This is a genomic window from Sulfitobacter noctilucae, from assembly GCF_000622365.1.
Lineage (GTDB): Bacteria > Pseudomonadota > Alphaproteobacteria > Rhodobacterales > Rhodobacteraceae > Sulfitobacter > Sulfitobacter noctilucae.
Window position 1 is genome coordinate 970249 of the sequence record NZ_JASC01000014.1, and the last position, 57671, is coordinate 1027919.

The 57671-nt window shown below is 58.9% G+C and carries 50 protein-coding genes and 1 pseudogene (2 of these 51 only partly in view); 28 read left to right on the forward strand and 23 right to left on the reverse strand.

Annotated features, from left to right (window positions below; all coding sequences use genetic code 11):
- The 3 genes and pseudogenes from Z945_RS0114850 to ispF form a co-directional block, all read right to left on the reverse strand.
- Positions 1-207: the beginning of a CinA family protein gene (locus Z945_RS0114850; protein ID WP_025052890.1), read on the reverse strand. Its footprint begins 270 nt before the window's first position; 207 of the gene's 477 nt are visible here — the first part of the coding sequence; the start codon lies at positions 205-207; its stop codon lies off the left edge, out of view.
- Positions 208-699 carry a phosphatidylglycerophosphatase A family protein gene (locus Z945_RS0114855; protein WP_025052891.1) on the reverse strand — a complete coding sequence of 164 codons (492 nt, stop codon included), beginning with the start codon at positions 697-699 and terminating at the stop codon, positions 208-210.
- Positions 696-1175 (reverse strand): annotated as a pseudogene (gene ispF, locus Z945_RS0114860) (2-C-methyl-D-erythritol 2,4-cyclodiphosphate synthase); the annotation flags it as partial. The pseudogene ispF and the gene Z945_RS0114855, both read right to left, overlap by 4 nt.
- A 253-nt stretch (positions 1176-1428) precedes the next feature.
- Here ispF and dusB point away from each other — a divergent pair.
- From dusB to ntrX, 5 genes are all read left to right on the forward strand, one after another.
- Positions 1429-2364: a tRNA dihydrouridine synthase DusB gene (gene dusB / locus Z945_RS0114865; RefSeq protein ID WP_052862723.1), complete on the forward strand. Its 936-nt coding sequence runs from the start codon at positions 1429-1431 to the stop codon at positions 2362-2364.
- Positions 2361-3446 carry a two-component system sensor histidine kinase NtrB gene (locus Z945_RS0114870; RefSeq protein ID WP_025052894.1) on the forward strand — a complete coding sequence of 362 codons (1086 nt, stop codon included), beginning with the start codon at positions 2361-2363 and terminating at the stop codon, positions 3444-3446. The genes dusB and Z945_RS0114870 overlap by 4 nt, the downstream gene beginning before the upstream one ends.
- A gap of 3 nt (positions 3447-3449) precedes the next feature.
- Positions 3450-4823, forward strand: coding sequence for a sigma-54-dependent Fis family transcriptional regulator (locus Z945_RS0114875; protein WP_025052895.1), 1374 nt, complete (start codon positions 3450-3452; stop codon positions 4821-4823).
- 112 nt (positions 4824-4935) lie between these two features.
- Positions 4936-7230: a sensor histidine kinase NtrY-like gene (locus Z945_RS0114880; protein WP_025052896.1), complete on the forward strand. Its 2295-nt coding sequence runs from the start codon at positions 4936-4938 to the stop codon at positions 7228-7230.
- Positions 7223-8638, forward strand: a complete 1416-nt coding sequence (gene ntrX / locus Z945_RS0114885; RefSeq protein ID WP_025052897.1) for a nitrogen assimilation response regulator NtrX — start codon at positions 7223-7225, stop codon at positions 8636-8638. Before Z945_RS0114880 ends, ntrX begins: the two co-directional genes overlap by 8 nt.
- Positions 8639-8734: 96 nt before the next feature.
- Here ntrX and Z945_RS0114890 read toward each other — a convergent pair whose 3' ends face one another.
- Positions 8735-9199, reverse strand: a complete 465-nt coding sequence (locus Z945_RS0114890; RefSeq protein ID WP_025052898.1) for a hypothetical protein — start codon at positions 9197-9199, stop codon at positions 8735-8737.
- 141 nt (positions 9200-9340) lie between these two features.
- Here Z945_RS0114890 and trkA point away from each other — a divergent pair, with 141 nt between their 5' ends.
- The 5 genes from trkA to Z945_RS0114915 all read left to right on the forward strand — a co-directional run bounded on the left by trkA (position 9341) and on the right by Z945_RS0114915 (position 14491).
- A complete protein-coding gene (trkA, locus tag Z945_RS0114895; RefSeq protein WP_025052899.1) occupies positions 9341-10717 on the forward strand; it encodes a Trk system potassium transporter TrkA in 1377 nt (458 codons plus the stop codon).
- 47 nt (positions 10718-10764) lie between these two features.
- Entirely contained in the window at positions 10765-12285 is a 1521-nt protein-coding gene (locus Z945_RS0114900) for a TrkH family potassium uptake protein (protein ID WP_037971358.1), read from the forward strand.
- Positions 12286-12464: 179 nt separating this feature from the next.
- Entirely contained in the window at positions 12465-12704 is a 240-nt protein-coding gene (hfq, locus tag Z945_RS0114905) for an RNA chaperone Hfq (protein WP_007119530.1), read from the forward strand.
- A complete protein-coding gene (gene hflX, locus Z945_RS0114910; RefSeq protein ID WP_025052901.1) occupies positions 12701-13999 on the forward strand; it encodes a GTPase HflX in 1299 nt (432 codons plus the stop codon). The genes hfq and hflX overlap by 4 nt, the downstream gene beginning before the upstream one ends.
- A 90-nt stretch (positions 14000-14089) precedes the next feature.
- Positions 14090-14491: a DUF2177 family protein gene (locus Z945_RS0114915; RefSeq protein WP_025052902.1), complete on the forward strand. Its 402-nt coding sequence runs from the start codon at positions 14090-14092 to the stop codon at positions 14489-14491.
- A 45-nt stretch (positions 14492-14536) separates the two neighbouring features.
- Here the strand turns inward: Z945_RS0114915 and Z945_RS0114920 are convergent, their stop codons facing one another.
- The 3 genes from Z945_RS0114920 to Z945_RS0114930 all read right to left on the reverse strand — a co-directional run bounded on the left by Z945_RS0114920 (position 14537) and on the right by Z945_RS0114930 (position 18400).
- Entirely contained in the window at positions 14537-15097 is a 561-nt protein-coding gene (locus Z945_RS0114920; RefSeq protein ID WP_025052903.1) for a pseudouridine synthase, read from the reverse strand.
- Entirely contained in the window at positions 15094-17562 is a 2469-nt protein-coding gene (locus Z945_RS0114925; RefSeq protein ID WP_025052904.1) for a penicillin acylase family protein, read from the reverse strand. The genes Z945_RS0114920 and Z945_RS0114925 overlap by 4 nt, the downstream gene beginning before the upstream one ends.
- Positions 17563-17833: 271 nt before the next feature.
- Positions 17834-18400: a lipid-binding SYLF domain-containing protein gene (locus Z945_RS0114930; protein WP_025052905.1), complete on the reverse strand. Its 567-nt coding sequence runs from the start codon at positions 18398-18400 to the stop codon at positions 17834-17836.
- Positions 18401-18581: 181 nt separating this feature from the next.
- Here Z945_RS0114930 and Z945_RS0114940 point away from each other — a divergent pair, with 181 nt between their 5' ends.
- The gene (locus tag Z945_RS0114940; protein WP_025052906.1) at positions 18582-18875 is read left to right on the forward strand and encodes a hypothetical protein; all 294 of its coding nucleotides are present in this window, start codon (positions 18582-18584) and stop codon (positions 18873-18875) included.
- Positions 18876-18902: 27 nt separating this feature from the next.
- Positions 18903-20606: a methyl-accepting chemotaxis protein gene (locus Z945_RS0114945; protein ID WP_025052907.1), complete on the forward strand. Its 1704-nt coding sequence runs from the start codon at positions 18903-18905 to the stop codon at positions 20604-20606.
- Between the two features lie 8 nt (positions 20607-20614).
- On the opposite strand, the gene hemB is transcribed toward Z945_RS0114945, so the two are convergent.
- The gene (gene hemB / locus Z945_RS0114950; protein ID WP_025052908.1) at positions 20615-21613 is read right to left on the reverse strand and encodes a porphobilinogen synthase; all 999 of its coding nucleotides are present in this window, start codon (positions 21611-21613) and stop codon (positions 20615-20617) included.
- A 119-nt stretch (positions 21614-21732) separates the two neighbouring features.
- Between hemB and Z945_RS0114955 the strand changes: the two genes are divergently transcribed.
- Positions 21733-22260: a hypothetical protein gene (locus tag Z945_RS0114955; protein WP_025052909.1), complete on the forward strand. Its 528-nt coding sequence runs from the start codon at positions 21733-21735 to the stop codon at positions 22258-22260.
- Positions 22261-22291: 31 nt separating this feature from the next.
- Positions 22292-25759: a transcription-repair coupling factor gene (gene mfd, locus Z945_RS0114960; RefSeq protein WP_025052910.1), complete on the forward strand. Its 3468-nt coding sequence runs from the start codon at positions 22292-22294 to the stop codon at positions 25757-25759.
- Between the two features lie 6 nt (positions 25760-25765).
- Here the strand turns inward: mfd and Z945_RS0114965 are convergent, their stop codons facing one another.
- From Z945_RS0114965 to Z945_RS0114980, 4 genes are all read right to left on the reverse strand, one after another.
- On the reverse strand, positions 25766-26998 hold the full coding sequence (locus tag Z945_RS0114965; protein WP_025052911.1) for a multidrug effflux MFS transporter: 1233 nt from the start codon (positions 26996-26998) through the stop codon (positions 25766-25768).
- A gap of 99 nt (positions 26999-27097) precedes the next feature.
- On the reverse strand, positions 27098-27523 hold the full coding sequence (locus Z945_RS19760) for a nucleotidyl transferase family protein (RefSeq protein WP_052862670.1): 426 nt from the start codon (positions 27521-27523) through the stop codon (positions 27098-27100).
- A gap of 314 nt (positions 27524-27837) precedes the next feature.
- Positions 27838-28479, reverse strand: coding sequence for a DsbA family oxidoreductase (locus Z945_RS0114975; RefSeq protein WP_025052913.1), 642 nt, complete (start codon positions 28477-28479; stop codon positions 27838-27840).
- Complete coding sequence (locus Z945_RS0114980) at positions 28476-29966, reverse strand: class I adenylate-forming enzyme family protein (protein ID WP_025052914.1); 1491 nt, start codon at positions 29964-29966, stop codon at positions 28476-28478. Before Z945_RS0114980 ends, Z945_RS0114975 begins: the two co-directional genes overlap by 4 nt.
- Before the next feature lie 65 nt (positions 29967-30031).
- Here Z945_RS0114980 and Z945_RS0114985 point away from each other — a divergent pair, with 65 nt between their 5' ends.
- Complete coding sequence (locus Z945_RS0114985; RefSeq protein WP_025052915.1) at positions 30032-30655, forward strand: helix-turn-helix domain-containing protein; 624 nt, start codon at positions 30032-30034, stop codon at positions 30653-30655.
- 54 nt (positions 30656-30709) lie between these two features.
- Here Z945_RS0114985 and Z945_RS0114990 read toward each other — a convergent pair whose 3' ends face one another.
- Positions 30710-32527, reverse strand: coding sequence for an extracellular solute-binding protein (locus Z945_RS0114990; protein WP_025052916.1), 1818 nt, complete (start codon positions 32525-32527; stop codon positions 30710-30712).
- A gap of 153 nt (positions 32528-32680) precedes the next feature.
- On the reverse strand, positions 32681-32830 hold the full coding sequence (locus Z945_RS20635; RefSeq protein ID WP_161634099.1) for a hypothetical protein: 150 nt from the start codon (positions 32828-32830) through the stop codon (positions 32681-32683).
- A gap of 12 nt (positions 32831-32842) precedes the next feature.
- On the opposite strand from Z945_RS20635, the gene Z945_RS0115000 reads away from it, so the two are divergent.
- Positions 32843-33616 (forward strand): 3-hydroxybutyrate dehydrogenase, encoded by a 774-nt coding sequence (locus Z945_RS0115000; RefSeq protein WP_193789380.1) that lies wholly within the window; start codon positions 32843-32845, stop codon positions 33614-33616.
- Between the two features lies 1 nt (position 33617).
- Positions 33618-34649 carry a patatin-like phospholipase family protein gene (locus Z945_RS0115005; RefSeq protein WP_025052918.1) on the forward strand — a complete coding sequence of 344 codons (1032 nt, stop codon included), beginning with the start codon at positions 33618-33620 and terminating at the stop codon, positions 34647-34649.
- Between the two features lie 11 nt (positions 34650-34660).
- Here Z945_RS0115005 and Z945_RS0115010 read toward each other — a convergent pair whose 3' ends face one another.
- The 4 genes from Z945_RS0115010 to Z945_RS0115025 all read right to left on the reverse strand — a co-directional run bounded on the left by Z945_RS0115010 (position 34661) and on the right by Z945_RS0115025 (position 38226).
- On the reverse strand, positions 34661-35440 hold the full coding sequence (locus tag Z945_RS0115010) for a DUF502 domain-containing protein (protein ID WP_025052919.1): 780 nt from the start codon (positions 35438-35440) through the stop codon (positions 34661-34663).
- 108 nt (positions 35441-35548) lie between these two features.
- Positions 35549-36466, reverse strand: a complete 918-nt coding sequence (locus tag Z945_RS0115015; protein WP_025052920.1) for a pseudouridine-5'-phosphate glycosidase — start codon at positions 36464-36466, stop codon at positions 35549-35551.
- A complete protein-coding gene (locus tag Z945_RS0115020; RefSeq protein ID WP_025052921.1) occupies positions 36463-37347 on the reverse strand; it encodes a PfkB family carbohydrate kinase in 885 nt (294 codons plus the stop codon). Before Z945_RS0115020 ends, Z945_RS0115015 begins: the two co-directional genes overlap by 4 nt.
- Before the next feature lie 66 nt (positions 37348-37413).
- Positions 37414-38226: a DUF4198 domain-containing protein gene (locus Z945_RS0115025; RefSeq protein WP_025052922.1), complete on the reverse strand. Its 813-nt coding sequence runs from the start codon at positions 38224-38226 to the stop codon at positions 37414-37416.
- Here Z945_RS0115025 and Z945_RS0115030 point away from each other — a divergent pair.
- Positions 38225-39415 carry a HupE/UreJ family protein gene (locus tag Z945_RS0115030; RefSeq protein ID WP_025052923.1) on the forward strand — a complete coding sequence of 397 codons (1191 nt, stop codon included), beginning with the start codon at positions 38225-38227 and terminating at the stop codon, positions 39413-39415. The genes Z945_RS0115025 and Z945_RS0115030 overlap by 2 nt on opposite strands.
- 13 nt (positions 39416-39428) lie before the next feature.
- On the opposite strand, the gene Z945_RS0115035 is transcribed toward Z945_RS0115030, so the two are convergent.
- Entirely contained in the window at positions 39429-40049 is a 621-nt protein-coding gene (locus tag Z945_RS0115035) for a thiamine phosphate synthase (protein WP_025052924.1), read from the reverse strand.
- A gap of 136 nt (positions 40050-40185) precedes the next feature.
- Between Z945_RS0115035 and Z945_RS0115040 the strand changes: the two genes are divergently transcribed.
- The 3 genes from Z945_RS0115040 to Z945_RS0115050 all read left to right on the forward strand — a co-directional run bounded on the left by Z945_RS0115040 (position 40186) and on the right by Z945_RS0115050 (position 43702).
- Positions 40186-40938: an RNA methyltransferase gene (locus tag Z945_RS0115040; RefSeq protein WP_025052925.1), complete on the forward strand. Its 753-nt coding sequence runs from the start codon at positions 40186-40188 to the stop codon at positions 40936-40938.
- 138 nt (positions 40939-41076) lie between these two features.
- Positions 41077-42225, forward strand: coding sequence for a heme A synthase (ctaA, locus tag Z945_RS0115045; protein WP_025052926.1), 1149 nt, complete (start codon positions 41077-41079; stop codon positions 42223-42225).
- 1 nt (position 42226) lies between these two features.
- Positions 42227-43702, forward strand: coding sequence for a carboxypeptidase M32 (locus tag Z945_RS0115050; RefSeq protein ID WP_025052927.1), 1476 nt, complete (start codon positions 42227-42229; stop codon positions 43700-43702).
- A gap of 1046 nt (positions 43703-44748) precedes the next feature.
- Here the strand turns inward: Z945_RS0115050 and gyrA are convergent.
- Entirely contained in the window at positions 44749-47499 is a 2751-nt protein-coding gene (gene gyrA / locus Z945_RS0115055) for a DNA gyrase subunit A (RefSeq protein WP_025052928.1), read from the reverse strand.
- A 188-nt stretch (positions 47500-47687) separates the two neighbouring features.
- Here gyrA and Z945_RS0115060 point away from each other — a divergent pair, with 188 nt between their 5' ends.
- Together Z945_RS0115060 and Z945_RS0115065 are read left to right on the forward strand one after the other, a co-directional pair.
- Complete coding sequence (locus Z945_RS0115060) at positions 47688-47957, forward strand: usg protein (protein ID WP_025052929.1); 270 nt, start codon at positions 47688-47690, stop codon at positions 47955-47957.
- Positions 47958-48040: 83 nt separating this feature from the next.
- Positions 48041-49105, forward strand: coding sequence for a DUF2855 family protein (locus tag Z945_RS0115065; protein ID WP_025052930.1), 1065 nt, complete (start codon positions 48041-48043; stop codon positions 49103-49105).
- Positions 49106-49121: 16 nt separating this feature from the next.
- Here Z945_RS0115065 and Z945_RS0115070 read toward each other — a convergent pair whose 3' ends face one another.
- Positions 49122-50072 (reverse strand): radical SAM protein, encoded by a 951-nt coding sequence (locus tag Z945_RS0115070; RefSeq protein WP_025052931.1) that lies wholly within the window; start codon positions 50070-50072, stop codon positions 49122-49124.
- 229 nt (positions 50073-50301) lie between these two features.
- On the opposite strand from Z945_RS0115070, the gene zwf reads away from it, so the two are divergent.
- Genes zwf through pgi form a run of 3 tightly spaced genes read left to right on the forward strand, consistent with a single transcriptional unit; the run spans position 50302 to position 54025 of the window.
- Positions 50302-51768: a glucose-6-phosphate dehydrogenase gene (zwf, locus tag Z945_RS0115075; RefSeq protein WP_025052932.1), complete on the forward strand. Its 1467-nt coding sequence runs from the start codon at positions 50302-50304 to the stop codon at positions 51766-51768.
- A complete protein-coding gene (gene pgl / locus Z945_RS0115080; protein ID WP_025052933.1) occupies positions 51765-52436 on the forward strand; it encodes a 6-phosphogluconolactonase in 672 nt (223 codons plus the stop codon). The genes zwf and pgl overlap by 4 nt, the downstream gene beginning before the upstream one ends.
- Entirely contained in the window at positions 52433-54025 is a 1593-nt protein-coding gene (pgi, locus tag Z945_RS0115085; protein WP_152541134.1) for a glucose-6-phosphate isomerase, read from the forward strand. Before pgl ends, pgi begins: the two co-directional genes overlap by 4 nt.
- 3 nt (positions 54026-54028) lie before the next feature.
- On the opposite strand, the gene Z945_RS0115090 is transcribed toward pgi, so the two are convergent.
- Positions 54029-54475 (reverse strand): GNAT family N-acetyltransferase, encoded by a 447-nt coding sequence (locus tag Z945_RS0115090; protein WP_025052935.1) that lies wholly within the window; start codon positions 54473-54475, stop codon positions 54029-54031.
- A 4-nt stretch (positions 54476-54479) separates the two neighbouring features.
- Positions 54480-54962, reverse strand: a complete 483-nt coding sequence (locus Z945_RS0115095; RefSeq protein WP_025052936.1) for an acyl-CoA thioesterase — start codon at positions 54960-54962, stop codon at positions 54480-54482.
- A 120-nt stretch (positions 54963-55082) separates the two neighbouring features.
- Between Z945_RS0115095 and Z945_RS0115100 the strand changes: the two genes are divergently transcribed.
- Together Z945_RS0115100 and Z945_RS0115105 are read left to right on the forward strand one after the other, a co-directional pair.
- A complete protein-coding gene (locus tag Z945_RS0115100; RefSeq protein WP_025052937.1) occupies positions 55083-56702 on the forward strand; it encodes a long-chain-fatty-acid--CoA ligase in 1620 nt (539 codons plus the stop codon).
- Between the two features lie 82 nt (positions 56703-56784).
- Positions 56785-57671 carry the 5' portion of a DMT family transporter gene (locus Z945_RS0115105; RefSeq protein WP_025052938.1) on the forward strand. Its footprint extends 19 nt past the window's final position, so 887 of the gene's 906 nt are visible here — the first part of the coding sequence; the start codon lies at positions 56785-56787; its stop codon lies beyond the right edge, outside the window.

Sequence of the window (57671 nt, forward strand, 5' to 3'; positions counted from 1 at the left end):
AACCGCATCAAGCGTGGCCTGCGCTACGCCCAGCAGGTCGACCTTGGCGCTATTGGTATAGGTGACAAACCCCCGCTCCATCATGGCGGACGATCCCGGCAGATCGGTCAGCGCTGCAGCGACCATCCCACCAGTGCAGCTTTCGGCGCAAGCGATCATCACATTCTTCTGGACCGCCAGCTCTAGGATTTGCGCCGCGAGGCTCATTTACAAGACCCCGTGGTAAAGCGCGGCCAGTGCCAGAACACCAAGTGCCGCAAGAACGCCTGCGATGACATCATCCAACATCACTCCCAAGGGGGTGTCCATACGGTCGGCCCAGCCGACGGGCCCCAGTTTGGTGATGTCAAACAACCGAAAGAGCGCGAAAGCCGCGATCCAGCCGGGCCACATCGCGAGGATCGAAATCTCCATCGACCAGGCTGCGTAGCTAAGAGGCAAGATCGCAATCCACTGGCCGATCAACTCGTCGACCACGATCTCGGATGGATCATGATTGTCCTGATCCTGTGTCATCGTGGCCGTGGCCCACCAGCCTTTGAAGAAACCCACAACGATGGCAAGCACCAGCAAGGGGAAGCCACCAATCACATGCAAAGCCCAGGCCCAAGGCAGCGCGACCAGCGAGCCCCACGTACCCGGCGCTGGGCGGATATAACCGACGCCCAGAACCGTACCGATCACAGATGCCAGTTTCATAATTTCACCAATGTTGTTGTTGCAAGGCAGGCAATGCCTTCGCCGCGGCCCGTAAATCCAAGCCGCTCAGAGGTCGTTGCCTTGACCGAGACACGGTCCACGTCCAGCCCCATAATCTCGCTCATCCGCGCCCGCATCGCCTGTGCATGGGGGCCGACCTTGGGAAACTCGCAAATCAGCGTGCAATCAACATGGGTGATAGTGAACCCCGTCTTGTCGGCCAGAGCCACCGCATGCCGAAGGAAAATATCACTCGCGGCACCTTTCCACTGCGGATCAGAGGGCGGGAAATGCTGGCCGATGTCACCCTGTACCAGAGCACCGTAAATTGCATCTGTCACCGTGTGCATGCCCACATCAGCATCCGAGTGGCCCACCAGCCCATGCGAATGCGGCACCCGCACACCGCAGAGCACGACATGATCACCGGGGCCGAAGGCATGCACGTCAAAGCCGTTGCCGGTTCGAATATCCATTGCATCCCGCTCCCATTGATGTGACGGCCGGCCGTCTATGGCATCTATCTAGGGGCAGACAGGGGCGCATGCAATCGCAAGGCCGAAGCGCTCATTTTTTGGGCAGATGCGCGGATGTCCACCTGAATTATGCTGCTGAAATATTGTACTATAACCAACATTTCACTACACCGCTGTTAACTGCACAAGGATTAGGCGTTTGACTGCGCTCGCATTACCTCTTGATTTGACACCGCCTGTTTTGCTGGCACCGATGGCTGGAATCACCGATTTGCCCACCCGCAGCCTGGTGGCAAGCTTTGGCGCGGGTCTGGTGGTATCGGAAATGGTCGCCAGCCACGAGTTATTGACGCGCCGCCCCGGTACCCGCGAAAAAGCGGAGCTGGGTCTGGGCGTGGAGGGCACATCCGTACAAATCGCTGGCCGTGAGGCCGCCCCGATGGCAGAGGCGGCCCGCATCATCGCCGCACAGGGCGCGCGGATCATCGACATCAACATGGGCTGTCCTGCCAAGAAGGTCACGCAGGGGCTGTCCGGCTCTGCCCTCATGCGGACCCCCGATCATGCGTTGCGCCTGATTGAAGCGGTGGTGGGCGCGGTTGACGTGCCAGTGACGTTGAAAACCCGGCTGGGCTGGAACGACGATCTGCTGAACGCACCCGATATCGCTCGCCGCGCCGAAGCCGCTGGGGTGCAAATGATCACCATTCACGGTCGTACAAGGTGCCAGTTCTACAAAGGCTCCGCAGACTGGCGGGCGATCGCACAGGTCAAGGAAAGCGTCAGCATTCCCGTCATCGCGAACGGGGATATCACCTCGGCTGACGACGCTCGTACTGCGTTGGCCCAATCCGGTGCGGATGGCGTGATGATCGGACGCGGCGCACAAGGGCGGCCTTGGCTTCTGGCACAGGTCGCGCATGAGATATACGGCACGCCAGCGCCCGAAGTGCCCCAAAGGGCTACCTTTGCCGATATGGTTCTGTCCCATTATGAGGCGATGCAGGAATTCTACGGCCTGCCGCTTGGTCCGCGTGTCGCCCGCAAACATCTGGGTTGGTACATGGATACTTGCGGCACACCGCCTGATTTGCGCCGCGCTGTGCTGACGGCCGCAACGCCGCGCGATACCCGTCGCTTGATCGCGCAGGCGATGTATTATGAACCGGACGCGCAGGTGGCCGCATGAAAACCGATACACGCATCTGGGCCTCCTTGCCGATCCCCACGCTGATGATCGACGCAGAAGACAAGATCGCCGACATCAATCCCGCCGCAGAAGGTTTTTTCAACGCCTCTGCCAAATCCGTCACCGGCGTTCCGGTCTGGGACATGGTGGCAGTCGACTTCCCGATCGAGGATTCCTTTGCCCGCGCCCGCGCACAGGAAACAGCGCTTTTTGTAAATGATGTGGATGTGGGCAGCGGTCACCGTGCGCCGCAAAAATCCGCGCTTGAGATCGCACCCCTGCAAGGCATTCCGGGCTATATGATCATGATGATCTCTGCCCGCGAATTGACCGGACGCATGACGCAGAACCACTCGGTTAAATCAGCTGCCAAATCTGCCATCGGCATGGCCGAAATGCTGGCGCATGAGATCAAGAACCCGCTGGCAGGGATCACCGGAGCTGCACAACTTTTATCGATGAACCTTGATGCAGATGAGTTGGAACTGACAGATCTGATTGTCGCCGAAAGCCGGCGTATCGTGAAACTGCTCGACCGGGTCGAACAATTCGGCAACCTGACAGAGCCGGTACGCGCGCCGGTCAACCTACACGATGTGTTGGACCGCGCACGCCGTTCCGCACTGCTGGGCTTTGGCAGCCAGATGAAGATCATCGAGGATTATGATCCGTCCTTGCCCGTGGCGATGGGCGACAAGGACCAGTTGTTGCAAGTGGTGTTGAACCTGCTCAAAAACGCGTCTGAGGCAGCAGGCGACGGCGGCGGCACGATCCGTTTGCATAGCTACTTTGAACATTCCTTCCGCATGCGCCGCGCCGATGGCACGGGCCAGTCCCTGCCATTGCAGATCGAAGTGATTGACGATGGACCGGGCCTGCCCGAAAACATCCGCGGTGATGTGTTCGACCCCTTCGTCTCGGGCCGCGAAAACGGCACAGGTCTTGGCCTCGCCCTGGTGTCCAAGATCATTTCCGAACACGACGGCTGGATTTCCGTCGAGTCGGTGCCCGGCCACACCGTGTTTCGGATTTCTCTGCCCCGCGCCGCCACGGCCAAACCAAATTCAACAACGGAGAGTTAAGCAATGGATGGTACCGTATTGGTCGCAGATGATGACCGCACAATCCGAACTGTCCTGACACAGGCGCTCACCCGTGCGGGCTGCAAGGTGCATGCCACGTCAAGCCTGACCACTTTGATGCGCTGGGTTGGCGAGGGCAGGGGCGATGCGGTGATCACCGATGTGGCCATGCCCGATGGCAATGGTCTCGAGATGTTGCCAAAGATCAGTCAGGACCGGCCCGATCTGCCGGTCATCGTAATCTCAGCACAAAACACCATCATGACGGCGATCAAGGCGGCGGAGGCAGATGCCTTTGACTATCTGCCCAAACCTTTTGATCTGCCCGACCTGATGAAGCGCACAGCCCGCGCGCTGGACCGCAAAGGGGCTGCACCGCGTCCGCAGCCGACGACGGATGCAGGACAGGCGGAGCGCGATGATCTGCCGCTGGTGGGGCGCACGCCGGTGATGCAAGCGCTGTACCGGCTTGTCGCCCGCGTCATGAACACCGATTTGCCGGTGCTGATCTGGGGCGAAAGCGGCACGGGCAAGTCGCTGATCGGCAAGGCAATCCACGACTTTTCCGATCGGCGCACACTGCCGTTTGTCACCATCACCAGCGTCGATCTGCAAGACCTCGAAGGACCGGCCCGCGTGCTGGCCCGTGTCCGCGGCGGCACGTTGTTGATCGACGAGATCGGCGACATCTCTCTTGAGCTACAGGCCCGGATCGCACGGATGATGGACGCACCGGGCGAATACAGCCCGCGTTTCCTTGCCACCAGCCAATCTGATCTGGCCGAAGCGATGAAGAAAGGCAGCCTGCGCCGGGATCTTTACTACCGGCTGTCGGGCGCCACAGTGCATGTGCCTGCGTTGCGCGACCGGGTCGAAGATATTGATCTGCTTTCGGCGCATTTTCTGGAACGTACCGAGGGCGGCAGCGGACTGCCGCGCAGCCTGTCGGATGGGGCGCGCAAGGTCTTTACCAATTATTCGTGGCCCGGCAACGTCCGACAGCTTGAACATGCGATGCGCCAGCTGGCCCTGACCAGCCGGGCACCGCAAATAAGCCAGACCGAAGCCGAACAGGTGCTTGGCGCACAGCCTGCGACCGAGCCTGTACATGCGCAGGCAAATACCGAACGGCTTGGCGCATCGGTTGAACGCCATCTGCGCCGCTACTTCGATCAGCATGGCGCGATGCTGCCGCCACCGGGTCTCTATGCCCGCATCCTGCGTGAAATCGAGGCACCGCTCATCGAAATCGCACTCGCGGCGACCTCCGGAAATCAGGCCAAATGTGCGGATTTGCTGGGCATCAACCGCAATACCTTGCGTAAGAAGATCACCGACCTCGATATAGAGGTGACAAGAGGACGCAAGATGATGTAAAACCGCCACATAACCGTGGCCATCTTGTCTCAACCAACAACTGAGCGGGGTTAGGACCACATAATATGGCGGTAGGTGCGCATGCGCACCACATCATCGGTGAGGGCAGCGGGTGGCAACCCTGTCACGCAGTTTTACACTCGACCAATTGGGCCGTTTGCGGCGCCTGAAACGCTTGCGCAATCTTGCGACGCTGGGTTTGGTTGTTCTGGGCCCCGTTCTGGCGCTTGGCACGTATCTCGTGCTGGGGCCTTTGGGGCAGGGGGCCAATACGCTGTCGTTGCGGCTGATGCTGCTGACCGATCTGGTCTACATTTTGCTGGTCGCCGCCCTTGTGCTCAGCCAAGTGGCCCGCCTGATCGCGGCACGGCGCGACAAATCCGCAGGCTCGCGATTGCATTTGCGCCTGACGGGCGTCTTTGCGCTGATGGCGCTGATCCCGACGGTGACGGTGGCCGTCTTTGCCGGTCTGACCGTGAATGTGGGTCTTGAAGGCTGGTTCTCGGACCGGGTGCGCGGCGTGGTCGGCTCTTCCCTCGCAGCGGCGCAGGCCTACGAATCCGAACAGCGCGAAGATCTGATCCTCGATGCGCAAAGCCTCGCCCGCAGTCTGGATACTGCCCGCAATCAGGGCATCAATCTGTCTGACAGCGCGCTTTTGGGCGAAGGACAACGACAGGTGCAGCGCGGCCTGCGCGAAGCTTATCTGATTGATGGGACAGGCCAAATTCGCGCGCGCGGTGACCGGTCCTATCTGTTCGATTTTGAACAACCCAGTGTCGAAGATCTCAGCACAGCCCGCGAAGAGGGCCTTGTGATCATCGAGGATTGGGCTAACAACGAATTCCGCGCCTTGGTACAAATGGCGTCCTTTGCCGATAGGTATCTCTATGTAAGCCGCGAGGTCGACGGCGAAATCCTTGCCCTGCTGGACGACACCACCGAAACAGTGCGCCTCTACCAACAGCTCGAATCCGAGCGCGGTCGGCTGCTCTTTGAGTTTGGCCTCTTGTACCTCGGCTTTGCCGTCATCCTGATCCTTGCCGCTGTCTGGCTGGGGCTATGGTTTGCCGAACGCCTGTCCGGTCCGGTGGGGCGGCTCACTGGTGCCGCTCAACAGGTCGGTGCGGGTAATCTCAACGTGCAGGTCCGTGAAGAGGACGGCGATGATGAGATCGCCATGCTGAGCCGCTATTTCAACCAAATGACCAAGCAACTGCAGGGCCAGCGCGAGACACTGTTGGACAACACCCGTCAGATTGAACGTCGCCGACGGTTGTTTGATTCTGTTTTGTCGTCAGTGACTTCGGGTGTTGTGGGCCTTGATCCTGAGGGCCGCGTGACCTTCGTCAACCGCTCTGCCGCGCGCTTGCTGGATTGGAGCGAAGACCAGCAATCGGTGGCACTTGCCGTTGCCATTCCCGAATTTGGCCCGTTGTTTGAAACAGTCTCGAAGGGCTCAGGTGAGGTGGCGCAGGGCGAGGTCAAAGTCTCGAGGGGCGGCGCGATGGAGAACCTATTGGTGCGTATGGCCACGCGCCGCTCGGAAGACTGGCGGCTGGAAGGCTATGTGGTGGCTTTTGATGATGTGACTGATCTGGTCAGCGCACAGCGTATGGCCGCATGGGGCGACGTGGCACGGCGCATCGCACATGAAATCAAAAACCCGCTGACACCGATCCAACTGAGCGCGGAGCGCATACAGCGCAAATTCTCGCCCAAACTGGGCGCGGACGCCGATAGCCTTGAACAAATGACCGGGGTGATCATCCGCCAGACAGGTGATCTGCGCCGTATCGTTGACGAATTTTCCAAATTCGCCCGCATGCCCGAACCTGAAACGTCGCGTCAGGATCTGCGCCAATTGCTGCGTGACGCGGTCTTCTTGCAGCAATCCGGCCAGCCTGATGTGCGCATCCGTGCCACGCTGCCCGATGACCCCGCGGTGGTCGAGATTGACGCCACGATGATCTCTCAAGCCCTCACAAACTTGATTAAGAACGCTGGAGAAGCGATTGAAAGCTTGAAGGAAAAAGGTGCGCCAGAAGGTATGAAGCCGCAGATTGCGGTTCATTTGACCTGCACTGATACAACGGCAAATCTGACCATCGCAGACAACGGCATCGGATTGCCAGAAGACCGGGCTCGGCTCTTTGAGCCTTATGTGACCACCCGCAGCGAAGGCACAGGACTGGGCTTGCCCATCGTCAAGAAGATTATCGAGGAACATGGCGGTACGCTCGCCCTCGAAAACGCCCCTGTCTTTGACGGACAGGACCATTTTGGTGCGATGGCGGTGATTACTTTGCCGCTCGTGCCGCAGCCGGAACAGTCCGGCACAGAGCATAAAGGCCCGAATGACAAGGGCCAGAAACCAACGGATTTAGTGGAGACAGCGCATGAGTGACATCCTGATCGTAGACGACGAACGTGATATTCGGGAATTGATTTCCGACATCCTGGAGGACGAAGGATTTGCCACCCGGCTCGCCGGCAACTCCGATGATGCCATGGCTGCGATCAATACCGAACCGCCTGCGCTGATGATCCTCGACATCTGGCTCAAGGACAGCCGGATGGACGGGATCGATATCCTCAAGACCGTGAAACGCGATAACCCGGATGTACCGGTGGTGATCATTTCGGGCCATGGCAACATCGAGATTGCCGTCGCCGCGATCAAACAGGGCGCTTACGACTTTATCGAAAAGCCCTTTAACATCGACCAGTTGCTGGTGGTGATCCGCCGCGCCATGGAAACCGCGCGCTTACGCCGCGAGAACCAGAGCCTCAAACGCCGCGATGTGTCCAGCGCGGACATGCTGGGCGCGTCCGGAGCGTTCCGCGCTTTGATGAGCCAGTTGGACAAGGTCACCAAATCCAATGGCCGCGTGATGCTGACCGGCCCCGCCGGTGCCGGGAAAGAAGTCGCTGCACGCTATATCCACGCAAATTCCAACCGCGCGTCCGCTCCCTTTGTCACCGTCAATTGCGCGGGTGTTGAGCCAGACCGCATGGAAGAAGTCCTCTTTGGCCGCGAGAGCGCGGAACGAGGCATTGAGCCGGGCCTGCTGGAACAGGCCCATGGCGGCGTCATCTATTTTGACGAAGTCGCCGACATGCCGTTGGGCACGCAGGGCAAGATCCTGCGCGTTCTGGTCGATCAGCAATTCCACCGCGTTGGCGGCAATGACAAAGTGCGCGTTGATCTGCGAGTGATCTCTTCGACCAACAAGAATCTGGAAACCGCCATCGCCGCCGATACGTTCCGACAGGAGTTGTTCCACCGCCTGAACGTGGTGCCAATCGCCGTGCCCTCGCTGGAAGAACGCCGGGAGGATATCCCGCTTCTGGCCGAGCATTTCATCGCGGAATTCAATAGCTCCCAAGGCTTGCCCCAGCGCCCCCTGACAGAGGATGCGATCGCGCTGATGCAGACGATGGTCTGGCCCGGCAACGTGCGACAGCTTAAAAATCTGGTCGAACGGGTGCTGATCCTTGGAGACGGCACTGGCCCGATTGAAGCACGCGAATTGCCCGGCGAAGAAACCGCTGCCGAAGAAGATGGCCGCGTTGTCCTCTCCTCTGCCCTGGCCACGCTGCCCCTGCGGGAAGCCCGCGAGGCTTTTGAGCGCGAATATTTGCTCACCCAAATCAATCGCTTTGGCGGCAATATCTCCCGCACTGCCAATTTTGTCGGCATGGAAAGATCAGCGCTGCACCGCAAGCTGAAATCGCTTGGTGTTGTGACATCGGCCAAATCGGGTGTTCGGGTGGCGCATATGGACGAAGACACCGAGGAAACCGCCAATTAAGGGCTGAACGGCCCCGTTTCACCCTTTTAAAAATACCATAGAACGTCAGTTCCAGCAGATGCGCTACAACAATAGGGCGCAACACCGACGGGATACTTACCCGCGCGTCACGATCTGGAAACTGCCATCACCGTTCCGGATCACGCAAGATCCCTCGTTCAGCTGCGGCAGGCGCGTGGTGGCCGCCAGAGGTGCTGCTTTGGCCACGCGGTCAGGGCAGGGCGGGATCGACACCGGCGCATAGCCTTTGTCGGCCATACATTGCCGCTCCACCCGTTGGCGTAGGGCGACATTGGGATCGTAGCTTTCGACACCACCGTCGATATAGTATCCGGGTTTCTGTTTGCAGTTTCCATCCGCGTCACACACACGCCTGCCAGGAATGAAACGTGGTGGTTTGCGTATGATCTGCATCACTTGCGGGACATCTTCCAACGCTTGAACCGCGCAGGCGGTGGTGTCGCGGTTTACAGCTGCGACAGAGGCACCCGGCTTGTAATAGGTCTCAAGCGGGGCGCAGGCAGTCAGGGTGATAAGGGCGAGAAGAGAAAAATGTTTCATCCCCCAATCCTGCACCCATCGGTCCCCTAGCGCAATGCATTTGCCCCTTGCTTTGGAGGGCGGCATGTCTTCTAACCATGATGATCCGCGGGAGCAGGGCCAGTGCTGGCCTTCCCGCACAGGCTGCGTTAGGGGCCAGGCATGAAAGTAATTATTTGCGGTGCCGGTCAGGTCGGTTGGCAAATCGCCCGGCATCTGAGTGGCGAGCGAAACGATGTAACGGTTGTGGACAGCGACCCCGATCTTGTGCGCCGCGCCACCGAAACGCTTGATGTGCAAGGGGTCGCTGGCTTTGCGAGCTACCCTGATGTGCTGGACCGCGCTGGTGCCCGTGATGCCGAGATGATCATCGCCGCGACGCATTCGGACGAGGTCAATATGGTCACCTGCCAGGTGGCCCATTCGGTCTTTGGCATCAATCGCAAGATTGCCCGCCTGCGCAGCCAATCCTATCTGACGGCGATCTATTCCGATCTTTACCGCCGCGATCACATGCCCATCGATGTGGTCATCAGCCCCGAGAAAGAAGTCGCCGCCGCCGCGCTGCAACGGCTTTCGGCACCCGCGTCCTTTGATACCGAAACCTTTATGGACGGCATGGCGCACTTGCTGGGCATTACCATCGAAGACGAATGTCCGGTGGTCAACACCCCCCTGCGCCAGCTCAGCGATCTCTTTTCGACCCTGAGAGCCGTGGTGGTCGGGGTACGCCGCGATGGCACGCTGTTTGCGCCGGAAGCCAAAGACCAGCTCTTCGTGGGTGACGATTGTTATGTCTTTTGTCACCGCGATGACATCTCGCGCACGATGGAGATCTTTGGCAAGACTGTCAGCAAGCAAGAACGCGTGGTTCTGGTGGGCGGCGGCAATGTCGGCTTGGCCGTGGCCAAGGCGCTGGAGGCCGATCCCCGCCGCATCCGCACCAAAGTGATCGAAAAGAACCGCCGCTGCGCCGAACGTGCCGCCGAAGCGCTCGAGCGGACGATTGTGTTGAACGGCGACGGTCTGGACGCGACCTTGCTGGCCGAGGCTGGCATTGCACGGGCGGACGCCATGCTGGCGATTACCGACGACGACAAGACAAATATGTTGACCTGTGTTCGTGCCAAGGCAGAGGGCTGCCAATATGTCATTGCCCTGATTAACGACCCGACGTTGGTACCATTGATGACGCCACTCGGCATTGATGCCTATATCAATCCCCGCGCCACGACCGTTTCGTCCATTCTGCGCCACATCCGGCACGGGCGCGTGCGGGCGGTTTACTCCATCGGTGATGCAGAGGCCGAGGTGATTGAGGCCGAGGTGCTCTCGACCTCGCCCATCGCAGGCAAAACCGTCTCGGAAATCGATTTTCCCGAAGGCGTTCTGATCGGGATGCTGCGCAAAGGTGACAAGGTGATCCGGCCGCTGGGTAAAACCCGCATCGAGGAAGGTGACACGATCGCGGTCTTTGCACTGGCCGAAGACGTGCCCGAGGTGGAGCAGCTGTTGCAGGTCTCCATCGACTTTTTCTAGCGCTGCCACGCCAAAAGGAGCCGTCCTGAGTGAGCCGCAAAAGCTATATGCGCAAAGAACTGTTGCACCTACCGCTGTTGTTGCAGCTGTTCGGCACCGTTGCGCTATCGATGTTCGCGCCTGCGGTGCACGGTCTGGTGGTGCGCGACTTGGACAGTGCGCGCGCGTTTTTCTACGCCGGGCTTCTGGGTCTGGTGATCTTCTTGATGATGGCCGCCGTGCTGAACGGCAGGCGCAACCAGCAGACTGCATTGGGGCCGCTGCTGTCCTTGTTCGGTGCCTTTGTGCTCTTGCCCTTCTACTGCGCCGTGCCCTTTCTCGAAGCGCTGCCGACCACGCGCCCGTTGAACGCCTATTTCGAGATGGTCAGCGCAATGACCACCACTGGCGCTACGATGTTTCAGGACCCGGAACGCCTGAGCGGGACGCTGCATATGTGGCGCGCGCAAGTGGGCTGGATGGGTGGATTGCTGATGTGGGTTGCAGCCTCTGCCATTCTGGCACCGTTGCATCTTGGCGGTTTCGAAGTCACTGCCCAGGCCGAACCTGGCCGCCGGGATGCGGCCGGTAGTGCGCGTTCCGCGCCGTTGGACCCCCATTTGCGGGTGTGGCGTGCCACCCGTGCGCTGGCTCCGATCTATGCAGGACTGACCCTGCTTTTATGGCTCTTGCTTCTCGGCGGCGGGGAAACCCCGTTGACCGCGCTGTGTCACGCAATGTCGGTGCTGGCGACTTCCGGCATATCGAATGTGGGCGGCGTGCAAATCGGGTCTGTCGGGATCACCGGCGAAGCGGTGATGTTGCTTTTCATGCTCTTCGCGCTCTCGCGTCTCACGTTTTCAAAAGACACCGTAACCGCCACCCAGGGCGGTCTGAGAACCGATCCGGAATTCCGCATCGGCATCTTTCTTGTGACGGCGGTGCCGGTGTTCATCTTCATGCGCCATTTTCTGGGGGCCTATGACGTGGCCGCGATGGAGAATCTGACAGACGCGGGATATGCGCTTTGGGGCGCTGTGTTTACCGTGATGTCGTTCCTGACCACGACGGGCTTTGTCTCCGAGCATTGGGCGGCCGCGCAAAACTGGTCGGGGCTGGGCACGCCTGGCCTGGTGTTGATGGGGCTCGCCTTGACCGGCGGCGGTGTGGCCACGACCGCGGGCGGTGTGAAGCTGCTGCGTGTTTTTGCGCTCTATCTCAATGGCCGCCGCGAGTTGGAACGGCTGGTCCATCCCCATTCGGTAAGCGGGCAGGGGGTGGCGGGGCGCCGCCTGCAAAGCAATGGGGCCTTTATCGCCTGGATCTTTTTCATGCTCTTCGCGCTGTCTTTGGCCGCGATCATGCTGGCGCTGACCCTTGCGGGCAGTACCTTTGAACAGGCGCTTGTGCTGTCGGTGGCCAGCCTGTCGACTACTGGGCCGTTAACGCAATTTGCCGCAGATGCGCCCATCCGTCTGATTGAACTCAGCGATGCGGCCAAGATGATCCTCTGTGGTGCTATGGTGCTGGGACGGCTTGAAACCTTGGCGATCATCGCGCTACTGACTCCGGATCTCTGGCGCTCTTAAAGGACGCTTGGTTGGTACTCGACGGGCGCGATGTTGCTGCGTTGACACTGATCCGCGTCAAAACTGCAACCATCTAAAATATTTGGGGTGGAAACTCCGGCGCGTGACATTCATAGTCGGTCAAAACGGGGGGCCCGACATGCGGGTGCCAGCAAGAAAAAAAGAAGCGAGAACCTAAAATGGCGTCTGACAGACAGAATCTTCAGGATGCGTTCCTGAATCATGTGCGTAAAACCAAAGTACCCGTCACCATCTTTTTGATCAACGGTGTTAAGCTGCAAGGTGTGATCACTTGGTTTGACAACTTCTGCGTTCTGCTGCGCCGCGATGGACAATCCCAGCTTGTGTATAAGCACGCGATTTCAACCATCATGCCAAGCCAGCCGATCAGCCTGTATGAAGGCGAAGACGCTTCTTGAGCAAAGCGCCCTTTCAGATCGACGATACAGAAGGCCCACGCGTCACCCGCGCTTGGGTTCTGCATCCCGAAATCCGCAACAATCCCGACCGCCGCGATCCCGGCCCAGCCTTGGCCGAGGCTGTTTCATTGGCGCGTGCCTTGCCCGCGCTGGACGTGGTCGGCTCCGACATCGTGCCGCTGCGCAACGTGGATGCGGGCAAGCTTTTCGGGAAGGGCAAGATCAAGGAAGTCCATGATCTGCTGGAGGAAAACGAGGTTGAACTGGTGCTAGTCGATGGCCCCGTTAGCCCCGTGCAGCAGCGCAATCTGGAAAAGGCTTGGGGTGTCAAACTGCTTGACCGCACCGGGCTGATCCTCGAGATCTTCAGCGACCGTGCCGCCACACGCGAAGGTGTGTTGCAGGTTGAAATGGCCGCGCTCAACTATCAGCGCACACGACTGGTCCGCGCCTGGACCCACCTTGAGCGTCAGCGAGGCGGGCTTGGTTTTGTCGGCGGTCCCGGCGAGACTCAGATCGAAGCGGACCGCCGTGCCATTGACGACCAGTTGGTGCGCCTGAAACGCCAGTTGGAAAAGGTGGTAAAGACACGCGCATTGCACCGTGCGGCACGGGCCAAGGTTCCTTATCCGATTGTCGCCTTGGTGGGATATACCAACGCCGGGAAATCCACCCTCTTCAACCGTCTAACGGGGGCGGAAGTGATGGCTAAGGACATGCTCTTTGCCACCCTCGACCCTACGATGCGCAGTCTCGTCCTGCCGGATGGCCCCGAGATTATCCTCTCTGATACGGTGGGCTTTATCTCCGATCTGCCGACTGAATTGGTCGCAGCGTTCCGCGCCACATTGGAAGAAGTGCTCGCAGCGGACATCATTCTGCATGTGCGCGACATCAGCCACGCGGAGACGGAAGAACAGGCGCAGAATGTTGCCGATATTCTCTCTTCTCTCGGTGTGCCAAAGGAAACCCGCAGTTTCGAGGTCTGGAACAAGGTTGATCTGCTGCCCACCGATGCCGCCGATGCCGTGCGCGCGCGGGCAGAAAGGGACGAAGACGTCATCGCCATTTCCGCCATTACGGGTGAAGGGCTGGACGGGTTACAAGAGGTCGTCGCCATTGCGCTGCAAGGCGCAGTGCGCGAGGCTGACCTAAGCTTGAGTTTTGCCGAGGGCAAAAAGCGCGCATGGCTGTTTGCACAGGATGTGGTGATACGAGAGGCCCAGACGGAAGAGGGCTTTGACCTGACGGTCCGCTGGTCGGCCAAGCAAGAAGCGCAGTTCCAGCTTCTCTAGAGCCTAAGCAGACATCAAAAGCTTTTGACCTGAAAATTCGAATTTTCCAATCTGTGCTACATATCAAGTGCATCACACTGGAGCACTGTTATGCAAATCATCACTCTTTACCTGTCGACTTTCGTGATCTTCATGGGGCTGGATTATCTCGGCCTCAGCTATCTGATCAAACCCACGTTCGAGAGGGACATCGGCCCCTTGTTGCTCGATCAGTTCCGCATCGGCCCGGCAATCATGTTCTATGCCTTCTATATTGCAGTGCTGTTGTGGTTCGTCTCATATCCCGCGATGAGCCAAGACAAGAGCCTGCTGTGGGTACTGGGGAATGCCGCGCTGATCGGCGCGATGGGCTATGGCACCTACGAATTCACGTCGCTTGCGGTGATGAAGGACTGGACATGGACTATGACGCTGACCGATTTTGCATGGGGCACCTGCCTGACCGCAGTATCGGCAACCGCCGGCGTGGCGATCACCCGCGCTGTTTTGTAGGCCGTTTAGGCGCTCATCAAGGTGAAGGGACGGGATTGCTTTTGGTCAGGCACCTGTCTCTGTTGCCCAACGCCATGCGCCGGGGGCCAGATCATTCAGGTGCCAGTCGCCGACGCTGGCCCGGATCAGGCGTAGCGTTGGCAGGCCCACATGGGCCGTCATTCGCCGCACCTGCCTGTTGCGGCCCTCGCGGATGGTGATGCGCAGCCAGGCATCAGGCACCGTCTTGCGGAACCGCACAGGCGGGTCGCGGGGCCAGAGATCAGGTGCCTCGATTTGGGCCACCTCAGCGGGAGCGGTCTTGCCATCTTTCAGCACAACACCGCTGCGCAGTGCAGCTAAGGCTTCAGCCTCGGGTGTTCCTTCGACCTGCACCAAATAGGTCTTGGGGCGCTTGTACTTCGGATGCGCGATCCGGGCTTGCAGCGCGCCATTGTCGGTCAGCACCATGAGGCCTTCGCTGTCACGGTCCAGCCGCCCGGCGGGATAGAAGCCGGGCTCGTTGATAAAACCAGATAGCGTTGGTCTGCTGCTGCCCTCGGTTCCCTTGTCGGTGAATTGCGACAGAACCCCAAAGGGCTTGTTGAAGAGGATTACGCGGTTCATTCGGATGCAGGGGTCAATGTTGTCACACCAACCGACGCCGCGCGGGCGAGGTCTGCGTCCAGCGACATGGGGATATACTCACCGCGCCGCCAAAGCTGCGCCATATCGTCATAATGCCGCGACAGGAAATGCCCTGACTGACCCGTCGAGGTTACAAAGACAGACGAATTAGGATCCGCGAAATCATATACTCCACGGTATCCGGCACCGTGTACGTTATGAAACGGATTGGGCATGCTGCCCTTGGTCTTGCCACGCTGCAGCGTATTATCCCCGCCGCTGGTGGATTGGCGGATGTTCACAAAATACCGCAGCACCGGCACGTTGCCCAGCACCTGATGGTCATGCGTTGCCTGATGCGCATCGCCCCAGCGCAGGCTTTCCAGCTGCGTGCCCCATGTCTCGTTGATCCACAAAAGCGCATCATCCAGTGCCAGCCGCGCCATCTCGGCGCAGGTTTCCACGCGGGCCGACTGGCGCACATCACACCAGACAGACGCCCCGTCGACATCGCGGAACACCCGCTCGATGAACAAAGGCTGCACATGGTCAAATTCGTCCGCCAAGGGGCCCAGTTCGTCCTGTATAAGCCGCGCCTGCAAGCTGCGCAGCCAGGCCGCATAGATGAGCGGTTCGGGCAAATGTTCGTTCATCTCGCCCGACCAGCCCGCCAGCAGGATCAATGCACGCTGGCGCTGGCGCTCGGGCGTGCCATCGGGGGCGGCCTCGCCGGTGAACCACAGCTCGGCACCGATCAGCGGCAGCAACGACCGCGCGGTAAAGCTGACCGTGTCTAACTGCGCCTCGATAAAGCTGTCGCGGGTATGCACCTGCCGCGTCTGCATCAGCCGTTGCCAACGCTGCACGCGCTGGGTGTCACCCCAGACATAGGACACATGACTGGGGAAGGGCCGGTCCACCATTTTATTGTTCGTATTGCCCAGAATGCCGCCCTGAGGTGCGATAAACTCCGGATTGTTCGCATAGGGCATGCGGCCTTGCCAGCGGTTCGTCTCGACCCATCCCTGGCTCGGCATCCGGCCTTGCGAAGCATGGGCGGCATCGCGCTTTGGAATGGCACCGATGGTCTTCATGGCGATGTTCTCGCGGTCGACCAGTGTAAGGTTTTGCGAGGGCGCGAGATAGGTTTCAGCAGCCGCGATGCCTTGCTCGACGCTTTTCGCCTCCATCAACCGCATCGCGGCCCCAAGCGAGGTATCGGCCGAGTCAAGCACGGTCCAGTTCACTGTGGCCACATGACCGGGGGGCGTTATGCTGGCGAGGTTGTAATGACTGCCGGGCAGAACCGGCCCGTTGTCTGTCCAACGCAGCGTGAGAGTGACGGGATCTGCATTTTTCACGGTAATGATCGAAGCCCGCGTGGTGAAGTCCTTGAACCCGTCTGGCGTGCGGTACTGGCCAGAGTTGTCGGGGTTCAGCTCTTCGACATAGACATCCTGATCGTCCATATAGGAGGACGTCAGCCCCCAGCCCAATGCATCGCTGCGTCCGGTCAGTACAACTGGCATGCCGGGGATCGTCCCCCCGATCACACCACCAGATTGCAGCTCGAGCCGTGCAAGATACCAGATCGCCGGCGCGGTAAAGCCAAGGTGCGGATCGTTGGCAAGAAGCGTCCCGCCCGAGGCCGAGCGGGCAGGGGCCGCGGCCCATGCGTTTGACGCGCCCGCCAGTGCGCGATCCTTGAAAGGGCTAAGCGGATGCGGATAAAGCGGCTGATTTTCGGCATAGCGCGGTACGCTGGGCACAAGTGCGGCATATTCAGGCAAGGCCGCGATGCCGGCACCGGGGCTGTCGGGCAGAATATCCAGCAACCGCTTTTGATCCGGCAGCGCCAAAGAGGTACGCGCACGGATCACCTCGGCCTGAAGATGGCCTGACAATTGGACACCCATGAGTTTGGTGATCGCGATTGAATCCGCCCCGCGCCAGGGTGCCATTGGCGCATTGAACAAAAGCATTTCCGGCGCACCACGTCCCAAAGCTTCGCTGTTGATCTGCTCAAGTCGGGCATTCACGCCCGCTGCATAAGCCTCCAGAGCGGCACTGGTTTCGCTGTCCAAAACTTCTGCCGACTGGACCGAGAGCCGATACAGATCCAATCTGCGCAGCAGACGGTCGATATCCAGCGTGGCACTGCCAAAAACTTCGCTCAACCGACCTTGCGCCGTGCGGCGCAGCATGATCATCTGCCACATGCGGTCCTGCGCATGGGCAAAGCCGAGACCAAAGAAGACATCCTTGTCGGACTGCCCGAAAATATGCGGTACATTGGCATTATCACGGACAATCTCGACCGGGGAGTTCAGGCCGCGCACGGCGACGTCGTCAGTGTAGTCCGGCAAGGACCGCGAGGCGAGCCAATAGACTGTCGCGATGCTGAGCACGCTCAACATGATCAGGCCAGCGGCAAGGCGGATAAGCCAGCGAAAGATCAAGGCCATAGGACGCTCCGATTGGCACGACAGCCATCGGTTCGGCTCGCGCGGATGCAAGGATAACCTTCGCATAGCGTACCTGAGTGTGGAGGAAAAGCGGCAGCCTGTGGATTGGCGGCTAACGTGTAGCTCTCACGCTGCGTCAAGGGGCGTGCATTGCGCCCACGAGGTCTTGAAGGTCTTTGGAAGAAGTATTGATATTGAGAAAGTAAAAATCGCGCCATCGCAGTAAACTACGGCGCGATCTTAAACTTCGGTCAAATGATTTACGGCGGGTTCAAGGAATGATCCGCGTGTATTTCGTGCCGTCCAATGTCGCACCAATGCGCAGGCCTGCACGGCCAAAGACAGCGGCAAGCACTGGGGCAAGCGCTGTGGTTGTCTCGGCTTCAACGGAATCGCCACGGTCGGAGATAACATATTCGAGGTTGGCCCCAGCAGCCCAACCCGGCGAACGACGAAAGCTCATCAGCGCGTCTTCGGTCATGAAAAACAGCACATGCGCGTATTGCTGCGCACCGATCTGCAGCCCGCCGGACCCTTTGACCACCGAGTAATAATCAACTGTAATATCGTCGATCAACAGTGCACCGCGGCCGTATGCGCCGCCCAGACCCAGACCCGCTTCGGTCACCAGCGGCATCACAAGCATGCCGTTCGATTTTTGCGCAAGCTGCACCGTGTTGGGATAGGAGTTATACATCTCGTTCAGCGTTGCCCTGACCCGTGCGTCGATCAGTTGGGAGCCGCGCCCGCCCACACCGTTACCGCAAGCGGCAAGCGCCGTTCCTGCTGCCATAGCGCCCAGCGTAAAGCCGCGCCGCGAATAGATCGGATTGCTCATTTTGTCTGCCCGTCATTGTTGCCTGGTGCCGGTTTGCCCGGCTTGGCAAAAACTATAAGCGGTTTTTCGCGATCTGTCATGGGCTTAAGTCGCTTGGGCGAAAATGTGCTGTTCTTTCTTGCAGGGCAAATTCCTGTGGCCATTTAAGTCCGTATTAATCCATACGCGTTTATTGGAAGGCATGAAGTCATCTTTTGAAAATTTTGCCATCGCTGTTTTGATCGGTTTTGCCGTTTTGGTTGGTCCGCTTGCAGCACTTGCAGGCAGTCCGGTCACCGCTGACAGCAATCTTTTCCTCGTGATTGGTCCGAACGCGGCAGAGATCGCTGCACAGGCTGGAGGGCAAGAAGTTGGCCCGATTTCCGCCCCCCTTGCGGTTATTGCCGCGGGCGGTGCCTTGTTTGCGCAGAACCTCCGTGGGTCCGGTGCATGGGCAGTGCGTGACGCAGGTCGGCTGGCATTCTTGTGCAGTTAGAAACCCATTATCCGAAGAGGCCACTAAATGATTAAGAATTTGGGTCGTTTATCTGCACAGCAGTTCATCACGGGGATGGTCATTGCGATGGTGCCCTTCGTTTCCTTGGCCAGCGTTATCGCAGGGACACCCTTCTTTGTAGGGCCGCTGTTCTCTGTGATGATGGCATGTATCGCCATCGCCATGTCTGTCTCGGATCGACAATCAAAACCCGTTCTGGGTCTGGCTCTCATCGGGCAGTCAATCGCCTTGACGGCGGCCTTTTCCGGCCATGCCTTGCAGATTGACAGCCATATGACATTCTTCGCATTCTTGGCCTGTCTGGTTGCCCTGCACGATGTGCGCACCGTGGTTTTTGCGACCGTGGCGATTGCACTGCATCACCTGTCATTGGCAGTCTTGTTTCCCAACCTCATCTATCCCTCCGCATCTCTATTGTTCAGCATTGAGCGGACGGCCATGCATGCGGTCATCGTTTTGATCGAAGCAGTCGCGCTGGTGGCGTCTATCATCCGGATAAAGCAGTTGTTGGCCGAGAACGAAAGGCAGATTGCCGAAGTGAAGGTGGCCACCGCGAATTCGGAAAAAGCGCGCACCGATGCCCTCACTGCCAAAGCCAGAGCGGAAGCCAATGACAGGGTCGCTCAGGAAGCGAAACGGGCGGCAGAAGCGGCGTTAAAAGCCGCTGAAACCGATCGTGCAACAGCGCAGGAGGCCGAAAAACGCAACCGCGAGCTTGATCATGCACGGCAAGAGGAAGCGATGCAGAACTCCGAGGAATTGCGGGGGGTCATTGTGGCGCTAGGGCAGGGACTAGAAGCGCTTTCGCAGAAAAACGTGAGCGTCCGTCTAGAGACTGCCTTTCCAGCTGAATACGAAGATCTGAGATCGGATTTCAACGTCACCTCAACGGCCCTGAACCACGCTTTGCGGCAGATGTCGGAAGAAAGCCATCAAATGCTTGAGGAAGCGCGGCGTATGGGCGATCGCATAGATATGGTCACGCAAACCGCCTCTGCGCAGGCGACACGAACCGAACTTGCGTCGGGCGAGATGCGATCGGTCGTGCAGGGCGTGCGCGATACGGCCTCCGAAGCGTCCGCAACCTCTGCTGCGGTAATGGATGTGGAACGCTCGACCGAGGCCAGTGCGGATGTGGTAGCGCGCGCCTCGGCTGCAATGACGGAAATTGATCAATCAGCCTCACAAATTTCGGCAATTATCGACGTGATCGAACAAATCGCATTTCAAACCAATCTACTTGCCCTCAATGCGGGGGTCGAGGCGGCGCGGGCAGGGGATGCGGGTCGCGGTTTTGCGGTGGTCGCATCAGAAGTGCGCGCCCTTGCGCAGAGGTCCTCTGATGCCGCGCAAAACATCAGTGAATTGATCATCAAAAGTCAGAAACACGTCAAACTTGGCGTCAAACATGTCTCGGACACCGTTGGATCGCTGCATTCGGTCAAATCGGGCGTCGAGGCGATCTCGGAGCGGATGCAGACCATCGCCTCGCGGTCCCTTCAGCAAGCGGATGTGATCGGCGGTATCAGCGATACCATCCAGACGGTGGAGCGGGAGAGCAAGCAAAGTGCGGTCGCGATGGACACAATGGCGAAAGACACCCAGCGGTTGACGCAACGCGCAGGCGATCTGATGTGCCAATCCGCTGAATTCGTCACCGAGGGCGGCTCGACCATTCCGCCAGTGCAATTACACAGACGAAGCGGATAATTGCGATATCAAGCGTTCAGCAGACGCGCTGCTTGCGGAGCGAAATAAGTGAGCACGCCGTCACAGCCTGCGCGTTTAAACGCCATCAGACTTTCAAGCATGATACGCTCTTGGTCGATCCAGCCGTTCTGCGCGGCGGCCATGATCATCGCGTATTCCCCCGACACTTGATAGGCGAAGGTCGGCGCACCAAAGGCGTCTTTCACCCGGCGGCAAATATCCAGATAGGGCAGGCCGGGTTTGACCATGACCATATCCGCACCTTCGGCCAGATCACGGGCGACAAGGCGCAATGCCTCGTCTGAATTGGCGGGATCCATCTGATAGGTCTTCTTATCGCCCGTCAGCGCACCGGAGGCACCCACCGCATCGCGAAACGGTCCATAAAACGCAGAGGCATATTTCGCGGCATAACTCAGGATCATCACGTCGGAATGGCCCGCGCCCTCCAGCGCGGTGCGGATCGCGGCAATCCGGCCATCCATCATGTCGGACGGTCCGATGATATCGACGCCCGCCTCGGCCTGCGCGAGGGACATCTTGACCAAGGCCTCGACCGTGCGGTCATTCACGATGATGCCATCCTCGACAAAGCCATCGTGACCATTGATGTTGTAGGTATCCAGCGCCACATCGCTCATCACGGCCATGTTTGGAAATTTCGCCTTGATTGCGGCGATGGCGCGGTTGGCGTGATTTTGCGGATCCCACGCGCCCGCGCAATCCTCTGTCCGCTCTTCCAGGCCTGTGTAGGGAAAGATGCACATCGCGCCGATCCCCAGGGCATCCGCCTCTGCCGCCGCTTCGACCACCTTGTCGACAGAGCGGCGCATCACGCCGGGCATCGACGGCACCGACTCCTCTATGCCCTCACCAGAGCGCACGAAGACCGGCCAGATCAGATCGCCGGCTTCTAGGCTGTTCTCGCTCACCAAGGCCCGCACGGCAGGGGTGGCACGGGTGCGGCGCAGACGGGCGGCGGGGAAGGGGGCGACAATGGGGTTCATGCAAAAATACCTCAGATTTCCTGCTCTCAGTCTTTCCATGAAAAATCTGGTGGCTCAAGGGTAGGAATTGCCTGCAACCTTGGGTATGTCGGGCAAACTTTGACCGCAGAGGCGTGAACTTGGATTGGTACCAGACGATATTCGAATTGATCGAGTTGCGGTCTTTCTCGAACCTGTGGTTCTGGATCGCGCTGGCCGTGGTTTGGTCAACGGCAAGTCACTGGGTGCTTGGTGTCCCCTATGACATGGTGTTGCGTGCAAAACGCCACGGCGATCAGGCGATGGTCGATCTGGAAGACATGGTGCGCATCAATGTGAATCGCTTGATTTATATCGGTCAGGTGTCGGGGCTTTGGCTGGCGGCCTTTGCCTGTTTCTTCCTGACCATGCTGGCGCTTTTGGGGTTCTACTATGGAATGGAATTTGCGCAGGCCGTGTTCTTGCTGGGCTTTCCGCTGTCGATCATTGGCATGCTCAGCCTCTCAACCGCCCGTGTGATCCGGTCAGATGACGAGATGGGAACCACAATGATCCGGCGGCTGAACCGGCATCGCCTGTATACCCAGATCATCGGCATGATTTCGATCTTTATCACGGCCCTTTGGGGCATGTACCAGAACATGTCCATTGGCCCTTTGGGCGGTTGACACCCGGCCCGCCAGCGCCAATTGAACGGCCATGACCGAAAACAGCAAAATCACCCTCTCCGGCGTGCCCGAAGGTTTCGACGCCCGCGCCATTCTGGACGAGGTCGCCCGCAGCGGCCCGGTGCTTCATGTGGCCCGCGATGCCAAACGGATGGCCGCGATGCAGGCGGCACTGGCGTTCTTCGCGCCCGACATGCCCGTGGTGATCTTTCCCGGTTGGGATTGCCTGCCTTATGACCGTGTCTCTCCCAACGCCGATATCTCGGCCCAGCGGATGGCAACGTTGGCGGCCTTGGTGCACGGGATGCCGGAGCAGTTCATTCTGCTGACCACACTAAACGCAGCGACACAGCGGGTTCCCGCGCGCAGCGTGTTGCGCGATGCGGCATGGTCCGCGCAGGTGGGCGGGCGCGTGGATGAAGCGGCGTTGCGGGCGTTTCTGGTGCGTATGGGTTTTGTGCAAAGCCCCACGGTGATGGAACCCGGCGACTACGCGATCCGGGGGGGTATCATCGACATCTACCCGCCCGGCGATCTGGGGCCTGTCCGGCTCGATCTGTTTGGCGATACGCTGGACGGTGCCCGCCGGTTCGACCCCGAAACCCAGCGGACGACAGAAAAGCTGGACGTGGTCGAGCTGGCCCCGGTCAGCGAGGTTATTCTGGACGAGCCCGCGATCACGCGCTTCCGTCAAAACTACCGGATCGAATTTGGCGCAGCAGGCACGGATGACCCTTTGTACGAGGCGGTCTCGGCTGGCAGCAAACGACAGGGTGCCGAGCACTGGCTCGCATTTTTTCACGAAAGCATGGAGACCCTGTTCGATTATCTGCCCCGCGCAACGATCACGCTGGACGATCAGGTGACCGCATCAAGATTGGCCCGGTGGGATAGCATCGTGGATCAATACGAGACCCGCAAAAACGCGATGAGCAACCGCTCGAAAATGGACAGCGTTTATAAACCCGCCCCGCCCGAGGGTCTCTATCTTGATGACGAGGCGTGGTTGCTGGCAACGCAGGATCACCGCGTGATCCAGTTTCACCCGCTGCCACAGCCGACGGGCCCGGGCGTGCTGGATGCCGGTGGACGGATTGGGCGCAGTTTTGCGCCGGAGCGCCAGCAGGAATCCATCAGTCTTTTCGGCGCCCTAGCGAGCCATATCAAAGATAAACTCCAAGATGGGCCCGTATTGATTGCCAGTTTTTCCGAAGGTGCGCGCGAACGTCTGACTGGATTGATCGAAGATGAAGGGCTTGCCGAAGCGATTCCCGTGCCTAATGCCAGCCGGATCGGTAAGCGCGGCCTGCATCTGGCCGTTTGGGCGCTGGAACAGGGGTTCGAGGCCAAGGGCCTGACGGTGATCTCGGAGCAGGACGTGCTTGGCGATCGGCTGGTACGTGGGCCCAAACGCAAAAAACGCGCCGAAAACTTCCTCACAGAAGCGCAAAGCCTAACACCTGCCGATCTAGTGGTGCATGTGGATCACGGCATTGGCCGATATCTGGGCATGGAAGTGATCACCGCTGCGGGTGCGGCACATGAATGTTTGCTGCTGGAATACGCCGAGAATTCAAAACTGTACCTGCCGGTCGAGAATATCGAACTGCTGAGCAAATACGGCCATGAAGAGGGGCTGTTGGACAAGTTGGGCGGCGGTGCCTGGCAGTCCAAGAAGGCCAAGCTGAAAGAGCGCATCCGCGAGATGGCCGACAAGCTGATCCGCATCGCCGCGGAACGGGCGCTGCGCAAGGCTCCTGTGCTGGAGCCGCCACCCGGCATGTGGGACGCTTTTGCGGCGCGGTTCCCCTATGCCGAAACGGACGACCAGCTTCGGGCCATCGGGGATGTGGTCGATGACATGACCAGCGGCAATCCGATGGACCGGCTCATTTGCGGCGATGTGGGCTTTGGCAAAACCGAAGTGGCGATGCGGGCTGCCTTTATCGCCGCGATGTCGGGCGTGCAGGTCGCTGTGATCGCTCCGACGACGCTGCTGGCGCGGCAGCATTACAAAAGCTTTGCCGAACGGTTTCACGGCTTTCCCATCGAAGTGCGCACGCTCAGCCGGTTTGTCAGTGCCAAGGATGCTGCCGCGACCAAGGAAGGCATGGCGAAGGGCACCGTTGATATCGTGATCGGCACCCATGCGTTGCTCGCCAAGGGGATCAAATTTCAGAACCTCGGGCTGCTGGTGATCGACGAAGAACAGCATTTCGGAGTGCAGCACAAAGAGCGCCTCAAAAGCCTGCGCACCGACATTCACGTGCTGACCCTGACCGCCACGCCAATTCCGCGCACCCTGCAATTGTCGCTGACCGGCGTGCGCGACCTTAGCATCATTGGCACACCGCCGGTGGACCGTCTGGCGATCCGCACCTATGTCAGCGAATTTGACACGGTGACCCTGCGCGAGGCGCTATTGCGCGAACATTATCGTGGCGGCCAGTCGTTCTATGTGGTGCCGCGCATCTCTGATCTGCCGGAGATTGAGGCCTTCCTGAAAGACCAGCTGCCGGAACTTACCTATGTGGTCGCACATGGGCAGATGGCGGCAGGCGAACTCGATGATCGCATGAACGCCTTCTACGATGGAAAATTCGATATTCTACTGGCCACGACAATCGTTGAATCCGGTCTGGATATTCCCACCGCCAATACAATGATCGTGCATCGCGCCGATATGTTCGGACTTGCCCAGCTCTATCAGATCCGGGGCCGCGTGGGCCGGTCCAAGACCCGCGCCTATGCCTATCTGACCACCAAGCCACGCGCCAAGCTGACGCCGCTGGCCGAAAAACGTCTGCGGGTGCTGGCCTCCCTCGATACCTTGGGTGCCGGGTTTACGCTGGCGTCCCAGGACATGGACATTCGCGGCGCGGGCAACCTTCTGGGCGAGGAACAATCAGGCCAGATGCGCGATGTCGGCTTTGAAATGTACCAATCCATGCTGGAAGAGGCGATTGCCAAGATCAAAGCAGGCGAAATGGAAGGCCTGTCCGAAGCGGACGAGCAATGGGCACCACAGATCAATCTGGGCGTGCCCGTGCTGATCCCCGAAGCCTATGTGCCCGATCTGGACGTGCGGCTGGGCCTCTACCGCCGCCTGTCTGGCTTAAGCACCAAGGTCGAGCTGGAAGGTTTTGCCGCCGAGTTGATCGACCGGTTCGGCCCTCTGCCCAAGGAAGTGAACACCCTGATGCTGGTGGTTCGCATCAAAGCAATGTGCAAACGCGCTGGCATCGCCAAACTGGACGGCGGACCGAAAGGGGCCACGGTGCAGTTCCACAACGACAAATTCGCCTCGCCTGAAGGGTTGGTTCAGTTCATCCAGGACCAGCGCGGTTTGGCCAAGGTGAAAGACAACAAGATTGTCGTACGACGAGATTGGAAATCCGATGCGGACAAGATCAAGGGCGGCTTTGCCATCGCCCGTGATCTGGCCGAACATGTGATCGCCTTGGAAAAGCAGCGTAAAAAGGTAAAGGGCGCGGCCTGAAGCGGCCTACTCTGCAGCTGCCGCAGACATCCGCTCCAGCTTGCCCAGATAAAGCATCAGAGCCAAGCCGAGTGCGGCCATGACCAGCACCGACAGCACCAGGGGGCTGATCGAGCCGTCAAAAAGCAATCCGACCGGCGATGCAATGAAGGCTGCAAGCACGGTGGACACCGCTGCGACCACGGAGGCCGCGATGCCTGCGATGTGGCCCATCGGTTCCATTGCAATCGCGTTGAGGTTGCCCAAGGTCAGTCCGGCCTGAAAGAATAGACAGGTCTGAAACACTACGAACGTCGCAAAGCCATAAGGTTCGGGCAAAGCGCCGAGGTCGAGGCTGAGGATGACCGTGGACAGGACGACTTGCGCGGCCAGCGTTACAGTCACCATGCGGCGCATACCGAACCGTCCGACCAATGCAGCGTTCAACAGGCTGCCACTGCCTGCGAGGATGCCGACAGCGCAGAACCAGTACGGAAAGCTCTCCGCCCGGTCATAGACTTCGGCATAGATGGGATGGACCATCAAAAGGATGCTGAACAGCATCCCCATCGCCAGAGATTGTGTCAAAATGGAAATCCGCACCGCAGGATGGGCAAAGATTTCGCGCGTGGCGGCCAGCATCAGGTTAAAGCGTACAGGGCGACGCTCGGGTGTAGGCAGGGTTTCGGGCATCCGGAAGCCCATCCAGATGGTTGAAAATGTGCAGAACAGAATGAAGGCCAGAAAAATACCCCGCCAGCCAAAGCCTTCGATGATGAAGGACCCTGCCAGCGGTGCCATGGCGGGTATGACGGTGAAGATCATCATCACGATCGACACGACCTTGGCCATTTCCCGGCCCTTGAACAGATCGCGCACGATGGCTACCGATACGATCCGTGGCCCAGCCGCACCAAGCCCTTGAAACACCCGCGCCAACAACATCAATTCCAGCGACGAACTGGCCCATGCCACGGAGGCCGAGATAATATAGATGCCCATCCCGAGGTAGATGATCGGCCTGCGCCCATATGCATCCGACAATGGACCCGCAAGCAATGTGCCCACGCCCATTCCGAACACAAAGGACGTCAGGATCAGCCCGGCGCGGTTCGCGTCCGTCGGTGTAAGCTCCGTCGCAATATCGGGCAGGGCGGGCAGCATGGCGTCGATGGAGAAGGCCACCGTGGCAAACATCACTGCGATAAGTGCGACAAATTCAAGCCGGCTCATGGTGAGCGCAGGGGTCTGGGTGGTCATATCTCGGGCTCCGGACAAGTATCCGCAGCGATCGTCTTAGCGGCACTGCCAGAGGGCTAATCGAAAAACCTATCCACCACAATAGGTTGAACCGACTTTCTAGCCGACAGCCAGTCGCACGCCCGAATTTTGAACATATCTTAGGGTAGGTCGTGACGATGTACGGGGTACATAAAGCACCTGTGCTATGTCGCTCAAATCATCCAAAGCGCCGCGATGTTCAGCGCCCATCGCAAGGGTCGATACGTTGTAATTGACGATATCCGTGCGTTTCTGCGCCGGATCGTTCTCTGCGATGACCCGGCTGACAAACCGGCAGTTTTCAAGCACTGCCCGCCGCGCAGCAAAGGGCATGTCGCAAGGACAGCCACTGGCTTCGGCCAGCGCATCAGTCGTGCAGCCAACAATAAGCTCGGTGCCCAAGGTGGAGAGTTTGCGCAAGAAACCAATGTGTTCCTGGTGGAACAGATCAAAGCGTCCATAGGTCAGGAGCGTGCGGGGCAAACGGCGCGGGGCCGCGCTCATGCGCGAATGCCGGAGTGCGTATAGGCCGCAGATCCGACTTCATTGCGCCAGATCGCCTTTAATCCTTCACTGGCAGGCGTACTCGAAAGCTCTACCACGCAGCGCAATGGTCCCGCCTGTACGTCGCATAATGCCGATGTGATATGAATAACCGTCACCGTTTCCGGTGGTATCTGCCTGTCTGCCATGTGCCCGCTCGTTTTTGCCGTCGAGGTCTGATGCCTCTTATAGGCAGAATCGTAGGTCACCCGGCGCAGATTGGCAAAGCCCTGATTATGCTGCGTCTGCGTGCTGTGGCTGGAATGCCATAGAAATCACCCGGCTTCGGACAACTCGGCAATAACCTTTGCCCAAAGATCAGGCGGCTGTGCGCCCGGCACGGCATGTTTGCCCCCGACGATGAATGTGGGGACCGAAGAAATCCCCATCTTGCGGCTATGCGCGTCGCGCTCGCGGATGGATTGCGCATCCTCGTCGGTGTTCAGAAGGCGCGTGACCACGGCGGCGTCCATTTCGATGCCATCGGCGATATCGGCCAGCACCTCGTGATCGCCAATGTCACGGGCATCGACGAAATAGGCCTGAAACAGTGCCGCAACAGCGGCGGTTTGTCGGCCCTCGATCCCGGCCCAGTGGATCAGGCGGTGGGCATCCAGCGTGTTCGGCGTGCGCTTCATCGCCTCGAAATTGATGTTCAGACCGGCTTTTTCAGCGTGTTCGACCACCGGCGCATAGGCCTTGACCGCTGCTTCCTTGCCGCTAAATTTGCCCTCGAGATAGGCGCGACGGTCCATGCCGCCCGCAGGCATATCGGGGTTCAGCTGGAACGGATGCCATTCGATCACAAAGGGATGGTCAGGGTGATCTGCCAAGGCCACATCCAGGTGTTTCTTGCCGATATAACACCAAGGGCAAATCGGATCGGACATGATATCAAGCTTGATGGTGTTGGTCATGAAAAGCGTCCCGCTTCAAAGTCTGCGCGCAACTGTCTGCGCAAGATTTTACCGTTGCCGCCCGTGGGTAAGGCATCGACATGGATAAAGAGACGCGGCTGCTTATACCGCGCCAGTGTCTCTTTTGCGTAATCGGTTAGTTTATAGTTATTCAGCGGCGCGGCCGCGGTATAGAAGGCGGCAATCACGGCGGTGCCTTTTTTGACCTCAACCTCGGTCACGCCAACGCTGGTGATGCCCTCCATACCCAGCAGCGTTTCCTCGACCTCAAGGGGTGAGACCCGAAACCCACCCGCGTTCATCATATCATCATTGCGGCCCAGATAGGTGATCTGGCCGTCCTCATCCATCATCCCCTGATCGCCGGTCAGAAACCAATCGGCCTGAAAGCGCTCTTTCCAGAGTTTGGGGGCGTCTAGGTATCCCAGCGCCAGACCCGGATCGGAGCGGTGAATGGCGATGGTGCCGGGTGTATTGGTGCGGGCTGGCCCTTTGGCCGTCAGGATCGCCACCTCGCGGCCCGGTTGCGCGGTACCGATGGCGCCGTCTTTGGCCGGGGTCGTCGGACTGCCCGAGATGAAGGTCGAACATTCCGACATGCCGAACGCCTCAAACACTGGCGTATTGGTGGCTTCGGCCCAGGCCGCACGCACAGCGGCCGTCATCTTTTCTCCAGCACTCAGGCCGTGACGCAGATGCGGCAGATAGGCGGGCGGCATGTCGCGCAGCATCTGGCGGTAAACGCCAGGGGCGGCGGCAAAGATCGTGGCGGCGTGCTCTTTGATCAGGCCGGGCAGGGCTTGCGGTAGCGTGCCGGGGGCGGGGATCAGCGCGGTTGCGCCGCGCGTCCAGGGATCCATCAAACCGGTGCCCAGCGTGTAGGTCCAATTGAAGGCTCCTGCATGCAACAGGCTGTCCTCGGAGGTTAGCCCGTACCACCCGTCAAACATCATCGCCCGCGCCGTGATCGCCCGATGCGCATGCATCACCGCCGAAGGTGTGCCGGAGGTGCCGGAGGTGTAGATGATGTAGCCCAACCGTTCGGGATCGCCCATGTGATACTCTGCCGGGGGCAGATCCCGCATGGCACGCAGGGCGCCGAGCGGGATGGTATTGGGCGCTTCAGGACAGGGCACGCCGGGGTCGTGCAGAATGGCCGCTGGTTTGAGGCCGATGATAATCTTGGCCACTTCCGGTTCCGTCAAGGCGGCAGCGGTGGGCACAGGCACCAAACCTGCGGCCAAAGCGCCCAGATAGGCGAGCGGGAAATCAGGCGTATTGCCCAGCCGCATCAAAACGATTTCGCCCGGGCTCAGCCCATGTTCAAGCAGCCCCGTTGCCGTGCCGCGCACCGCAGCGATCAGACGGGCATAGGTCCAATCCTCTGTGCCGTCCTTAGACAGCAAAGACAGGGCGACCTTGTCGGGGGTCGCGATGCCGGCGCTCAACACATAGGCGGCAAGGTTGAAGGGGTCTGTGGCACTCATACCAGATGCGCTAGCCCAAGCGCCCTTGCGTTGCAAGGTGCGGGCAGGAACGGTATAGCCGAAGCATGAGCGAAAATGCATCTTCCAACATGATCCGCATCGCCCGCGAAAGCGGCGAGGACGAGACATCTCCCCCGGTTGATCTGGGCGCGCGCGTGCGCGAATTGCGCAAGGCACGGGGCTGGACACTGGAACAGGCGGCGGGGCAGGCGGGGTTGGCCCGCTCGACCCTTAGCAAGATCGAGAACGGGCAGATGTCGCCCACCTATGATGCATTGAAAAAACTGGCGGTGGGGCTGGAGATTTCAGTGCCGCAGCTGTTTACGCCTCCTGCGGCGGAAAAGATCAACGGACGCATGGCGGTGACGAAATCAGGCGATGGTTCGGCCAAGGCCACGACGACCTATGAGCACGAATTGTTGGGCGACACCTTGCGCAAAAAGCAAATGCTGCCCTATCGCGCTCGCATCCGCGCCCGCTCTATGGAGGAGTTCGACGGCTGGGTGCGCCACGACGGCGAAGAATTCCTTTATGTGCTGACCGGCGTCATCACCCTGTTCACGGAATTCTACGAGCCCGTCGAGCTACGGCGCGGTGACAGCGCCTACTACGATGCAACGATGGGACATAACGTGGTATCGACCAGCGCTGAAGATGCGACGATCCTCTGGGTGACATCACTGGTCTGAGCGCCGGATGCGGCGTCGTCTCCAGTTGCGAAATGACGATATATTGCAAGCAGGCTATTCCGCCTGATGCCACCAAACCTCGGGCATGAAGTTTGGCCCATCCCCATAGAGCGGAATGCGATCGGGGTATTTCATCGTGCTCTGGTGCGCGATCAGCCCCTCGTCGAATTGCCAGAACGGGATCACATAACGCCCGGCGGTCAACAACCGGTCAAGGGCGCGGGTCGCGGCATTGAAGTCTTCGGCAGTGGTAGCTGCCAGCATGGCGTCGATCATCGCGTCGACCGCCTCGCTTTGCACCCCCATCAGATTACGGCTGCCTTCCTGTTTGGCCGCCTCCGACCCCCAATAGAACCGCTGTTCGTTGCCGGGGGACAGAGATAGGGCGCGACGAAAGTGCGCCATATCGAAATCAAAAGCGTTGATCCGCGCGGTCAGTTGCGCCTCGTCCACAGCCTCGACCTGCGCCTCGATGCCCAATCGGGTCAGCGCCTGCACATAGAGCTCTGCAATTTTCCCGTGCTCTGCATTGCCCTTCGAGAGCAGAACAGAAAACCGCAACGGCTTGCCATCCGCATCCCGCATTGTGCCGTCCGCCGCGCTGAAGCCTGCGGCCTGCAATTGCGCCATCGCCGCGCGAATGCCCGCCCGGTTGCGGGCAGAGCCATCTGCGACGGGCAGGGTGTAGCCCTCAAGCGCGCCTTGCGGCAGATCGTCGGTAAACGGAGCAAGCAGGGCCGCAACCTCGGCTGGTGCGGCACCGGGCCGCATCGCCAAAGTCGAATTGGAAAAATAGGACGTGATGCGCGGCAGGGCACCGCCGGTCAGCGTTTCGTTGATAAACTCGAAGTTGAAAGCCTGGATCAACGCATCGCGTACCCGCAGATCGTCAAAAGGTGCGCGGCGGGTATTCACCACAAAACCCGTCATGCCCGATGGCTTTTGATGCGGGAAGGTGGATTTAATGACCTCACCCCGCAAGATCGCCGGGAAATCATACTGGGTCGCCCAGGTTTCAGCGTTGAACTCTCTCACAGCCGAGATTTGCCCAGCCTTGAACGCCTCGAACAGCACGTTTGCATCGCCGTAAAAGTCGATCTTGATCTGATCGAAGTTATGGGTGCCGCGTCTGAACGGGACATCGGCACCCCAGTATTCAGTGTTGCGCGTCAGGGTCACCTGACGGCCTGCATCGTAGTTGGTGATTACATAGGGTCCGCTGCCCAGCGGAATATCCGCAAGCGCCGCATTCGCGAAATCGCGGCCCTCCCATTGCGCTTTGGACAGAATGGGACGCATGCCCGCCAGTAGGGCCAGCTCTCGGTTGTCAGTGTTAAAGGTGATCCGCACCCGGCGCGGGCCGGTCTGTTTGATGCTGTCGATCTGGCTATACAGCCCGGCATAGCGCGGATGCCCTTCGTTGCCCAAAAGCTCGAAGGAGAAGATCACGTCTTCGACCGTGACAGGGCTGCCGTCAGAGAATCGGGCTGCTTCGCGCAGGGTGAACTCGACCCAGCGGCGGTCCTCAGGTACCTCAATCGATTCGGCTAATAAGCCGTAAAGCGCGAACGGTTCGTCCCAGGACCGGCCCATCAAACTCTCGTGAGTGAAAAAAGCCAGCTGCCAGGGTTTGCTACCTTTCAGCACAAACGGGTTCAGACTGTCGAACCCGCCGGTGTTGCCCAGGGTGATCTGTCCGCCCTTGGGCGCCTCGGGGTTGGTATAGGGAAGCGACACAAAATCCGGTGGTAGCGCGGGGTCACCGTACATAGATATCCCGTGCCGTGGTTCGGCCATTGCGAATCCGGACCAAAGAATCAGTGAAGAAACCGCTGCAACGCCCCGTAGTTTTTGGAAAAAGTCATTCGCCATCTGCGCAACAATCCCGCATGCTCCATGTTTTATTGGGCCTATGGTTAACAGAACGGCACGTCCAGCAGAAAATTTTAGGACTTGGCGTTGCACACAACTTCTCGTATAAAGGTGTCACTGCTCGATAGGTTTCTTGCCTGTATGAAACCTGCCTCAATAACTTAACGCCAGCTTCGTGCTGGCGTTTTTTTTTGCTGCGGCACAGGTATAAGGATCGCCTGCAACCAAATCTCCCTTTCTGCGTTTCCTTTGCCATGGCAGCACGGCATGATGCAGGTGCAGAATATCGAAAGGATCTTCCAAATGGCATTCACCATCGACCTCTCCGGCAAAACCGCCGTGATCACCGGCTCCAATTCCGGCATCGGCCTTGGCATCGCTTGGGAATTCGCGCGTGCAGGTGCTGACGTTGTGCTCAATTCGTTCACGGACAATGAGGAAGACCACGCGCTGGCCAAGGAAATTGCGGATGCCACAGGTGTGACTGCCCGCTACATTCAGGCTGACATGTCCAAGGGAGATCAATGTCGCGCTTTGATCAAGGAAGCCGGCACATGTGATATCCTGGTAAACAATGCAGGCATTCAGCATGTCGCACCGATCCCCGAATTCCCGGCCGAGAAGTGGGATGCGATCATTGCGATCAACATGTCTTCCGCCTTCCACACGACCGCCGAAGCATTGCCGATGATGCGCAAAGCGGGCTGGGGCAGGGTGATCAATGTAGCCTCCGCGCACGGGCTGACCGCTTCGCCATTCAAAGCGGCTTACGTGGCAGCAAAACATGGCGTTGTCGGGCTGACCAAAGTCACCGCGCTCGAGACCGCCAAGGAAGACATCACCTGCAATGCGATCTGTCCGGGTTATGTGCTGACGCCGCTGGTTGAAAGCCAGATCCCTGACACGGCCAAGAAATATGACATGACCGAGGAAGAGGCCAAAGAGAAGGTGATCCTCGACCGCCAACCTTCCAAAGAGTTCGCGACGGTCGAACAATTGGGTGGCACGGCAACATTCCTGTGTTCAGATGCGGCGGCACAGATCACCGGCACAACCATCAGCGTCGATGGCGGCTGGACGGCACTTTAATATGGGTAAGTTGCGCATCAATCTGGCCCTTCAGGGCGGCGGGGCGCATGGTGCCTTTACCTGGGGTGTGCTGGACCGGTTGTTACAGGAAGACGACATTGAGGTCTGCGGCATCTCAGGCACCTCGGCCGGGGCGCTAAATGGTGCGGCACTAAAGGCCGGCTGGGTCCAGGGAGGTGCAGAAGGCGCGCGCGAAAATCTTGAATGGCTGTGGTTGCAGGTGGCCGGCGTAGGCGACCTTGAGATGGCACATTGGTTGGCCCCTTTTGGACTGGGCGCGTTGAGCCAGGCGATCGAATACAGCTGGCCTGTCGCTTTCGCAGATGCAGTCTCAAGCGTGACATCGCCCTATGCTTACGGTGCGTTTTATCGCAATCCCCTAAGCGATATTGTGGCAAAGCTGAACTATGACAGCGTGTGCCACGGCGTGGCACCGCAATTGTTCATCAGCGCCACGCGGGTCCGCAACGGCAAGATCAAAATCTTCTCCGGGGAGGAGATCAGCGGTGATGCGATCATGGCGTCGGCCTGTTTACCAACCATATTTCAGGCGGTTGAGATCTTTGATCCCGAGACAGACCGGATCGAACCCTTCTGGGACGGCGGGTACTGCGGAAACCCCGCGCTTTTCCCGCTTTTTGGCGGCGATCTGCCCGACGATATTGTCATCATCAACATCAACCCGCTGGAACGGGAGGATTTGCCGAAGACATCGAAGCAGATTCAGAACCGGATCAATGAAATCAGTTTTAACTCCAGTCTGTTGCGCGAATTACGGGCAATCGAGTTTGTCCAGCGTCTGATTGAAGAGGGCACAGTTTCCTCGGACCGGATGAGCCGCGTGCGGGTGCATATGATTGCAGATGACGACCTTATGGAACAACTGTCCGTCGCCACCAAGACCGTGCCAAACCCCGCTGTCATTTCTGCGCTGAAGGAGGCAGGTCAAATTGCGGCTGAACGGTTCTTGAAAGACCACAAGTCAAAGATCGGCAAGGAAAGCAGCCTCGATCTGCCGAAGATGTTCGGCTAGCCTCCGCGCGCTCAGGGCTTCGGGCCCTCTGCGGGCGGAGTGTCGGCACGTTCTGCGATTTCCAGAATTCCGGTCTCGTCCCGCGCAGGGGTCGCCCGTTTGGAAGGGTAGACAAGCCCTGCCGAGATCACGAGCTTGGCAGCGTCCTCCACGCTCATGTCCAATTCGATGACATCGGACTTCGGGAAGAACAGCAAAAACCCGGACGTCGGGTTTGGCGTCGTCGGCAAGAAGACTGACACCATCGCTTCGTCCGGATGACCGGATTTCGACGCCACTTCGCCTTTGGCTTCGGTCGAGATAAATCCGAGCGCCCAAATACCCTTGCGAGGATATTCGATCAGACAGGCTTTTTCAAAGCTGCGTTCGGACTGGGCAAAAATCGTCTCCGAGATCTGTTTAATGCCGCTATAGATCGTCCGCACGACGGGGGTCCGCTCGACCAGACTTTCGGCGAAACGGATAAAGGATCGCCCGATGAACCCTTTGGCCAGCCAACCAACGATAATTGTGAAAAACAGAAAGATAACAACGCCCAAGCCGCGGATGCTAATCTGCACTGACGGATCCAGCCCCAGAAAATCCTGCAACATCCGGTCAGGGTGATAGGCCTGCGGCACCAGCGGCAGCACGAAGCCGTCAATCCAGCCCACGACAGACCAGATCAGCCAGATCGTTAGCCCCACAGGCGCGATCACCACAAGCCCAGTCAGGAAAGAGCCGCGCAACGAGCCGATGAGGCTGCTTTTGCGGCGCACGGGGACAGGTTCAAGGTCGAAGGGCGTGTTCATGGGCGGCTTTCCAGCGGTTAATCACACTGAGGTAGGGTGTTTGTGGGGGCACGACAATGGTACGGGCCCCTCAAGCGCTGCAATTTCAGGCTTGCGCCTGTAATTTGATCACTCGGGCGCTGCAAGTTCCGTTGCGATGGCCGCTGCCAGTCGCGCATTGTTGCGCACAAGTGCGATGTTCGCGACCAGCGAGCGCCCCTCCGTCAGCTCGAAAATGCGCTGAAGCAAGTAGGGGGTGACAGCCTTGCCGCTGATCCCGTGATCCAGTGCATCGGCCTGTGCGCGGGCGATGACGGGGGCGAGTTCGGCGCTTGAAATTTCGTCTGCCTTCGGGATCGGATTGGCAACCAATTGGCCGCCCGGCAGGCCCATCGCAGCCCGTGTGCGGTGTGCCACGGCAATGTCGCGCGCGGTATCCAAGCGCAAGGGCGCTGCATGGGTCGAGCTTGCAGACCAGAACGCCGGAAAGCTGTCTTGGCCCACGGCGATCACGGGAACTCCTTGGGTTTCAAGCACTTCAAGCGTTTTGGCGACATCAAGGATCGCCTTGGCACCGGCCGCCACCACCGTGACGGGGGTCTGGGCAAGCTCCAGCAGATCGGCAGAGATGTCAAAGCTGTCTTCTGCGCCTTTGTGCACCCCACCGATACCACCCGTCGCGAAAACCGCGATGCCGGCCAAACGGGCGGCGATCATTGTGGCGGCAACCGTGGTGGCACCTGTCTGACCCTTTGCAATGCAAACGGCCATATCCGCGCGGCTCAACTTGGCGACGCCTTTTGCCTGCGCCAGTGCGCTCAACTGGTCGGGTTCAAGGCCGATGTACAGCTGTCCGTCGATCACCGCGATGGTGGCGGGCGTTGCCCCGGCGCGTCGGACATCGTCTTCAACCTGTTGGGCGACCTCAAGGTTTTGCGGATAGGGCATGCCGTGGGTGATGATCGTGCTTTCAAGTGCTACGATGGGTTGCCCGTTTTGCTGCGCCCGTGCCACTTCGGCACTGAAGATCAGGGGAAAGTCGGTCATATTCTGGTTTCTCCGGAAACATAAAGGGCTGCGGCTTCGAGCGCCGCTTCAAGCGCTGCGGCCGGGGCGCTGCCGGCCAGTTCGGCAGCAATATGGGCCGCCATAAAGGTATCGCCTGCGCCAGTGATGCGGGTCACGGCGACGGTAGGCGGGGTTTGGGTAATGAGGCCTGATACTTCTGCCGCGGTGGCAGGTTTGCCTCCATCCGTCACCACAGCCCGCAAAGCGCCACGCGCCAACAGGCCCTCCGCGGCCTCTGCCGAGGTGTCAAAACGGGTTTGGCACAGCAATCCGGCTTCTTCGAGGTTCACATAAAGCGTTCCACGTCCGGCTTGCAAAAATGGTGCGAGCCGCAGGGCTTTGCCCGGAGAGGCGGGGGCGACGCGCAGATCTGCTTGCGCCAACAGAGGCGTCTGCGCCAACTGGCCCAGCAGGTCGACAGTCAGATTACCGTCCAGCGCCACAGCGCCCGTATAAGGCTTCGGCAGGGTACCATCACTCAGTGGGAGCAATATCTTGTCGCCTGCAGCTTCAAGCGAATGGGCATCCGCGATGGCGGCGATCAGACCGTTCGATCCTTCAACCGCCATATACATATCGGTCGGAAGATCCTCGGATCGGTGGACGGTATCCGTGATCAGCCCGCGCACCTGGCAGGCCGCAATCAACGCATCCCCTTCGCCATCCCGCCCGACTGTAGAAAGCAACGCAGGCTTTAGACCAAAGCGGGCCAGCGCCATCGCGATGTTCAATGCCACGCCACCGGGCAGCTGCGTGATCCGCCCCGGCATGTCCGAGCCTTGTCGCATGGCGACATCCGCGCGGCCAATCACGTCCCACAGGACCGAGCCGATGCACAATATATCTGGAGTGATCATCATGCGGTTCTCTATCGTTCTGTTTTGCCCGGATGCAAGCAGTACCGACACCATAAGCTGATCGGAGGCTTATTCAGGCACATCAAAAGTCAGGGCGGCCCAGAGCGTTTCCCAAACCACGGCGTTCTCTTCCGTGCTGGCCTGTGGCGCGGGGCGCAACACAACCGCGTCAAAAAGGTACTCATGGCCTGCTGTCACCGGGATCGTCGCCACACCATCTGCATCCGTGCGGTGCAGCGTGACGGTCACGCTATCGTCTGGTGCGCGGTCAAACACCTCGACCTGCGCGTCCGCGCGCGGGGCACCTTCATACAACAACGACACCTTCATCCGATTGTTGAAACCAGCGGCGTAAGGGTTGGACAGGGCGACAAATTCCGTCTCGAGCCCCGCTTCTGTGTCACTGCCCGCGCCGCTGCCCACGGCCATCAAGGCTTTGGCATGACGGGTATAGCTTTCGCGGAATTTCTCTTTGGACCAACCGGCGGCGGCATGATCTGCCTCGGCCGTCGCAAAGTCCTTGTGCGCGATGAACTTCTTAAATTTCGCCCAGTCTGAATAGGTTACCTCGGCGGGTGTCGTTTCGTAAACCACGCTGACCAGCGCGTCTCCGATCGGCAAGCGCAGGTTCAACGCCGGATTGTCACCAGACCGTGGCGCCAGCCGCACAACACGGTCGCCTATCCGCAACTCGAACCGCTTGGCGCTGCGGTCGAAATAGCTGAGTGTGGACCCTTCGAAGTTCTCGCCGTTCTTGAATACAGCTTGCAGCTGGTCACCGGATTCAATTTGATAGTCGGAAGATTCAATCCATAGTTCATGTGACGCCGCCGCGACGGGTGCTGCACAGAGTAATACGGTTAAAAGACGGGACAAAAACATGAGACTAACCTTTCCTAACACATTGAAACAAGTGACCCTGCTGGGCGCAATGTCAATGCTCCTGATGCTGGTCGGCACCGGTGGCCGCGCCCATGAAGTGCAGCCGACTATTGGCGATCTCACTGTGCAAGATGGACGTGCCGAATTGTCCCTGAAGATCAACATCGAAGCGTTTCTGGCCGGGATCGACCTTGATGCCGTGACAGACACAAACGAGGCCGAAAATGCCGCGGATTATGATGCCTTGCGCGCCTTGTCCAACGAAGACATCGCCGCACGGGCCCCTGATCTGGTTCCCGGCTGGAATGCCCTGCCGATGGTGCAAGTTGACGGCACGCCTGTGACCTTACAAACCGAGACGATCTCCATTCCAGAGGATGTAGACATCGAACTGGCCCGCGTCTCCACTTGGGTGCTCAGTGCCGATGTACCCGCAGATGCAAACAGCGTGCAGGTAATCTGGCCCGAAGGCGCAGGCGCAATGGTGCTGCGGCAACAGGGGGTCGACGCACCCTTTACAGGCTATCTGGCGGGTGGCGAAACCAGCCCGGAGATCAACCTCGCAGGGGGCGATGAACAAACCGGTATGGACGCTTTCGTCAGCTATATCCCGGTGGGCTTTGAACATATCCTACCGCAGGGACTGGACCACATCCTTTTTGTCCTAGGGCTTTTCCTGCTGTCCACGCGACTGGCACCGCTGCTTTGGCAGGTCTCGGCCTTTACGCTGGCGCATACGGTTACGCTGGCTTTGGGGGCGTTGGGTCTAGTCAATGTATCCGGCAGCATCGTTGAGCCGCTGATTGCCGCCTCAATCGTCTATGTTGCGGTTGAAAACATCTATTCTTCAGGCCTTAGTCGCTGGCGGCCCTTTGTCGTTTTCGGGTTTGGCCTTTTGCACGGACTAGGCTTCGCCTCCGTCCTGGGCGATTTTGGTCTGCCCGAAGATCAGTTCATTCCGGCTCTGATCGGCTTTAACGTAGGCGTCGAGGTGGGGCAGCTGACCGTGATCGCAATCGCCGCACTGCTGATCTGGCTGGCGGTGATGGCCGCCCGCAGCGCACCATTGAACGGGGCCGAGGAGGAAGTCAGGGAATACCCCGTCATGTTCCGCGCCGTTTCAGTGACCGGTTCGCTTTTCATAGCGCTGGTTGGTATCTGGTGGGTGATTGAACGGGTGTTCCTGTAACATTCGGCCTTTCTTATCCCATTGCAGCCAGAAGTGTTTTCAGTGCTGCGGTGGGATTATCCTGCGCCCAAATCTCGTCCCCGATGCCGAAAAAGTCGGTGTAAGGGGCGAGGCTTCGGATCATGTCGGCATCCAACGCGCCTTCGGCGACCACGGGCACTTCGATCACTTCGGACCACCACTGGAACAGGTCCTGCGGTGCAAAGCTGCCGTCGCCAAGGGCCTGTGCCTGCACCGGACCGAAGCTGATGTAGTCGGCACCCGCTTCGCCAGCCGCCATACCATCGTGCTTGGAGGGGCCACAAAAGCTGCCGACGATGGCTTCTTCGCCCAGTTCCTTGCGCGCATAGCGCACCGAACGCGCCGCATCACTAAGATGCACACCATCCAGCCCCAGACGTTCAACCAGCACCAGATGGTCCGTGATCACGAGGGCCACGTCCCGGGCGTGGGTGACCTCGCGCAGGGCATCTGCCGCCCGCGATACGCGGTCTTCGTCCTTGGTCGACAGTGCGAGGCGCACGCAGGCGATCTCCTGTGCGTCCAGTATCGCGCCCAGTTGCGCGGGAAAGCTGGACAATTCGATCTCGGGTGGGGTGATCAGGTAAATTTGCGGCTGTTCTGGCGTGTCCATGTCGGCGTCCTTTAAGGGTCTGACCGCCTGACTAGCCGATGGGTCTGGAAAAGAAAACGCATTTGCAAAGGCGATGGACCCTTCGGCCTTTGCGGCCCTGCTTGCGCGGGAGGGGGGCAGGCCCTATGAGGCGGGCATGTCAGAGCCTATCGCAAAACCCGCCATACCTGCTTTCGTCCTCGTGCGCCCGCAAATGGGTGAAAACATCGGGGCTGCCGCCCGTGCCATGTGGAATTTCGGTCTGGACCATATGCGCATCGTGGCACCGCGCGATGGCTGGCCCAATCCATCTGCTGTAGCGATGGCATCGGGCGCCGGGCGGCTCTTGGACGAAGCAAAATTATGCGTCGATCTGCCTGAGGCTTTGGCCGATTGCGATTTCGTCTTTGCCACCACGGCCCGCGACCGCGATCTGACCAAGCCTGTATTCAGCCCTGAAGAAGCAATGCTCGAGACCCGCCGCCGCATGAGAGAAGGCCAGCGTGTTGCGGTGCTGTTCGGGCCGGAACGGGCTGGCCTTGAGAATGAGGATATCGCGCGTGCCAATGCAATTGTGTCGGTGCCGGTGAACCCTGCCTTCGCCTCGCTCAATCTCGCGCAATGCGTGTTGTTGATGGGGTATGAATGGATGCGCGGCGGTGATGCGGTTCAGCCCCGCGAAGAGGGACTTGCCGGCACCGAATGGGCCAGTGGCCAGGAGGTGGAACATCTTGCCGCGCATTACGAGGAGCGAATGGAGACGGCTGGTTTCTTTTTCCCCGCGCATAAGGAAACGTCGATGAAATTGAACCTGCGCAATATGTGGTCGCGCATGCCGCTGACCCGCGCCGATGTGCAAATGCTGCATGGCATGATGCGGCAGATGGTCCGCTGGAAAGAGCGCGACTAAGGTCGGCAGCTAATCTTGCCGCGTGACAGTGTGACCAAAGGCCTATGGTGCGGCAAAAATGCGAAGCGGCTGCGCAGCCCTAGACCTTGGCGGCAACCTGCAATACCACTGCGCCATACCGCGATTTAGAGGCGAGATATGGCTGAGAAACGCAAGCTTTTCGAAGATGTCGGCAGTGTCGAAACTGCCAAACCCGTAGCCCAAACCGGCGTGATTGACCGGGGCAGGGGTGGCGCACGGGGTGCGATCCGCATCTGGTTGATGCTGCTCTTTGCACTGGTGTTTTTGATGATTGCCGTGGGTGGCATGACCCGTTTGACCGACTCCGGTCTATCGATCACCGAATGGCGGCCCATCACCGGCAGCATACCACCTTTGAACGAGGCGGACTGGCAGTCGGAATTCGATAAATACAAACAGATCGACGAATTTCAGTTGCAAAATTCCTGGATGCAACTGTCTGATTTCAAAGTCATCTACTGGTGGGAATGGGGCCACCGCCAGCTGGGCCGCGTGATCGGCCTTGTTTGGGCGGTGGGGTTTTTCTGGTTCCTGCTGCGCCGTCAGATACCGACGGGCTGGACGGGTCGGTTGCTGCTCTTGGGTGCACTTGGCGGCATGCAAGGGGCGATTGGCTGGTGGATGGTCGCCTCTGGCGTGACCACCGGCGAGGGGATGCTCGACGTCAAAAGCTACCGGCTTGCCACGCATCTGGGGCTGGCCTTTGTTATTCTGGGGTTCATCACCTGGTATATGCTGCTGCTTGGGCGGTCCGAACGAGATCTGATGCAGGCCCGCCGCGCAAAAGAGGGTAAGCCGTTTTCTCTCGCAACAGGTTTGATGCACTTCACCTTCCTGCAAATTATTCTTGGCGCCTTGGTCGCAGGGATCGACGCGGGCCGTTACTTTGTCGACTGGCCGCTGATGCAGGGGCAGGTCTTTCCGCCCGATGCCTTTGACATCGACCCTCTGTGGCGGAATTTCTTTGAGAACCCCGGTCTGGTGCAGTTTATGCACCGGGTGTCGGGGTATCTGTTGTTTATCTTTGGTATTGTGGTCTGGTTGCGCGGGCGCGGCTCCGCCCATGCGACCACGCGCTTCGCCTTCAACGCGGTGATGGCGGTGCTGACATTGCAGATGGTATGGGGCATCACCACCGTGCTTTATGCAGCACCCGTGCATATTGCCCTTGTGCATCAAGCACTTGCCGTGATCCTTTGGGTCTTGATCCTGCGGGCGCGTTATCTCAGCGCCTATCCCATTGCCACAAGTATCCGAGGAAACTGATATGACCCCCTATGACGATCTGATGGCGCATTTGCGCGAAACCCAAGCGTTGGCTCAGGTGATGGGGCGCCTAGGCTGGGATCAGGAAACAATGATGCCGCGCGGTGCTGCCCCTCAGCGGGGAGAGGAAATGGCCGCCCTCGAAAGCGTGCTCCACGCGCGCCGCATGGATCCGAAGATCGGCGACTGGTTGGGCAAGATCGATGCCGCAACGCTTGATGATGTGGGCCAGGCCAATCTGCGCCACATCCGCCGCAGCTTTGACCGAGCCAGCAAGGTGCCCGCCGCCTTGGCTGCCCGCATCGCCCGGGTCACGTCAGAGGCACAAGGCATCTGGGCCGAAGCCCGCGACGAAAACGACTTTGCCGCCTTTGCGCCGACTTTGACCGAGGTTCTGTCGCTGAAACGCGAAGAGGGGCAGGCGCTTGCGACGGGCGGCGATGTCTATGACGCGATGCTGCAGGATTACGAGCCGGGTGCGACCGGTGCGGAGCTGGAAGCCATGTTTGGCGCGCTGCGCCCTGAGCTGGCTCGCTTGCGCGCAGCTGTACGTGATGCAGAAGCGCCGCCCCAGCTGAGTGGCATTTTCGATGAAAGCGCACAGATGAAGCTGACGCGGCAGCTGGCCAAAACCTTTGGCTATGACATGAGCCATGGGCGCGTGGACAAGGCGGTGCATCCATTCTCCTCCGGCTCCGGCCTTGATGTACGCATCACCACGCGCACCAACCCCACCGATCCGTTCAATTGCTTTTATTCCACCATCCACGAGGTCGGCCACGCCGCCTATGAGCAGGGGATTAGCCGTGACTACCTGCTGACCCCGCTAGGGAGCGGTGTGTCGATGGGGGTGCACGAAAGCCAAAGCCGGATCTACGAGAACCAACTGGGACGTAGCCGTGCCTTTACCGGCTGGCTGTTCGGGCAGATGAAGGACGCCTTTGGCGATTTCGGTATTGCGGACGAAGAGACGTTCTACCGCGTGGTGAACCGCGTCTCGGACGGGTATATCCGCACCGAAGCGGACGAGTTGCAGTACAACCTTCATGTTTTGATGCGCTTTGATCTGGAGCGGGCCCTGGTCAGCCACGACTTGCAGGTACAGGATCTGGAGGCCGCCTGGAACGACAGGTTCGAAGCGGATTTCGGCTATGCCGTCGACAAGGCGTCGAACGGGGTGTTGCAAGACGTGCATTGGTCTGTCGGCTTGCTGGGCTATTTCCCGACCTATTCGCTGGGCAATGTCTATGCCGGCTGTCTTTACACCGCCCTTCGCAAGGATGTGCCTGACCTTGATACTGAGCTTGCGACGGGTGTGACTGCGTCCGCAACCGGCTGGCTGCGCGAGCATGTGCAGCGCCACGGAGGATTGTTTGAGGCGCGCGAGGTGATTGAAAACGCCAGCGGTGCCGCGCCGAATGAGGCACCATTGCTGACGTATTTAAAAGGTAAATTCACAGACTTGTATGGGCTTTGACTGGATTGATTGTTTTCGAAGGCGTCTTGCTACGAAAACAGAGCTAGTTCTGCAAAGTTCACGGAATAACTACAAATTATGCAGGTAGTAAGCCTGTGACATTAGCTGATCCGTGATGACGGAACCAATCTTTATCGCACAGAGAATCTAAGAATGGAGAAAGTTATGTCTTTAGTGACAGCGAATTCATCCACTTACATCGGTACGGCCGGTTAACCTTTTCAACTGGCAAGGATGGCGTTGTCTGCAAATGCGCACCAGTGCTAGAGAATCGCGTGAGTGTGATGTGGTTGGAGACGGCGATACGGGCGGTAAGTTGTCTGAACTTGTTGCGGCTCAAAACCATCCTAACTTCGCGTGAACACTATCTTAAGCGCGAATGTGATGAAGCTCTTCGAGCTCAGTGAGTATTGACGACAACGCAGATATAAAAAGCCAATGGTATCCTTGGCGTTCGTCCTTCCGGTCTTGCGACGTGTCTCCAGAGGATGTCGTCATAACAATTCGGCCTTGATCACTTCTCCGCGGGGTATTGCAAAGCAATGTTCCTTACGGGAGTTCAGAAGAAGACCTTTGAGGCAGCATTGTTGTAACTATTCCCCTTGCTGCATTTGAAAACTTTGGATCCATAGCAGTCGGGATTTCACGTATTCATCAGAAAGGAATGTCTGCCACGATCCGTATCTTGGATGCAGCCTGTCAGCCGTGACTGGAATGCGACAGTCATCTGCAAAGCTCTGATCGCCTGACTGCGTCACTTGCGGTACTGACGACCGACGATGGAATTCAATTGCAACCCGCCTACACATGTCCACGCATAGCTGATATCGCCGTCGCATTACTGGTAAGATACAATCGCTGAGAATTTACGATCCAGCAAATTTGTCTTCATGCTGCCCTTAAGATTGCGGACTTTCGTACCCTGACGTTTGCGGTTTTGGCGATAGATATTCCATCCCTCCGTATGAGTTTAAAAAAGGCTCCCCAAATGGGGAGCCTTTTTTGCATTTTATCTTGTTTGATGCGCAGGCCGTAAGCCAGGCAGATTACTCTGCCTCAGCTTCGCCCGCTTCTTCGTCGCCCTGATCGGCGATCCATGCGACGCTGACCACGATCTCGTTTTTGCCGGTGTTAAAGACTTTGACACCGCCAGCACTGCGCGAACGGAATGATATGCCCTCAATCGGAACGCGGATTGACTGGCCTTTGGACGTGGCGAGCATGATCTGGTCGTCCATCTCTACCGGGAAGGACGCGACGATTTCACCGCCCCGCATGGCCTTGTCCATCGCCGTCACGCCCAGTCCACCGCGCCCGCGCACGGGATAGTCGTGGCTTGAGCTGAGCTTGCCCGACCCTTGTGCGGTAATCGTCAGGATCAAATTCTCGGCCGCAGACATTTCCGCATACCGCGCCTGGTCGATTGTAGCGTTCGGATCAACTTCTTCTTCGTCCTCCTCGGACCCGTCATCGGCCAGACCCGCCATTGCACGGCGCATTTTCAGATAGGCAGTGCGTTCCTCTGACGTGGCATCGAAGTGGCGGATGATCGACATCGACACGACCTTATCGTCGCCGTTCAGCTTGACGCCGCGTACCCCAACCGAGGCGCGGCTGTTGAACACCCGCACGTCGGTGGCAGGAAAGCGGATGGCACGGCCCGAGTTGGTCACCAGCATCACATCATCATCGTTTGACGCGATGCGGGCGTTGATCAGTGTCGTTTCGGCGTGTTCGTCCTCGAATTTCATCGCAATCTTGCCGTTGCGCATGACGTTGGTGAAATCGGACAGTTTGTTGCGACGTACCGTGCCTGCGGAGGTTGCAAAAACCACCTGCAGGTCGTCCCATTCATCCTCGTCCCGATCTACCGGCATGATGGCGGCAATCGACACGCCAACCGGGATCGGCAGAATGTTGACGATCGCCTTGCCTTTGGAAGTCCGTCCGCCCTGGGGCAGCCGCCATGTCTTGAGCTTGTAAACCATGCCATCGGTGGTGAAGAATAGAAGTTGCGTATGTGTGTTCGCAACAAAGAGGGTGGTCACGACATCTTCTTCTTTGGTCGCCATGCCCGATACGCCCTTGCCGCCACGGCGCTGACTGCGGAAGTCGACCAGCGGCGTCCGTTTGATGTAGCCGCCCGAGGTCACGGTGACGACCATATCCTCGCGGGCGATCAGATCCTCATCGTCCATGTCACCGGACCAATCGACAATCTCGGTGCGGCGCGGCACGGCAAAAAGGTCTTTGCACTCCTGTAGCTCATCACGGATGATACCCATGATCCGCTCGCGACTGCCCAGAATTTCGAGGTATTCCTTGATCTTACCGGCCAGTTCTTCCAGTTCGTCCGTGACTTCTTTGACGCCGATCTGGGTCAGGCGCTGCAGGCGCAGTTCCAGAATGGCACGCGCCTGGATTTCGCTGAGGTTATAAGTGCCATCATCGTTGGCCGTATGGGTCGGATCGTCGATCAGCGCGATATAGGGCAGGATGTCCTGCGCGGGCCAACGGCGCGTCATCAGCTTTTCACGCGCTTCGGCCGCATCAGCAGAAGACCGGATGGTCGCGACGACTTCATCAATGTTGGTAACAGCCACGGCCAGACCACAGAGAATATGCGAGCGATCCCGCGCCTTGCGCAACAGGAACGCAGTGCGGCGGGCGACGACTTCTTCGCGGAAGTCGATAAAGCAGGTCAGGAAGCGGCGCAGGGTCAAGGTTTCAGGCCGACCGCCATTCAGTGCCAGCATGTTACAGCCGAAATAGGTCTGCATCGGCGTGAACCGGAAGAGCTGGTTCATCACCACCTCAGCCGTGGCGTCGCGCTTCAGTTCAACCACCACACGCACACCGTTGCGGTCGCTTTCATCTTGCACATGGGCGATGCCGTCGATCTTTTTATCGCGGGCCGCCTCAGCGATGCGCTCGATCATCGTGGCCTTGTTCACCTGATAGGGAATCTCGTCAATGATAATGGCCCAGCGGTCCTTACGAATTTCTTCGACGCGCGTTTTCGAGCGGATCACAACGCTGCCGCGCCCTTCAAGATAAGCTTTTCGCGCACCGGACCGGCCCAGCATGATGCCGCCCGTGGGGAAATCGGGGCCGGGGATGTAGTCGATCAACTGTTCGGATGTCAGATCAGGTTCTTCAATCAACGCAAGACAAGCGTCGATCACTTCACCAAGGTTATGCGGCGGAATGTTTGTGGCCATACCGACCGCAATACCGCCTGCGCCATTGACCAGCATGTTGGGAAACCGGGCAGGGAGGACCGTCGGCTCTTGCTGTTTGCCGTCGTAGTTGTCCTGAAAATCGACGGTTTCCTTATCGATATCGGCCAGCAGATAGGCCGCAGGCTTGTCCATCCGCACCTCGGTATAGCGCATAGCGGCGGCGTTATCGCCGTCCATTGAGCCGAAATTGCCCTGACCATCGAGCAAAGGCAGCGACATCGAGAAATCCTGCGCCATGCGCACCAGCGCGTCATAGATCGCGCTGTCACCATGCGGGTGGTACTGGCCCATCACGTCGCCCACGGGACGCGCGGATTTGCGATAGCTTTTGTCGTGGGTGTTGCCGGTCTCGTGCATGGCAAACAAAATACGCCGGTGCACAGGTTTCAGACCATCGCGCAGATCGGGAATGGCGCGGCTGACGATAACCGACATGGCATAATCCAGATAGGATGTGCGCATCTCGTGTTCGATGGTGACCGACGGCCCGTCATAGACATAGGGCGCAGGCAGGTTTTCGTCATTGTTATCAGGCGTTTCCGGCGTATCGCTCACGTTGTCTGCTCAGCTTTTAATAAGGTCTATATATTGTGGAAATATATAGCAGAGACCGAAGATCAGGTGCAATGCCTGTGGCAGGCTTGCATCGGTCAATTGCCCCGCTTGGGGCCAACATTCTGTTTTTATTGAAAAGTAAATGTTTTGTGACAGGCTGGAGGTACAGCAGCAAAAAGGAGGTTGAAATGACCCCATCCGAAACTGAGTTGATGCTCAAGGGCTACGGGCTGACGACGGCAGAGATTTTCTATCACATGCCTGATTACACCCATGTTCTGAACAGCTATATCTGGCAGGAATATGATTTGGCACCGGATCATCCAAAGCTTTTTGAATTTGTGGAGTTTTGGCAAAGCAAGCTGGATGGCCCCTTGCATTCGGTGCGCTTTACCCATCGCAAAATGCTGAAGTCCGGCGAATGGACAAACCAGGTGGGTGAATTCACCCTGCACTGACTGCCGCAACGTCGGATGATTTTCTGCAAGCGTCGCGCCCCGCGATCAGGCTAGTCTTTGGCCAAACAGGCGGGGAGGCCGAGATGCAACAGATTTTGACCACACAGAAGAAGATCACCGAAACTCAGATGAATGAGGCAGCGGCTGACACGCTGGCACCGGGTCAGGCCCGACTTGCGCTTGAGAGCTTTGCGTTGACCGCCAACAATGTCACCTATGCGGCGTCGGGTTTCGCCATCGGCTATTGGCAGTTCTTTCCCACAGGGATCGAGGGTCAGGGCATTGTGCCGGTTTGGGGCATTGCCAAGGTTGTCGAAAGTCAGGCAGACAACCTTGCGGTCGGGACGCGGCTTTACGGCTTTTATCCGATGGCCGAAGAATTGCTGATCACGCCGCAGGTCTCGTCGCGGGGCAACGTCACCGACGTGGTGGCGCACCGGCGCGATCTGCCAGCGGTCTATAACAGCTACATTCCCGTTGGCGACACCACACCGGATCAAGACCACCTTCGGGCCTTGTTACAACCGCTGTTGGCCACGTCATTCCTGTTGTCCGATTGGCTGGAGGACAATGCATACTTCGGAGCCGAGCAGATCGTAATCGGCAGCGCTTCATCAAAAACGGGGCTAGGGTTGTGCAAATATCTGGCCGAGACAAAGAACCGCGATTTCTCCATTGTCGGCCTGACGTCAGAGGGGAACCTCAGTTTCGTCGAAGAACTGGGGGCCTGTGATCAGGTGCTGAGCTATGAGCAGATCAGCGATCTTGCGCTGCTGCCTTCGGTCTATGTGGATATGTCCGGCAATGCGCAGGTCAAGGCGGCGCTGCACAGTCATCTGGCCTCGCATTTGAAACACTCCGCCGCCGTGGGGATCAGCCATTGGGACGCATTCAACCCTTCACAGGCGCTTGATGGGGTAAAGCCGGAATTCTTCTTTGCACCCGCACAGATTGCCAAGCGCCGCGATGATTGGGGACCGGGCGAGATTGACCGCCGTATCGGGGAAGCCTTTATGCGTCTGGCAGATGAAGCGTCTGATTGGCTGACAGTGCAGGTACATCAGGGGTTAGGTGCCGCCCCAGCGGTCTATGCAGCACTCGCCGAAGGCCGCTCCGACCCGCGCGAGGGCCATATCATCCGGCTGTGATCCGGTTCTGCCGGGCTTAGGCGGAACAACTGGCACCGCCGAGTACGCAGAACTTTGCACAATGCGGATGATTGAGGGCAACGTCGCGCTCGGCCTCCGCGAGTGTCTCGCCCAGCTCAAACTCGGGCGAGTAGGGCAAGAGCGTACACGCCAGCACGGCAGGCTTAGCCGCACCTTTGCGTTTGACCACCATCCGGGACGACGAACACATCACCGCATCCGGTGATTTATCAAGGATGCCCCAGCAGGCCGTTGTGATTTCGGGCACTTCGACGTTCTCGTCCATCTCGGGGAACAATACGGTCATGCCAGGATTGAAGGCATCAATGTCAAAGCTGTATTCAGCATAGAAAGCCGCATAGCCTGCGCGGCTTTCTGCATCGCTGTCACCGAATACGGACCGGCCCGCGACGGCCATGCGAAATCCGTTGTCGCGCAGCCATGTCATGCCCTCGAGCGTTTTGGCAAAGGATCCTGCACCGCGCTCTGCATCATGCAGTTCGGCACGGTGGTGATCGACCGATATGCGCAGGGTCAGCTTGCCCGGATAGGCCTCGTTCAGGCGCACGAGCCCTGATTTCATGGACCTGCGCATCATCGGACGCATGGCATTGGTCAGCACCAATACGTCATAGCCCCGCGCCAGAGAGGTCTCCAGGATGTCGATCATCTGGGGGTTCATGAAAGGCTCGCCACCGGTAAATGCAATCTCGGTCACGGGCCAATCGCGGGCGGTCAGTTGATCCAGATAATCGCGCACCTCATCGGCTGTGATATAGACCAAAGCGTCATTGCTGGGGCTGGATACGATATAGCAGTTCACACATTCGATGTTACAAAGCGTGCCGGTATTGAACCACAGCGTCTCGGGTTTGGTCAGCGCAACAGTGGCCCGCGCTTCACCCTTGGCCGTGGTGAATGGATCGCAAAATTTGCCCGCATTTGCGCCTGTGTCCATATCTTTCATACCTGCTCCTCACCTTCGAAATTCAGCCTGTGAAAAACCTTGTCTCACGCCAAATGATGTTGTCCACTGGCTACGGTATCGGCTTGGGTTTGAAAAGAGCAGGTGCTGTCCGGGCACAGTCTTGTGAAGATGGACTATTTGCCGTGGTATAGCTATGGTAGCGCTAACATAGCAGAGATTCGATGGAAGCGGGGAAAAGATGACCATATTACAGGACAGTATGCCGCGTATGGTGTCGCGGGTTATCCCGGTCGATCCGTTCGATTTGGTGATTTTTGGCGGCACCGGTGATCTGGCGCGGCGCAAGATTCTGCCGGGGCTGTTTCGCCGCTTTATCGCAGGGCAGATGCCCGCCGGCGCAAGGATCATCGCAGCCGCCCGTACTGAGATGGACGATGACGGTTACCGCGAGATGATTGCCGAGGCGATCACCGAGTTCGGGGGGCTCAAAAACATTCCCGAAGACAAGCTAACAGCCTTTCTGGCGCAATTGTCCTACGTGACCATCGACGCCAAAGGCACCGACGGCTGGGCCGCGCTGCAAGAGTTGATGAAGGGCACCGACCGGGTTGAGGCTTACTATTTCTCCGTTTCGCCCGCGCTGTTCGGCGATCTGGCAGAGCGGTTGCAGCAATGGGGCATGGCCGACAAGGACGCACGGATTGTGGTCGAGAAACCCTTTGGTCGCGATCTTGAAACGGCAAAGACGCTGAACGCCACGCTCGCCACCTACTTTGACGAAAGCCAGATTTACCGCATCGACCACTATCTGGGTAAAGAGACGGTGCAGAACCTTATGGCGGTGCGCTTTGGCAATATGCTGTTCGAACCGCTGTGGAATGCCCAATACGTCGATCATATCCAGATCACTGTGGCTGAAACCGTAGGTGTCGGGGGTAGGGGCGAATATTATGACAAATCCGGTGCCATGCGCGACATGGTGCAGAACCACCTGATGCAGCTTTTGTGTCTGATCGCGATGGAGCCGCCCGCGCGGTTTGACCCCGATGCGGTACGCGACGAAAAGCTTAAAGTGATCCGGGCCCTCGATCCGGTGCTGCCCCATCACATCGCACGCGGCCAATATGATGCGGAACCCGGCAATGCCGAGGCGCAACCGAACTACCGCGACGCGGTGGGCGATCCACGCTCGAAAACCGAGAGCTTCATCGCCCTCAAGACCCACATCAGCAACTGGCGGTGGGCGGGCACCCCGTTTTACCTGCGGACGGGCAAGCGGATGTCGGCACGCTCTTCCGAGATCACGGTTGTGTTCAAGGAAACGCCGCACAGCATTTTCGCCGAGGACGCAGGCCGGCACCGCAACGTCCTGTCGATCCGTCTCCAACCGAACGAAGGCATCACCCTTGGTGTGACGATCAAGGAGCCGGGGCCGGGGGGCATGCGCCTGATTGACGTTCCGCTGGACATGAGTTTCGCCGAAGCTTTGGGCGAAGATACAGAACAGGTAGATGCCTATGAACGGCTGATAATGGACGTGATCCGCGGCAACCAGACCCTGTTCATGCGCGGTGATGAGGTCGAGGCAGCCTGGGCCTGGACCGATCCGATTATCCAAGGCTGGGAAGCGCGCGGCGAAGTGCCCAAGTTCTACGATAGCGGCTCGGACGGGACGGTTGAATCAGGCGAGTTAATGCGTCGGGACGGGCGCGCATGGCGAGAGGTGTCCCCATGAATTTCAAATCCTACCCCGACCGCGAGATGCTGGTGCTGAACGTCGCCAATATGCTGGCGGGCGAATTGCGCAAATGTCTGGTACAGCACGACATTGCATCCTTTGCGGTGCCCGGCGGTACAACACCCGCGCCCATCTTCGAGATGATGCGTGATGCGGAACTGGACTGGCCGCGCGTGCATGTGATGCTGACGGACGAACGTTGGGTGCCCGAAGATCATGACGCCTCCAACACCCGTTTGGTGAAGACACATCTGTTGCAGGACCGCGCCGCACAGGCATCCTTTGTGCCCTATTACCGAGCAGGCAAATCCGCCGAAGAAGGCTGTGCCGAGGTATCGCAAACGCTGAGCGGTGAACTGCCGCTGTCGCTGTTGGTGCTAGGCATGGGGGCCGATATGCACACCGCGTCGTTGTTTCCGGGGGCCAAAGGCACAGCCGCTGCGCTGGACGCAAACGCGCCGCTACTTTGTCCCGTGCACCCCGACACCACCGAGACCGCCCGCGTCACGCTGCCCGCGCATGTGCTCGAAGGCGCGATGTCCACGCATGTTGTGATATTCGGTGATGAAAAACGCGCAGCCGTGGAACGCGCACAGACCTTGCCGCCCGAAGAGGCACCGATTGCAACGGTGCTGGGCAATGCAACAGTACATTGGGCCGCATGATGGATATCTGGAACACACTCAAAAGCCGCCACGCCGCCATCGCAGACCGCCCGCTGCTGGCTTTGTTCGAAGACGAGGCCCGTGCGGCAGACTTCACCGTCAGCACACAGGACATGGCGCTGGATTATGCGAAAACCAACATCGACCGCGACACCCGCGCCGATCTGATCGCCTTGACCGAGGCCGCGGGGCTGGCGGACAAACGCGAAGCGATGTTCCGGGGTGAGCCGATCAACGAGACCGAAGGGCGCGCGGTGTTGCACACAGCGCTGCGCAATCTCGACGGTGCACCTGTGATCGTAGAGGGCGAAGACGTAATGCCCGGCATCCGCGTGACCCTGTCGCGGATGCGCAAATTCGCGGACCAAATCCGCTCCAGCGCAATCACTGACGTGGTCAACATCGGCATCGGCGGCTCGGACCTTGGGCCAGCGATGGCTGTTGCGGCTCTTGCTCCGTATCACGACGGGCCGCACTGCCATTTTGTGTCGAATGTGGATGGCGCCCATATCGCCGACACGCTGCGGGGATTGGATGCGAAAACCACGCTGGTGATCGTCGCCTCCAAGACCTTTACCACCATCGAAACCATGACCAACGCCCGCACCGCCCGCGCCTGGATGATGGACCACGGAGGTGATCCCAAAACGCAATTTGCCGCCCTCAGCACAGCAGAAAACAAGACAGCGGATTTTGGCATCGATCCTGAACAGGTCTTCGGGTTCGAGGATTGGGTCGGCGGGCGCTACTCGGTCTGGGGGCCGATTGGCCTGTCGCTGATGATCGCCATCGGCCCCGACGGGTTTGACGCCTTCCTGCGCGGGGCGCAGGCAATGGACACACACTTCCGCGCGGCGGAGCCGCTGGAGAACATGCCGGTTATGCTGGCACTTGTGGGACTGTGGCACAACCAGATCTGCGGCTATGCCAGTCGCGCGGTGCTGCCTTATGACCAGCGGCTTTCATTGCTCCCCTCTTACCTGCAACAGCTTGAGATGGAATCGAACGGCAAAAGCGTGCAGATGGACGGCAGCGCCACCGAACACCACACCGGACCGGTGGTCTGGGGCGCTGCAGGCACCAACGGGCAGCACGCGTTTTATCAGCTGATCCACCAAGGCACACGGGTGATTCCCTGTGACTTCATGGTCGCCGCCAACGGGCACGAGCCTGACCTCGCGCATCACCATCATTTGCTGGTAGCTAATTGTCTGGCGCAATCAGAGGCTTTGATGCAAGGCCGCTCACTGGTGCAGGCGCGCAAGTTGATGGCTGCCAAAGGACTGGAAGGCGACGAACTGGAGCGCCAAGCGGCGCACAGGGTGTTTCCGGGCAACCGGCCTTCGACAACCTTGGTCTACGAACGGCTCGATCCCTACACGCTGGGCCAGATCATCGCCCTTTATGAACACCGCGTTTTTGTCGAAGGGGTGATCCTTGGGATCAATTCCTATGACCAATGGGGCGTGGAGCTGGGCAAGGAGTTGGCGACATCTCTGCAGCCCGTGGTCGAAGGGACGGAGAGCGCGCGAGGCAAGGACGGTTCAACCGCGGCGCTTGTGGATTATCTGATCCGCCACCGCGACTAGGCACTAAAGCCTGATGTCATAGGTGATCCACATCGTCCGGGTCGCCACTTTGTCATAAAGCCCGCGGCCCCGGTAATTGTCGTCGGCGGTGATCCAGCGCACCTTGGCCCAGCCCTTTTGCCGGCCCATCTCGACCACCGCGTCGATCAGCGCCCTTGCGGCGCCAGAGCCACGGGACGCAGAATCGACAAAGAGATCGTCCAGAAACCCTTGCTCCACAGCCATCAGGCAACTGACAAAGGGACGGTAATGGGTCAGTCCGATCAGCGTGCCCTCACCATCCACGGCGACAAAGCCATTGCTGCTATGGCTCTCGTCCATCAGCCACCCCCAGACCGTATCGCGCATCTGCGGCGTCTGGTCGACTTTGTAAAAGTCTGCATAGCCCTGATAGAGCACGTCCCATGCGCTTCGGTCTTCGGCTTTGACAGGTCTGATGCTCACACTCATGGTCTTATCCTTCGTACTTGGCCCCATCCACCGTCTCGAACCGCTGACGGATGGAATCGGGGATGGGAAATTTCTCAGGTCCGTTCGGATGCAGCAGGACCATCACACATTCAAATGTCGCGCGCAGCGTACCACCGGACCAAATCTGTTGATCCAGCGTGTATGAGGTGTTGCGAAAGGCTTTGCAGCGACAGGTGGCAATGTAATCCTCATCCATCTTAACTTCCTCGCGGAAATGCACTGTTCCCGACCGGATCACTGTGCGCGGCATGTTCGACGCATGATCCACCGGCGACAGACCCCAAACCTGTCCATAGCGTACGCGCAGGCGCTCGAACCATTCCATATAGACCTTGTTGTTCACATGCTTCAGCACATCCAGTTCGGAATAGCGGACGCGGTCGGCGATGGCGTAGGGCTGCACCGGATCGACCCCCGCAACCGCCTGTTGGGCCGGGCTGAGGGGCGTAAGATAAACAAGGCTCACGAAAAACTCCTTTGAAACGGCAGGGTTGTGCCGCACGATGACGTTAGGTTCATCACCTGCCGCTTGCAAGAGCCAGCGGCATTGTCCAATCTACGCGAAAATATCCCGGAGGAGGACCACATGCTTGGCCAGATGATGTCGCAACCGCTGTTGATTTCCAGCCTGATTGCCCACACCGAACGCTACCATTCAGGTGCAGAGATCTATTCCGTCAACACCGGCGGCGGAGTCGAGGAGACCACATGGGGGCAGGTGGGTAAAAACGCCCGCAAACTCGCCTCGGCGCTGACCAAGCTGGGGTTGGAGCCACAGGCACGTTGCGGCACGATTGCCTGGAACAACCGCCGCCACCTTGAAATCTATTTCGGCGCGCCGGGCGCAGGGTTTGTCTGCCACACGATCAACCCGCGCCTGTTCCCCGAGCAGCTGGTTTATATCCTGAACCACGCCGAGGATAAGGTGCTGTTTATCGACGCCACATTTGTGCCCTTGGTCGCCGCGATCCGCGACAAACTTGAGCATCTCGACCACATCGTGTTGATGGAAGCCGAGGTCGGCGATGCGGGCGACAAGCTGCCGGGCATCATGGCCTATGAGGATCTGCTTGCTACCGGTGATGAAGAGTATGTCTGGCCGGAAATGGATGAATTCACCGCTTCAAGCCTTTGTTATACATCAGGAACCACTGGAAATCCCAAAGGCGTTCTCTATTCCCACCGCTCCACCGTGCTGCATTCCTTTGGCGTCAATATGACCGACAGCATCGGCATTTCTGCCGCCGATGTCGTCCTGCCCGTGGTGCCGATGTTCCACGTCAATGCATGGGGCGCGCCCTATGCCTGCGCGATGAGCGGCTCCAGGATGGTGATGCCCGGACCAGGGCTGGACGGTCCGTCGCTCGTGGGTTTGATCGACACCTACAAGGTTTCGATTGCGCTTGGGGTGCCGACCATCTGGCTTGGCCTGTTGGGTGAGGCCAAAAAGATCGGCTCCAAACTGGAAAGCCTGCACCGCACGGTCGTTGGTGGCTCGGCCTGTCCGCCCTCGATGATCACTGCCTTCCGCGAGGAATACGGCGTTGACACGGTTCACGCCTGGGGCATGACGGAAATGTCGCCCTTGGGGTCGGTGAACAAGCCGCTGGCCAAGCACCTTGAACTTCCGCAGGACGAACAGCATCGCCTGCGCGAAAACCAGGGGCGCCCGGTGTTCGGGGTCGAGCTTGAAATCCTTGATGATGACGGCAATCCACTGCCGCATGACGGCAAGGCGCAGGGCGATCTGGTCACACGCGGCCATTGGATTTTGGATGCCTATTTCCGCTCCACCACCGAAGAGACGCTGACAAACGGCTGGTTCGACACGGGCGACGTGGCCACGATGGACCCTGATGGCTATGTCACAATCAAAGACAGGTCGAAGGACATCATCAAATCGGGCGGCGAATGGATTTCCTCGGTTGAGCTGGAAAACATCGCTATCGCCCATCCAAAGCTCGCAGACGCAGCCGTTATCGGTGCCCGCCACGAAAAATGGGACGAACGCCCCATTCTGGTCGCCGTGAAGCGCGAAGGCGAGGAGCCGTCCGAAGAAGATGTTCTGAGCATTTTCGAGGGCAAGATCGCCAAATGGCAGGTGCCGGACCGTGTGGTCTTTACCGACGTGTTGCCGCGCAATGCGACAGGCAAGGTCTTGAAGCGGAACCTGCGCGACGAATTTGGCGAAGTCCTGATCGGGTAAGGGCAGCAGCCGCAGAACCTATTTCAGTCGGGGGCCAAGGCGCGGCCCCCGTTTCATAAATTTATTGATCGGCAAAGTTTGCATGAGCACTTCCACTTCTCCGCAATGGACCGGCTACGGTGCGGCGTGGATCATCGTTTTTGTCTGGTCTTTCTGGCTCATCGTCAGCCGCATCGCCGAAGACAGCGGCCTCACGATCTATGATCTGGCCGCGCTGCGCTATGGGCTGGCCTGTGTTGTGGCCTTGCCTCTGTGCATCTACTACCGGGCCTGGGAAGGAATGAGCCTGTACCAGATTGCGGTGCTCTCTTTCATTCTGGGGCCGATCTATATTCTGTCAGTCTTTTCTGGATTCCTGTTCGCGCCGGCGGCGCACGGCGGCATTTTCATGAACGGCATTCTGCCGCTGGTGGGGATCGTCATCGGTTTTCTGCTTTACCGCGCGGTGCCGGGCCGCCGTCAGCTGGTGGGTGGCGTGCTGATCCTTGTGTCGGCGGTTGTGCTGGCATGGGACGGCAGCGCCAGCCTCGTGGCAGGCGCGTGGAAGGGCGACCTGCTGTTCGTGATCGGGGCGGTGTTCTTCTCGTTCTACATGATCCTGTCGGAACGCTGGAAACCCCGCCCGATGCAGATCATCTTTTGCGGCACAGTGGTAAATGCTGCGATCTACCTGCCGGTCTGGGTGCTTTTTCTGCCCTCCGGCATGGCGGATGCACCCGCCGGGCCATTCTGGCTGCAGGCCATCTATCAAGGTTTCGTGCCCAACCTGATCGGCTTGCTGTTTGTGGCCCATGCGTCGCGGACTATTGGCAATGGCAACACCGCTGTGATCCTCGCCGCCGTGCCTGCGGGTGGGGCCGTCTTGGGCGCAATACTCCTCGGTGAAACGCTGGGTTGGATCAGCATCACCGCGCTGGCACTTCTGACGCTGGGCCTGTTGATCGCCACGCAAAGGCGCAAGCCAGTGAT

What these genes read in the sequence shown, in the direction of transcription:
- Z945_RS0115010 (WP_025052919.1), bottom strand. Translation starts at nt 35,440, where the DNA reads ATGAACACGCCCTTCGACCTTGAACCTGTCCCCGTGCGCCGCAAAAGC.
- Z945_RS0114870 (WP_025052894.1), top strand. Translation starts at nt 2,361, where the DNA reads ATGAAAACCGATACACGCATCTGGGCCTCCTTGCCGATCCCCACGCTG.
- Z945_RS0115090 (WP_025052935.1), bottom strand. Translation starts at nt 54,475, where the DNA reads ATGAGTGTGAGCATCAGACCTGTCAAAGCCGAAGACCGAAGCGCATGG.
- Z945_RS0114980 (WP_025052914.1), bottom strand. Translation starts at nt 29,966, where the DNA reads ATGAGTGCCACAGACCCCTTCAACCTTGCCGCCTATGTGTTGAGCGCC.
- Z945_RS0115065 (WP_025052930.1), top strand. Translation starts at nt 48,041, where the DNA reads ATGCAACAGATTTTGACCACACAGAAGAAGATCACCGAAACTCAGATG.
- Z945_RS0115025 (WP_025052922.1), bottom strand. Translation starts at nt 38,226, where the DNA reads ATGTTTTTGTCCCGTCTTTTAACCGTATTACTCTGTGCAGCACCCGTC.
- dusB (WP_052862723.1), top strand. Translation starts at nt 1,429, where the DNA reads ATGGCTGGAATCACCGATTTGCCCACCCGCAGCCTGGTGGCAAGCTTT.
- Z945_RS0114875 (WP_025052895.1), top strand. Translation starts at nt 3,450, where the DNA reads ATGGATGGTACCGTATTGGTCGCAGATGATGACCGCACAATCCGAACT.
- Z945_RS0115060 (WP_025052929.1), top strand. Translation starts at nt 47,688, where the DNA reads ATGACCCCATCCGAAACTGAGTTGATGCTCAAGGGCTACGGGCTGACG.
- Z945_RS0115020 (WP_025052921.1), bottom strand. Translation starts at nt 37,347, where the DNA reads ATGATGATCACTCCAGATATATTGTGCATCGGCTCGGTCCTGTGGGAC.
- zwf (WP_025052932.1), top strand. Translation starts at nt 50,302, where the DNA reads ATGGTGTCGCGGGTTATCCCGGTCGATCCGTTCGATTTGGTGATTTTT.
- ctaA (WP_025052926.1), top strand. Translation starts at nt 41,077, where the DNA reads ATGGCTGAGAAACGCAAGCTTTTCGAAGATGTCGGCAGTGTCGAAACT.
- Z945_RS0115005 (WP_025052918.1), top strand. Translation starts at nt 33,618, where the DNA reads ATGGGTAAGTTGCGCATCAATCTGGCCCTTCAGGGCGGCGGGGCGCAT.
- Z945_RS0115035 (WP_025052924.1), bottom strand. Translation starts at nt 40,049, where the DNA reads ATGGACACGCCAGAACAGCCGCAAATTTACCTGATCACCCCACCCGAG.
- Z945_RS0114855 (WP_025052891.1), bottom strand. Translation starts at nt 699, where the DNA reads ATGAAACTGGCATCTGTGATCGGTACGGTTCTGGGCGTCGGTTATATC.
- Z945_RS0114965 (WP_025052911.1), bottom strand. Translation starts at nt 26,998, where the DNA reads ATGACCACCCAGACCCCTGCGCTCACCATGAGCCGGCTTGAATTTGTC.
- Z945_RS0114985 (WP_025052915.1), top strand. Translation starts at nt 30,032, where the DNA reads ATGAGCGAAAATGCATCTTCCAACATGATCCGCATCGCCCGCGAAAGC.
- Z945_RS0114990 (WP_025052916.1), bottom strand. Translation starts at nt 32,527, where the DNA reads ATGGCGAATGACTTTTTCCAAAAACTACGGGGCGTTGCAGCGGTTTCT.
- Z945_RS0115040 (WP_025052925.1), top strand. Translation starts at nt 40,186, where the DNA reads ATGTCAGAGCCTATCGCAAAACCCGCCATACCTGCTTTCGTCCTCGTG.
- Z945_RS0114945 (WP_025052907.1), top strand. Translation starts at nt 18,903, where the DNA reads ATGATTAAGAATTTGGGTCGTTTATCTGCACAGCAGTTCATCACGGGG.
- pgi (WP_152541134.1), top strand. Translation starts at nt 52,433, where the DNA reads ATGATGGATATCTGGAACACACTCAAAAGCCGCCACGCCGCCATCGCA.
- Z945_RS0114975 (WP_025052913.1), bottom strand. Translation starts at nt 28,479, where the DNA reads ATGACCAACACCATCAAGCTTGATATCATGTCCGATCCGATTTGCCCT.
- Z945_RS0115100 (WP_025052937.1), top strand. Translation starts at nt 55,083, where the DNA reads ATGCTTGGCCAGATGATGTCGCAACCGCTGTTGATTTCCAGCCTGATT.
- ntrX (WP_025052897.1), top strand. Translation starts at nt 7,223, where the DNA reads ATGAGTGACATCCTGATCGTAGACGACGAACGTGATATTCGGGAATTG.
- hfq (WP_007119530.1), top strand. Translation starts at nt 12,465, where the DNA reads ATGGCGTCTGACAGACAGAATCTTCAGGATGCGTTCCTGAATCATGTG.
- mfd (WP_025052910.1), top strand. Translation starts at nt 22,292, where the DNA reads ATGACCGAAAACAGCAAAATCACCCTCTCCGGCGTGCCCGAAGGTTTC.
- Z945_RS0114920 (WP_025052903.1), bottom strand. Translation starts at nt 15,097, where the DNA reads ATGAACCGCGTAATCCTCTTCAACAAGCCCTTTGGGGTTCTGTCGCAA.
- trkA (WP_025052899.1), top strand. Translation starts at nt 9,341, where the DNA reads ATGAAAGTAATTATTTGCGGTGCCGGTCAGGTCGGTTGGCAAATCGCC.
- Z945_RS0115015 (WP_025052920.1), bottom strand. Translation starts at nt 36,466, where the DNA reads ATGACCGACTTTCCCCTGATCTTCAGTGCCGAAGTGGCACGGGCGCAG.
- Z945_RS0115050 (WP_025052927.1), top strand. Translation starts at nt 42,227, where the DNA reads ATGACCCCCTATGACGATCTGATGGCGCATTTGCGCGAAACCCAAGCG.
- Z945_RS0114930 (WP_025052905.1), bottom strand. Translation starts at nt 18,400, where the DNA reads ATGAGCAATCCGATCTATTCGCGGCGCGGCTTTACGCTGGGCGCTATG.
- Z945_RS0114925 (WP_025052904.1), bottom strand. Translation starts at nt 17,562, where the DNA reads ATGGCCTTGATCTTTCGCTGGCTTATCCGCCTTGCCGCTGGCCTGATC.
- Z945_RS0114915 (WP_025052902.1), top strand. Translation starts at nt 14,090, where the DNA reads ATGCAAATCATCACTCTTTACCTGTCGACTTTCGTGATCTTCATGGGG.
- Z945_RS19760 (WP_052862670.1), bottom strand. Translation starts at nt 27,523, where the DNA reads ATGAGCGCGGCCCCGCGCCGTTTGCCCCGCACGCTCCTGACCTATGGA.
- pgl (WP_025052933.1), top strand. Translation starts at nt 51,765, where the DNA reads ATGAATTTCAAATCCTACCCCGACCGCGAGATGCTGGTGCTGAACGTC.
- Z945_RS0114900 (WP_037971358.1), top strand. Translation starts at nt 10,765, where the DNA reads ATGCGCAAAGAACTGTTGCACCTACCGCTGTTGTTGCAGCTGTTCGGC.
- Z945_RS0115070 (WP_025052931.1), bottom strand. Translation starts at nt 50,072, where the DNA reads ATGAAAGATATGGACACAGGCGCAAATGCGGGCAAATTTTGCGATCCA.
- Z945_RS0114940 (WP_025052906.1), top strand. Translation starts at nt 18,582, where the DNA reads ATGAAGTCATCTTTTGAAAATTTTGCCATCGCTGTTTTGATCGGTTTT.
- Z945_RS0115030 (WP_025052923.1), top strand. Translation starts at nt 38,225, where the DNA reads ATGAGACTAACCTTTCCTAACACATTGAAACAAGTGACCCTGCTGGGC.
- Z945_RS0114890 (WP_025052898.1), bottom strand. Translation starts at nt 9,199, where the DNA reads ATGAAACATTTTTCTCTTCTCGCCCTTATCACCCTGACTGCCTGCGCC.
- hemB (WP_025052908.1), bottom strand. Translation starts at nt 21,613, where the DNA reads ATGAACCCCATTGTCGCCCCCTTCCCCGCCGCCCGTCTGCGCCGCACC.